At 72.2% G+C, this 56,653-nt stretch carries 50 protein-coding genes, 3 pseudogenes and 1 riboswitch (2 of these 54 running past the window's edge); of the genes and pseudogenes, 28 read left to right on the forward strand and 25 right to left on the reverse strand.

The window, feature by feature from the left end; genetic code table 11:
* Positions 1-385 carry the final stretch of a zinc-dependent alcohol dehydrogenase family protein gene (locus LIV37_RS42910; RefSeq protein ID WP_020873327.1) on the forward strand. Its footprint begins 635 nt before the window's first position, so only the last 385 of its 1,020 coding nucleotides appear in the window; the start codon falls outside the window, past its left edge; the stop codon is at positions 383-385.
* An 84-nt stretch (positions 386-469) separates the two neighbouring features.
* Here the strand turns inward: LIV37_RS42910 and LIV37_RS42915 are convergent, their stop codons facing one another.
* The 4 genes from LIV37_RS42915 to LIV37_RS42930 all read right to left on the reverse strand — a co-directional run bounded on the left by LIV37_RS42915 (position 470) and on the right by LIV37_RS42930 (position 4,626).
* Positions 470-1,297, reverse strand: a complete 828-nt coding sequence (locus LIV37_RS42915) for an SDR family oxidoreductase (RefSeq protein ID WP_020873328.1) — start codon at positions 1,295-1,297, stop codon at positions 470-472.
* Positions 1,298-1,320: 23 nt separating this feature from the next.
* Positions 1,321-2,085: an SDR family NAD(P)-dependent oxidoreductase gene (locus LIV37_RS42920; protein ID WP_020873329.1), complete on the reverse strand. Its 765-nt coding sequence runs from the start codon at positions 2,083-2,085 to the stop codon at positions 1,321-1,323.
* The gene (locus tag LIV37_RS42925) at positions 2,078-3,463 is read right to left on the reverse strand and encodes an MFS transporter (RefSeq protein ID WP_020873330.1); all 1,386 of its coding nucleotides are present in this window, start codon (positions 3,461-3,463) and stop codon (positions 2,078-2,080) included. Before LIV37_RS42925 ends, LIV37_RS42920 begins: the two co-directional genes overlap by 8 nt.
* 62 nt (positions 3,464-3,525) lie before the next feature.
* Complete coding sequence (locus LIV37_RS42930; RefSeq protein WP_020873331.1) at positions 3,526-4,626, reverse strand: zinc-dependent alcohol dehydrogenase; 1,101 nt, start codon at positions 4,624-4,626, stop codon at positions 3,526-3,528.
* Between the two features lie 202 nt (positions 4,627-4,828).
* Between LIV37_RS42930 and LIV37_RS42935 the strand changes: the two genes are divergently transcribed.
* A complete protein-coding gene (locus tag LIV37_RS42935) occupies positions 4,829-5,689 on the forward strand; it encodes a transketolase (RefSeq protein WP_020873332.1) in 861 nt (286 codons plus the stop codon).
* Complete coding sequence (locus tag LIV37_RS51905) at positions 5,686-6,672, forward strand: transketolase family protein (protein WP_020873333.1); 987 nt, start codon at positions 5,686-5,688, stop codon at positions 6,670-6,672. Before LIV37_RS42935 ends, LIV37_RS51905 begins: the two co-directional genes overlap by 4 nt.
* Positions 6,673-6,770: 98 nt before the next feature.
* Here the strand turns inward: LIV37_RS51905 and LIV37_RS42950 are convergent, their stop codons facing one another.
* Together LIV37_RS42950 and LIV37_RS42955 are read right to left on the reverse strand one after the other, a co-directional pair.
* On the reverse strand, positions 6,771-7,562 hold the full coding sequence (locus LIV37_RS42950) for an IclR family transcriptional regulator (protein ID WP_020873334.1): 792 nt from the start codon (positions 7,560-7,562) through the stop codon (positions 6,771-6,773).
* 40 nt (positions 7,563-7,602) lie between these two features.
* Positions 7,603-8,127 (reverse strand): ATP-binding protein, encoded by a 525-nt coding sequence (locus tag LIV37_RS42955; RefSeq protein ID WP_020873335.1) that lies wholly within the window; start codon positions 8,125-8,127, stop codon positions 7,603-7,605.
* A 381-nt stretch (positions 8,128-8,508) separates the two neighbouring features.
* Between LIV37_RS42955 and LIV37_RS42960 the strand changes: the two genes are divergently transcribed.
* From LIV37_RS42960 to LIV37_RS43020, 13 genes are all read left to right on the forward strand, one after another.
* On the forward strand, positions 8,509-9,564 hold the full coding sequence (locus tag LIV37_RS42960) for a substrate-binding domain-containing protein (RefSeq protein ID WP_243146051.1): 1,056 nt from the start codon (positions 8,509-8,511) through the stop codon (positions 9,562-9,564).
* Positions 9,565-9,643: 79 nt separating this feature from the next.
* Positions 9,644-10,681, forward strand: coding sequence for an ABC transporter permease (locus LIV37_RS42965; protein WP_020873337.1), 1,038 nt, complete (start codon positions 9,644-9,646; stop codon positions 10,679-10,681).
* Entirely contained in the window at positions 10,678-11,505 is an 828-nt protein-coding gene (locus LIV37_RS42970; RefSeq protein ID WP_020873338.1) for an ATP-binding cassette domain-containing protein, read from the forward strand. The genes LIV37_RS42965 and LIV37_RS42970 overlap by 4 nt, the downstream gene beginning before the upstream one ends.
* Before the next feature lie 40 nt (positions 11,506-11,545).
* A complete protein-coding gene (locus LIV37_RS42975) occupies positions 11,546-12,445 on the forward strand; it encodes an MBL fold metallo-hydrolase (RefSeq protein ID WP_020873339.1) in 900 nt (299 codons plus the stop codon).
* Positions 12,442-13,086 carry a bifunctional 4-hydroxy-2-oxoglutarate aldolase/2-dehydro-3-deoxy-phosphogluconate aldolase gene (gene eda, locus LIV37_RS42980; protein WP_020873340.1) on the forward strand — a complete coding sequence of 215 codons (645 nt, stop codon included), beginning with the start codon at positions 12,442-12,444 and terminating at the stop codon, positions 13,084-13,086. The genes LIV37_RS42975 and eda overlap by 4 nt, the downstream gene beginning before the upstream one ends.
* Positions 13,087-13,181: 95 nt before the next feature.
* Positions 13,182-14,018 (forward strand): SDR family oxidoreductase, encoded by an 837-nt coding sequence (locus LIV37_RS42985; RefSeq protein WP_020873341.1) that lies wholly within the window; start codon positions 13,182-13,184, stop codon positions 14,016-14,018.
* A gap of 13 nt (positions 14,019-14,031) precedes the next feature.
* Positions 14,032-15,120: a galactitol-1-phosphate 5-dehydrogenase gene (locus LIV37_RS42990; RefSeq protein WP_020873342.1), complete on the forward strand. Its 1,089-nt coding sequence runs from the start codon at positions 14,032-14,034 to the stop codon at positions 15,118-15,120.
* On the forward strand, positions 15,117-16,208 hold the full coding sequence (locus LIV37_RS42995; RefSeq protein ID WP_020873343.1) for a zinc-dependent dehydrogenase: 1,092 nt from the start codon (positions 15,117-15,119) through the stop codon (positions 16,206-16,208). Before LIV37_RS42990 ends, LIV37_RS42995 begins: the two co-directional genes overlap by 4 nt.
* 5 nt (positions 16,209-16,213) lie before the next feature.
* Entirely contained in the window at positions 16,214-17,713 is a 1,500-nt protein-coding gene (gene glpK / locus LIV37_RS43000) for a glycerol kinase GlpK (RefSeq protein WP_020873344.1), read from the forward strand.
* 52 nt (positions 17,714-17,765) lie between these two features.
* A complete protein-coding gene (locus LIV37_RS43005; RefSeq protein WP_020873345.1) occupies positions 17,766-18,728 on the forward strand; it encodes a hypothetical protein in 963 nt (320 codons plus the stop codon).
* Positions 18,725-19,306 carry a glucose-6-phosphate isomerase gene (locus LIV37_RS43010; RefSeq protein ID WP_020873346.1) on the forward strand — a complete coding sequence of 194 codons (582 nt, stop codon included), beginning with the start codon at positions 18,725-18,727 and terminating at the stop codon, positions 19,304-19,306. Before LIV37_RS43005 ends, LIV37_RS43010 begins: the two co-directional genes overlap by 4 nt.
* On the forward strand, positions 19,303-20,232 hold the full coding sequence (locus LIV37_RS43015) for a phosphoglycerate dehydrogenase (protein WP_121824945.1): 930 nt from the start codon (positions 19,303-19,305) through the stop codon (positions 20,230-20,232). Before LIV37_RS43010 ends, LIV37_RS43015 begins: the two co-directional genes overlap by 4 nt.
* 16 nt (positions 20,233-20,248) lie before the next feature.
* Positions 20,249-21,166 (forward strand): MurR/RpiR family transcriptional regulator, encoded by a 918-nt coding sequence (locus tag LIV37_RS43020; protein ID WP_020873348.1) that lies wholly within the window; start codon positions 20,249-20,251, stop codon positions 21,164-21,166.
* An 11-nt stretch (positions 21,167-21,177) separates the two neighbouring features.
* Here LIV37_RS43020 and LIV37_RS43025 read toward each other — a convergent pair whose 3' ends face one another.
* The 3 genes from LIV37_RS43025 to LIV37_RS43035 all read right to left on the reverse strand — a co-directional run bounded on the left by LIV37_RS43025 (position 21,178) and on the right by LIV37_RS43035 (position 26,584).
* A complete protein-coding gene (locus tag LIV37_RS43025; protein WP_020873349.1) occupies positions 21,178-21,684 on the reverse strand; it encodes a hypothetical protein in 507 nt (168 codons plus the stop codon).
* A gap of 130 nt (positions 21,685-21,814) precedes the next feature.
* Positions 21,815-22,954: an acyl-CoA dehydrogenase family protein gene (locus LIV37_RS43030; RefSeq protein WP_020873350.1), complete on the reverse strand. Its 1,140-nt coding sequence runs from the start codon at positions 22,952-22,954 to the stop codon at positions 21,815-21,817.
* 114 nt (positions 22,955-23,068) lie between these two features.
* Positions 23,069-26,584 carry an indolepyruvate ferredoxin oxidoreductase family protein gene (locus tag LIV37_RS43035; RefSeq protein ID WP_020873351.1) on the reverse strand — a complete coding sequence of 1,172 codons (3,516 nt, stop codon included), beginning with the start codon at positions 26,582-26,584 and terminating at the stop codon, positions 23,069-23,071.
* A 185-nt stretch (positions 26,585-26,769) separates the two neighbouring features.
* Here LIV37_RS43035 and LIV37_RS43040 point away from each other — a divergent pair, with 185 nt between their 5' ends.
* From LIV37_RS43040 to LIV37_RS43050, 3 genes are read left to right on the forward strand one after another with little or no spacing between them, the layout of a single operon-like run.
* On the forward strand, positions 26,770-27,210 hold the full coding sequence (locus tag LIV37_RS43040; RefSeq protein ID WP_020873352.1) for an Lrp/AsnC family transcriptional regulator: 441 nt from the start codon (positions 26,770-26,772) through the stop codon (positions 27,208-27,210).
* A complete protein-coding gene (locus LIV37_RS43045; protein ID WP_020873353.1) occupies positions 27,192-28,124 on the forward strand; it encodes a helix-turn-helix domain-containing protein in 933 nt (310 codons plus the stop codon). The genes LIV37_RS43040 and LIV37_RS43045 overlap by 19 nt, the downstream gene beginning before the upstream one ends.
* A gap of 59 nt (positions 28,125-28,183) precedes the next feature.
* Entirely contained in the window at positions 28,184-29,368 is a 1,185-nt protein-coding gene (locus LIV37_RS43050; protein WP_243146050.1) for an epoxide hydrolase family protein, read from the forward strand.
* A 21-nt stretch (positions 29,369-29,389) separates the two neighbouring features.
* Here LIV37_RS43050 and LIV37_RS43055 read toward each other — a convergent pair whose 3' ends face one another.
* Positions 29,390-30,322: an SDR family NAD(P)-dependent oxidoreductase gene (locus LIV37_RS43055; protein ID WP_020873355.1), complete on the reverse strand. Its 933-nt coding sequence runs from the start codon at positions 30,320-30,322 to the stop codon at positions 29,390-29,392.
* Positions 30,323-30,473: 151 nt separating this feature from the next.
* Here LIV37_RS43055 and LIV37_RS43060 point away from each other — a divergent pair, with 151 nt between their 5' ends.
* The gene (locus tag LIV37_RS43060) at positions 30,474-31,340 is read left to right on the forward strand and encodes a helix-turn-helix transcriptional regulator (RefSeq protein ID WP_020873356.1); all 867 of its coding nucleotides are present in this window, start codon (positions 30,474-30,476) and stop codon (positions 31,338-31,340) included.
* Between the two features lie 73 nt (positions 31,341-31,413).
* On the opposite strand, the gene metE is transcribed toward LIV37_RS43060, so the two are convergent.
* From metE to LIV37_RS43080, 4 genes and pseudogenes are all read right to left on the reverse strand, one after another.
* Complete coding sequence (gene metE, locus LIV37_RS43065) at positions 31,414-33,732, reverse strand: 5-methyltetrahydropteroyltriglutamate--homocysteine S-methyltransferase (RefSeq protein ID WP_020873357.1); 2,319 nt, start codon at positions 33,730-33,732, stop codon at positions 31,414-31,416.
* A 167-nt stretch (positions 33,733-33,899) separates the two neighbouring features.
* Positions 33,900-34,121: riboswitch (cobalamin riboswitch) on the reverse strand.
* A gap of 68 nt (positions 34,122-34,189) precedes the next feature.
* Positions 34,190-34,399 carry a hypothetical protein gene (locus LIV37_RS43070; protein WP_121823837.1) on the reverse strand — a complete coding sequence of 70 codons (210 nt, stop codon included), beginning with the start codon at positions 34,397-34,399 and terminating at the stop codon, positions 34,190-34,192.
* 122 nt (positions 34,400-34,521) lie between these two features.
* Positions 34,522-34,749, reverse strand: a pseudogene (locus tag LIV37_RS43075) (helix-turn-helix domain-containing protein); the annotation flags it as partial.
* Between the two features lie 403 nt (positions 34,750-35,152).
* A complete protein-coding gene (locus LIV37_RS43080) occupies positions 35,153-35,812 on the reverse strand; it encodes a hypothetical protein (RefSeq protein WP_020873360.1) in 660 nt (219 codons plus the stop codon).
* A 359-nt stretch (positions 35,813-36,171) separates the two neighbouring features.
* On the opposite strand from LIV37_RS43080, the gene LIV37_RS43085 reads away from it, so the two are divergent.
* Positions 36,172-36,414: a hypothetical protein gene (locus LIV37_RS43085; RefSeq protein ID WP_148717744.1), complete on the forward strand. Its 243-nt coding sequence runs from the start codon at positions 36,172-36,174 to the stop codon at positions 36,412-36,414.
* A gap of 33 nt (positions 36,415-36,447) precedes the next feature.
* Here LIV37_RS43085 and LIV37_RS43090 read toward each other — a convergent pair whose 3' ends face one another.
* Both LIV37_RS43090 and LIV37_RS43095 read right to left on the reverse strand, forming a co-directional pair.
* Positions 36,448-37,299: a putative RNA methyltransferase gene (locus LIV37_RS43090; RefSeq protein WP_020873362.1), complete on the reverse strand. Its 852-nt coding sequence runs from the start codon at positions 37,297-37,299 to the stop codon at positions 36,448-36,450.
* A gap of 106 nt (positions 37,300-37,405) precedes the next feature.
* On the reverse strand, positions 37,406-39,217 hold the full coding sequence (locus LIV37_RS43095; RefSeq protein ID WP_020873363.1) for an NAD-dependent epimerase/dehydratase family protein: 1,812 nt from the start codon (positions 39,215-39,217) through the stop codon (positions 37,406-37,408).
* A 225-nt stretch (positions 39,218-39,442) separates the two neighbouring features.
* On the opposite strand from LIV37_RS43095, the gene LIV37_RS43100 reads away from it, so the two are divergent.
* From LIV37_RS43100 to LIV37_RS43125, 6 genes and pseudogenes are all read left to right on the forward strand, one after another.
* Positions 39,443-40,237 carry an IclR family transcriptional regulator gene (locus tag LIV37_RS43100; protein ID WP_020873364.1) on the forward strand — a complete coding sequence of 265 codons (795 nt, stop codon included), beginning with the start codon at positions 39,443-39,445 and terminating at the stop codon, positions 40,235-40,237.
* Between the two features lie 121 nt (positions 40,238-40,358).
* Positions 40,359-40,565 carry a hypothetical protein gene (locus LIV37_RS43105; RefSeq protein ID WP_020873365.1) on the forward strand — a complete coding sequence of 69 codons (207 nt, stop codon included), beginning with the start codon at positions 40,359-40,361 and terminating at the stop codon, positions 40,563-40,565.
* A 61-nt stretch (positions 40,566-40,626) separates the two neighbouring features.
* Entirely contained in the window at positions 40,627-41,820 is a 1,194-nt protein-coding gene (locus LIV37_RS43110) for a Gfo/Idh/MocA family protein (protein WP_121824940.1), read from the forward strand.
* A 124-nt stretch (positions 41,821-41,944) separates the two neighbouring features.
* Positions 41,945-42,392: pseudogene (locus LIV37_RS43115) on the forward strand (PQQ-dependent sugar dehydrogenase); the annotation flags it as partial.
* A 237-nt stretch (positions 42,393-42,629) separates the two neighbouring features.
* A pseudogene (locus tag LIV37_RS43120) lies at positions 42,630-43,373 on the forward strand (ThuA domain-containing protein); the annotation flags it as partial.
* A gap of 29 nt (positions 43,374-43,402) precedes the next feature.
* Positions 43,403-45,790, forward strand: coding sequence for a glycoside hydrolase family 95 protein (locus tag LIV37_RS43125; RefSeq protein ID WP_214664393.1), 2,388 nt, complete (start codon positions 43,403-43,405; stop codon positions 45,788-45,790).
* Between the two features lie 43 nt (positions 45,791-45,833).
* Here the strand turns inward: LIV37_RS43125 and LIV37_RS43130 are convergent, their stop codons facing one another.
* The 9 genes from LIV37_RS43130 to LIV37_RS43170 form a co-directional block, all read right to left on the reverse strand.
* On the reverse strand, positions 45,834-46,538 hold the full coding sequence (locus tag LIV37_RS43130; protein WP_020873369.1) for an HAD family hydrolase: 705 nt from the start codon (positions 46,536-46,538) through the stop codon (positions 45,834-45,836).
* 5 nt (positions 46,539-46,543) lie between these two features.
* A complete protein-coding gene (locus LIV37_RS43135; RefSeq protein WP_121823836.1) occupies positions 46,544-47,668 on the reverse strand; it encodes a TIGR03364 family FAD-dependent oxidoreductase in 1,125 nt (374 codons plus the stop codon).
* 130 nt (positions 47,669-47,798) lie between these two features.
* Positions 47,799-48,554, reverse strand: coding sequence for a GntR family transcriptional regulator (locus tag LIV37_RS43140; RefSeq protein WP_020873371.1), 756 nt, complete (start codon positions 48,552-48,554; stop codon positions 47,799-47,801).
* A 71-nt stretch (positions 48,555-48,625) separates the two neighbouring features.
* Positions 48,626-49,432, reverse strand: coding sequence for an acetoacetate decarboxylase family protein (locus LIV37_RS43145; RefSeq protein ID WP_020873372.1), 807 nt, complete (start codon positions 49,430-49,432; stop codon positions 48,626-48,628).
* 53 nt (positions 49,433-49,485) lie between these two features.
* Positions 49,486-50,847, reverse strand: coding sequence for a pyridoxal phosphate-dependent decarboxylase family protein (locus LIV37_RS43150; RefSeq protein WP_020873373.1), 1,362 nt, complete (start codon positions 50,845-50,847; stop codon positions 49,486-49,488).
* Between the two features lie 123 nt (positions 50,848-50,970).
* Positions 50,971-51,819 carry a fumarylacetoacetate hydrolase family protein gene (locus LIV37_RS43155; protein ID WP_020873374.1) on the reverse strand — a complete coding sequence of 283 codons (849 nt, stop codon included), beginning with the start codon at positions 51,817-51,819 and terminating at the stop codon, positions 50,971-50,973.
* A gap of 11 nt (positions 51,820-51,830) precedes the next feature.
* Positions 51,831-52,760, reverse strand: a complete 930-nt coding sequence (locus LIV37_RS43160) for a 3,4-dihydroxyphenylacetate 2,3-dioxygenase (protein WP_020873375.1) — start codon at positions 52,758-52,760, stop codon at positions 51,831-51,833.
* A complete protein-coding gene (locus tag LIV37_RS43165; protein WP_121823835.1) occupies positions 52,753-54,264 on the reverse strand; it encodes an aldehyde dehydrogenase in 1,512 nt (503 codons plus the stop codon). Before LIV37_RS43165 ends, LIV37_RS43160 begins: the two co-directional genes overlap by 8 nt.
* A gap of 119 nt (positions 54,265-54,383) precedes the next feature.
* The gene (locus LIV37_RS43170) at positions 54,384-54,959 is read right to left on the reverse strand and encodes a MarR family winged helix-turn-helix transcriptional regulator (protein ID WP_020873377.1); all 576 of its coding nucleotides are present in this window, start codon (positions 54,957-54,959) and stop codon (positions 54,384-54,386) included.
* A gap of 350 nt (positions 54,960-55,309) precedes the next feature.
* Between LIV37_RS43170 and LIV37_RS43175 the strand changes: the two genes are divergently transcribed.
* Positions 55,310-56,653, forward strand: partial view of a glutamine synthetase family protein gene (locus LIV37_RS43175; RefSeq protein WP_020873378.1) — the 5' portion only. The gene runs 12 nt beyond the window's last position; only the first 1,344 of its 1,356 coding nucleotides appear in the window; it begins with the start codon at positions 55,310-55,312; its stop codon lies off the right edge, out of view.

The raw sequence follows: 56,653 nt of genomic DNA on the forward strand, positions 1-56,653 counted from the left end.
CGACGACTCCTCGGCCTCCCTCGGGGCGCTGCGCGCCCTGGCACCCGAAGGCTTCGACACCGTCGTCGACGCGACCGGCGCCCTCACCGTGATCGAGCAGTGTCTGCCGCTGACCCGTGACGGCGGGACCGTCTTCCTCTACGGCATGGCCGGGGAGCGGGAGCGCGTCGAACTCTCCCCGCACGAGATCTTCAGCCGGGAGCTGACCATCCGCGGATCCTTCACCCAGGCGTTCAGCTTCGATCGCGCGCTGCGCGTCCTGCGCACGGGCCGGGTGCGCACCGACGGCATGATCACCCATCGGTTCGGGCTGGACTCGTACGGCGCGGCCCTCGACGCCGTCCGGGACGACCGCGGCTGCATCAAGGCGGTCATCCACCCCTGACCTCCGGGTCGGGCCCCGGCCCATACGGAACGTGGCTGACCTCGACGGGCGAGGTCAGCCACGTTCCGTATGGGCGCTCCGGTTTCAGGGCAGGCCGGGCCTCCCCGCAGAGCGTGGTTCCCCGGTCGCCGCCCGGGGCAGTGCCGGAGTGGCCGCCTGGGTGTTGCCCATGGACTGCAACGCCGAGGCCACGACGGTCATTTCGGCGACACAGGCCCGCTTGGGGAGGGTGATGGCCGCCAGACACGCCTCGGCGATGTCCTGTGGCTGGACGAACAGATCGCGCAGCTCCTGAGGCGGGGGCTCGGGCCGGTCGTCGAGGATCGGGGTGTTCACTATGCCCGGCAGGATGGTGCACACCCGTATGCCGTTGCCGTACTCGTCCATGCCCGCTCCCCGTGCGAGGCCCAGGAGCCCGGCCTTGGCGGCCTGATAGGCCGGACCGGTGTGATCGGGCCACGCCCCGGCCACGCTCGACAGGACGACCACGTCGCCGCGGGCCTCGCGGAGCCGGGGGAGCAGGGCGTGCAGCAGGTAGAACGTCCCGCTCAGATTGGTGGCGAGCATGGAGTCCCAGACCGGGGGCGTCAGTTGGGCGAGGCGCCGCTCGGGAATGTTGGTTCCGGCGGCACACACCAGGGTGTCCACCGGGCCGGAGAACCGCCGCGCCCAGTCCCGTACCGCCTCGGGGTCACCGACGTCGACACTGTGGTGGTGCAAGCGGTCCGCCCCGGGCGCGGCGTCCCGGGCCTGTTCCTCGATCAGATGGCCACGCCGGGCCAGGCCGTGAACGGTCGCGCCCGCTTCGAGGAAGCGCCGCAGGATCGCGAGTCCGATGCCGCTGCTCGCTCCGCTGACCACGGCGGTGCGCCCGCTCATGTCCCCGAGCCGGCCGGAGGGGTGGCTGTTCATGGGATGTCCTCGGGGGTCGGTGGTCAGAAGGTGCCGTCGATCGTGATGCCCCCGTCGACCCGGAGGGTGGCGCCGTGCACGAAGGAGGCGTCGGAGGAGAGCAGGAAGGCGATGGAGGTGGCGATCTCGGCGGGCTCGGCCAGCCGTCGCATCGGTGTGCGCCGCACCAGCGCCTCCCGGTCGAGCGCTCCCGACTCCAGGCCACTGCGCACCATCTCGGTGGCCACGTACCCCGGCGCCACGGCGTTGACCCGGATGCCGACCGCGCCCCACTCGGCCGCCAGGGTTCGGGTGAGGCCCAGCACTCCGCTCTTGGCGGTGGCGTAGCCGAGCCGGCCGGGGAGCCCGAAGGTCGACCCGACGGAACCGATGTTGACCACACTGGCCCGGCCGCTGCGGGCCAGCAGGGGGTAGGCACCGCGCGCGCAGTGCATCGCGCCGGTGAGGTGGACCGCGAGCTGATGGGCCCACTGCCGGCTGTCGAAGTCCTGGGCCGCCTGCCGGAAGATGACGCCCGCGCCGTTGACCAGTGCGTCGAGCCCACCGGCACGCGTCGCGATGTCGTCGAACATCGCGGCGACGCTGGCTTCGTCGGTGACGTCGACGGCGACTGCCAGGTGCCCCCCTGTCACGGGGGACGCCGCGTCGAGGGCCGCGACCTGCTCCTGGGCGGCGTCGCCCTTGAGGTCGGCGACGACGACGCGCCAGCCCCGCTCGGCGAGGACCCGGGCCGTGGCGGCCCCGATTCCCTGTGCGGCGCCGGTGATGAGAACGGTGGGGTCAGCCATGGGACATCTCCGTGGTGGATTCGGTGGGCCGGGCATCGCGGTCACCCGGTGTGGAGGACCGCTTGAGGGACTGGCGGTAGGGGTCGGGGCTGATCAGCGCCGTGCACACGGTGATCAGCGCCATCGCCGTCATGTAGAGGGCGATGAGGTGGTAGCCGTCGCCCGCCTCCAGCAGGGCGGTGGCGATCAGCGGGGACAGGCCGCCGGCGAGGACGCTGGCCGCCTGCGAGCCGATCGAGGCACCGCTGTAGCGGACCTCGGGCTCGAACAGCTCGGCGAAGTAGGCGGACTGCGGTGCGTACACCGCGTGGTTGCCGACGTTGATGCACAGGATCGTGACGAGATAGATGACCGGCAGCGATCCGCTGTCGAGCGCCCAGAAGAAGGGCCAGGACAGGGCGGCGAGCAGGGCCGAACCGAAGAGCACCACGGGCCGGCGTCCGACCCGGTCGGACAGCCGTCCCCACAGGGGCAGGCTGATCAGGCCCAGGGCGGCCGTAATGATCACCCCGATGAGCAGGTCGTCGCGTTCCAGGCTGAGCACCGTCGTGCCGTAGGTGAGCACGAAGGTGGTGTGGATGTAGAAGGTGCTGTTCTCGGCGAACCTGATGCCCGCGGCGCGCAGGACGTTGGCAGGCTGGGTGCGCAGCACGGCGATCACCGGCCGTCGTTCGATCCGGCCCGCTCGCTCCATCGCGCGGAACACCGGGGATTCGCTCACCCGGAGCCGGATGACGAGCCCGAGCGCGATGAGTACCGAGGAGGCGAGGAAGGGGACGCGCCAGCCCCACGCCTGGAAGTCGTGGTCGCTCGTGGTGCCCGACAGGGCGAAGAAGGCCAGGTTGGCGATGAGCATTCCGGCGGGAACCCCCATCTGCGGCCAACTGCCGTAGAAGCCACGCCGGTTGGGCGGTGCGTGCTCGACGGCCATCAGGGCCGCAGCGCCCCATTCGCCGCCCACCCCGAAGCCCTGGACGATCCGCAGGGCCACCAGGAGCAGGGGGGCTGCGACGCCCAAGGTGGGGAAGCCGGGAAGCAGCCCGATACAGAAGGTGCTGCCGCCCATGAGCAGCAGCGAGACCACCAGCATGGACTTACGGCCGATCTTGTCCCCGTAGTGCGCGAAGACCACGCCGCCGACGGGCCGGGCGGCGAACCCCACGGCGTAGGTGCTGAACGCGAGGAGCGTTCCCACCACCGGAGAGGTGCCGGCGGGGAAGAAGAGTGTGTTGAAGACCAGGGCGGCGGCGATGCCGTAGGTGAAGAAGTCGTACCACTCGATGGCCGTTCCGATCATGGTCGCCCAGGCCACGGTGCGGATGTTGGGTGTGTCGGCGGTGGGAGGGGAGGGTGGTGTGACGGCGGAGGGAGGATTCATTGCTGGGTCCTTCGAGGCGGGGGGAGGAGGGGACGAGCGGAGGTCCCGCGACCCGGTGTCTCTCAGTCCGGGAGCAGGGTCTCCTTGAGGACGGGGCTCGGCCGCCGGGCGAGCTCATCGAGGAGCTCCCCGGCCCGGCCGAGCGGCCGGGAGCGCTTGAGACCGTCGACGGCCGGGACGAGCCCTTCGGCCAGCAGGTCCATCGCGTGGCGGAAGTCCTCGCGCTGGTACATCTGGACGCCGATGAGCTCGCGTTCGCCGCGCTGGAGTGCCACTCCGCCGACGGTCAGCTCGGCGGGGCTGATGCCCACCAGGACGGTTCGGCCGCCACGGCAGGTCGCCGTCAGCGCCTGCGTGGTGGTGGCCTGGGCGCCGACGCAGTCGAACACCACATCCGCGCCTTCGGAACGGATGTGGTCCCCGGCCGTGAGGAGCGGTTGGGCGGCCGTCGTGCGCACGACGTGCGGCACCCCGAGCCGGCGGGCGAGGTCGAGCCGCAGCGGGTCCCGGTCGGTCACCACCACCCGGCCGACGCCCTGGGCGGCGAGCACGAGCGCGCAGAAGACGCCGATCGGACCCGCACCGATCACCAGGGCCTGGTCGTCGGCGCCGACGCGGGCCCGGGCGACCGCGTGCACGGCCACTGCCAGCGGTTCGATCAGGACCCGCAGTTCCTCGGGCACCCGGGGGTCGATCGGCAGGAGGTGGTGCGGCGGGACGGTCAGGAACCGGGCCATGGCCCCGTCGATCTGGCCGCCGACGAACCGCATCAGCGCACACAGCTGCTCGCGCCCCCGCGCGCAGTTGTGGCAGGTGCCGCAGCCGGCCGGGGGAACGATGACCACGGGGGTGCCGGGGGTGAGCGGTGCCGAGCCGGTGGCATCGGGGTCCGCAGCGTGTTCTTCGACGATCCCCCATGCCTCGTGCCCGAGGGCCAGTGGGGGCTTGAGCACGGCGTGCTCGCCGGACCACATCTTCAGATCGCTGCCGCACACGCCGACTTCGCGGACCCGGACCCGGACCTCGCCCGGTGGGGGGCCGGTGAGGTCCCGCTCGACGAGGGCGAGCTGCCGGGGCGCGGTGACACGGACCTGACGTTGGCGGGTGTCCGGGGCCCGCGACACTCCCTCGGTCACGGGCGTGGACTGGTCGGGGAGGGGCATCGCATCTCCTTGGCTTCGACGAAAGCCCACCTCGGTGGTGGTGTGACGGCGGCCACGGAGACATTCTCATGACGTGGACGCACTGTCCAGTGGATGGTAACTTCCGATGACGAGGGTGGTACGGCCCGGACTCGGCCGTGCCGCCGACTGGGCTCACCTACTGGGCTCGCCAATGGGGCTCACCGACTGGGAGAGACACCGAATGACTGCACAGACGCCGGTCGCGCCGGCGGACCGCGAACTCATCGAGCACATCGAGGAACGGGCGTTGTTCGCCCGTCTGGAGACGGTGCGGCTGATCTCGATCGCCAAGACCGGCCATTACGCGTCCGGTTTCTCCTGCGCGGAGATCCTGGCCACCCTGTACTACGGGGTGATGCGGCTGCGGCGCGGGGAACCGGACTGGCCCGACCGCGACCGTTTCCTCTTCGGCAAGGGGCACGCGGCGGCCACGCTGTACCCGCTGCTGGCCGACTGGGGCTTCTTCGACGCGGCGGAGCTGGATGAGTACACCCGTCTGGGGAACGCCTTCGGTGACCACCCGGACATGACCCGCATTCCGGGGATCGACTTTTCCTCCGGGTCGCTGGGCCACGCGCTGTCGGCCGGGACCGGTATGGCGATGGGCGGCCGCCTCCAGGGGCGCTCGTACACCACGTTCGTCCTGCTCGGCGACGGAGAGCTGCACGAGGGGCAGGTCTGGGAGGCGGCCCTGGGCGCCGCGCATCACCGTCTGGGACGGCTGGTGGCCATCGTCGACCGCAACGACCATTCACTCGACGGCCGCATCGACGGCGTGACCGGGATCGAGCCACTGCTGGAGAAGTGGCGGGCGTTCGGATGGCAGACGCACGAGGTCGACGGACACGACGTCGCGTCCCTGCTGCCCCTGCTGCGCTCGCTGGCGGAGGACACCGGCCGTGACCGTCCGGCCGTGGTCGTCGCCAACACCGTGAAGGGGAAGGGGATTTCCTATATGGAGTCCGAGTTCGGATGGCATCTGGGCTGGCTGGCCGAGCGGGACGAGGCCAACGCCCTGGCGGAACTGCGGGGGGCACGGTGAGCGTCGCGCCCGGTCTGCAGCCGGAATCCTGGCATCTGCTGAGCCTGCTGGAGCAGGCCCCGGGTCTTCAGGCCCTCGGCGACACCCTCGCCGACCTGGCCGACGAGGGCCATCCCGTGGTCGTCGGCACCGCCGACCTGAAGTACTCCAACGGACTGGTGCGCTTCCAGGAACGCCACCCGGACAAGTACCTCCAGTTCGGGATCTCCGAGCAGCACATGGTGTCCACCGCGGCGGGCCTGGCCACCACCGGCCTGCGGCCCTACGTCGCCACCTTCGCGTCCTTCATGGCGCTGCTGGCCTGCGAACAGATCCGCACCGACGTCGCGTACACCCGCCAGCCGGTCCGGCTGATCGGCCACCACGCGGGGATCACCCTGGGCTTCTACGGGACCTCCCACCACGCCACCGAGGACCTCGCCATCACCCGGAGCATCGCCGGGCTCACCGTGGTCGCACCGGCCGACACCGCGGCCCTGGCCGCGGCGCTGCGCGCCTCGGTGGATCTCCCGGGCCCGGTCTACTTCCGGATCGGCCGTGGCCGGGACCCGGACGTCTACCCGGCGGGCACCACCCTGGAGATCGGGAAGGCGGTCGAGCACGGAACGGGGAGCGACCTCACGCTCATCGCCACCGGCTCCATGGTCCACCCCGCCCTGGGGGCCGCGGCGGCGCTCAACGCGGACGGGTACGACGTCGGGGTGCTCGACATGCACACCGTCAAACCCCTCGACGAGGAGGCGGTGCTGGCCGCCGCGCGGCGCTCCCGGCTGCTGATGACGGTGGAGGAGCACAATGTGCTCGGCGGTCTCGGCGGCGCGGTGGCCGAGCTGATCAGCGAGCACGGCATACCGGTCCGGCTGCACCGCCACGGGATCCGCGACCAGTACAGCCTCATCGGCCCGCCCACCCATCTCTACCGGCACTACCGGCTGGACGCCCCCGGAGTCGAGGCGGAAGCCCGCGAAGCGCTCCTCGCCTAGAACCGAAGCGCTGCTCGCCCAGAGCCGCTAGGCGCGAGATGCCCGCCCCGGGATTCCTCCGGGGCGGGCGCCGTGTCCTGGGCCGTCGGTCCCTTCCGTCAGCCGAAGTCGGCGACGGCGCCGGTGACGGCCTTCCAGCCCAGCGCCCGCGAAATCTCCTGGCCGGCCTCGACCAAACGCTCGCGCAGACCGGCCGGGTCGGTGCCGAGGATCGCCTCCCGGACCCCGCTGATGGACAGGGCGGCACGGACCTGTCCCCGGTAGTCCAGGATCGGGACGCCGAGCGCGGCCACACCGACTGTCACGTCCTGGTCGCTGACCGAGATCCCACTGTCGGAGGTCTGCTCCAGCACCGGGACCAGCGAGTCCGCCGTGACCGGAGTGGACGGGGTGAACCGCTCCAAGGGCCCCTGCTCAAGGTAGTCCGACCAGGCCGAGCGGTCCTGGAAGGCCAGCAGGGCGCGGGAGGCCGCCCCGGCGTGCAGCGGCAGCGCACCGCCGAGTTTCAGGGCGAGGGACTGGACCCGTCGGCCGTCCAGCCGCTCGATGCACACCGCCTCGCGGCCGCGCTGGACGCACAGGTACACCGTCTCGCCGGTCTCGTCGTGGAGGCGCTCCATCACCGGTTGCGCGAAGCGCCGTTCGTCGAAACGCTCCACCACGGCGGTGCCGAGGCTGAGCAGATGGAATCCCAGGCGGAAGGTGCCGCGTCGGCTGCCGCCCTCCACCATGTCCAGGCCTTGGAGGCTCGACAGCAGTCGGTATACCGAGCTGCGGGGCTCACCCAGCTCCTCCGCGAGCTGCGCGGCCGTCGCCTCGCCTCTCGCCGCGAGCAGGTCGAGGACCTCAACGGACTTCCGGACGAGAGCCAGACCACCATCTTGTGCCACGAGAGCAAAGATATCACTCAGCGGACAGAGCGACTACTGGTCAGTAATCGATGGCGGGGGCGGCGCGGGGTGCCGGGATCCGGCCGTCCCGTACGCGGCGCCGGAACCAGATGACCTTTCCGGTGGCGGTGACGCGGGTGCCGAAGGTGTCGGCGAGCGCGGCGACGAGGAGCAGCCCGCGGCCGCTCTCGGCGTCGGGGTCGCTGGGGCGCGGCCGGGGCGCCTCGTGGCAGCCGTCCCCGACCTGGCAGATCACACAGCATCCGCGGCGCAGCCGGAGCCGCAGCCACACGGGCCCTTCGGCGTGCTCGATCGCGTTGGTCACCAGCTCGTCCACCATCAGGACGATGTCGTCGGCGGCGGTGTCGGGCACCCCCCAGCTGCGCAGGGCGCCCGCCGCGGTACGGCGGGCCCGGCCCACGGCGGCCGGGTCGGAGGCCAGCCGCAGGGCCAGCCCGCGCGGGGTGGTGTGGACATCGGGCGGACCCGTCCGCCGGCGCGGCGGCGGGCCGTTGGGTGGTGAGGGGGACACGGTGGCGACCGCGCCCGCTGGGTTCACTGTCATTTCCGTACTCCTTTCCGGGCGCTGTGCGGTCCGGAAGGGGGTTGTGGCCGACTCCGTCGGGAAGGGGGCCACCTCCCAGCCTCGTAGTGATTTCTGCGATAGTCAAGATCGTTCGAGGAAATTTCTACGCAATTTCGAGGCGCGGTTCATGTCGGACGTATGTCGTAGAAATTTCTTCGAGGCATATTGACAGTGCTCGAAACCTCTGCGACGTTGTGGATCGAGCCGCTGAGCACGTCCCACCGGCCATCCCCAGCCCGATCAGGGCCGAGCCGGCCGATGAACGCGTCGGCACCGACAGTCCCCGCTGCCGCGAACCGGCACCCGGCGGGCGGCGCACTTCCCCCAGCCACCCCCCGCACGTCGAGAAAAGGCAATCTCATGGCAGATCGCGTCATGCCGCGCCACAGAGCGCTCGCGGCCTTGTCCGCCGGAATCGGTCTCACCCTGCTGCTCACCTCATGCGGGAGCGGCCTCAGCGGCCACGGTGACGACAAGACCATCGTCGGCCTCGTCACCAAGACCAACGACAACCCCTTCTACGTGAAGATGCGCGAGGGCGCCCAGAAGAAGGCCCGCCAGCTCGGCGTGGACCTGAGGACCTTCGCCGGCAAGGGCCAGGCCGACAACGACTCACAGGTCAAGGCCATCGAGAACCTGGTGGCGGCGGGTGCCAAGGGCATTCTGATCACCCCGGCCGACTCCGGCGCGATCATCCCCGCCATCGACCGGGCGCGGAAGGCCGGTGTCATGGTCGTCGCCCTGGACTCGCCGACGGAACCGGCATCCGCGGTGGACGCCACCTTCGCCACCGACAACCGGCTGGCCGGCCGCATGATCGGCAAGTGGGCCAAGGCGCGGATGGCCGGCAAGCGGCCGAGGGTCGCCCTGCTGGACCTCAGCTCCGAGCAGGTCAAGGTCGATGTCCTGCGGGATCAGGGCTTTCTGGAGGGCTTCGGCGTCGATGTCCGGAACCCGAACCGGATCGGCGACGAGCGCGACTCCCGGATCGTCGGCCACGAGGTGACCGGCGCCAACGAGGAGGGCGGGCGCGACGCCATGGAGAAGCTGCTCCAGAAGGACGGCTCCATCAACCTCGTCTACACCATCAACGAGCCCACGGCGGCGGGTGCCTATCAGGCCGTCAAGGCGGCCGGTAAGCAGAAGGACATCACCATCGTCTCCGTCGACGGCGGCTGTCCCGGCGTCAAGAACGTGGCTGGCGGCGTCATCGGCGCGACCTCGATGCAGTTCCCCGTGAAGATGGCCGCCGATGGCCTCGCCGCCGTGGCCGCGCACACCAAGGACGGCGGCAAGGGCTCCGGCTCTTCCGGACAGGGCTTCACCAACACCGGAGTCTCCCTCATCACGGACACCCCCGTATCCGGTCTGGATTCGCAGAAGTCGGACTGGGGCCTGCGCCACTGCTGGGGCTAGCCCCGCGCACCACCGCCGGGGCCCACCCGGCGGACGTCCGGCACATCCACAAATCCCTTACCGTTTCCAGGAGTTGACCGTGGTGCACGACACCCTCCCGCCAACCGCCGCAGACCCTCCCACCACCCGGCCGCAGGCGCGCGGAGCGCTCGCCCGCGGACAGGCGGCCCTGCACACCAAGCCGCTGCTCGGCCCCCTCATCGTGCTGCTCCTCGCCTCGCTGTTCTTCAGCGTGTGGGTGGGGTCCCGGTTCAGCGATCCGCTCAATATCTCGCTGATCGTCCAGCAGGTGCAGATCATCGGCATGGTCGGCATCGCCCAGACGCTGATCGTGCTGACCGCGGGCATCGATCTGTCGGTCGGGGCCATCACCGTGCTCGCCTCCGTGGTGATGGGCAAGCTGGCGGTGGACCACGGTCTGCCGGTGCCCCTGGCCCTGCTGCTCGGTGTCGTCATCGGCGGCGTCTGCGGCGGACTCAACGGTGTGCTGGTCACCCGGTTCCGCATTCCGCCGTTCATCGCCACGCTCGGCACCCTCAGCGTCTTCTCCGCCCTCACCCTCTTCTACTCGCGGAGCGAGACCATCCGGGCCCAGGACGTGCCGCCCCTGCTGAGCTGGCCGGGCCGCTCCATCAATGTCCTGGGCACCGATGTCACCTACAGCTCGCTGATGATGATCGGCTGCTTCGCCGCCGTGGCCTATCTGCTGCGGGGCACCGCGTGGGGCGCCCATCTGCACGCGGTGGGCGACAACCGTGAGGGGGCCCGCCTCAGCGGGATCCGCACCGGCCGGGTGCTGCTCAGCGTGTATGTGGTGGCGGGGCTGATCTGCGGCCTGGCCGCGTGGTTCCTCATCGGGCGGATCGGCTCGGTCAGCCCGCAGGCCGGTGAGAACCTCAACCTCCAGTCCATCACCGCCGTCGTCATCGGCGGCACCAGCCTCTTCGGCGGCCGTGGCCATGTCCTCGGCACCCTGCTGGGCTCCCTCATCGTGGGCGTGTTCAGCAGCGGACTCGCGCTGTCCGGAGTGGACGCCCTGTGGCAGGTCTTCACCGTGGGTGTCCTGGTGATCGTGGCAGTCGCCGCCGACCAGTGGATCCGGAAGGTGGCGGCATGAATCCCCGGAACGATCCCCGGAACACCACCACCGACGTACTCGCCCTCCAGGCGCGCGGCCTGGTCAAGCGCTACGGACATGTCACCGCCCTCGGCGGGGCCGATGTGGAGCTGCGGGCCGGTGAGGTCCTCGCCGTCATCGGCGACAACGGAGCCGGCAAGTCGACGCTCATCAAGTGCCTCTCCGGGGCGGAGGTCCCCGACGCCGGGGAGATCCGCCTCTTCGGGGAGCCGGTGCGGTTCCGCAACCCCCTGGACGCGCGGGACCACGGACTGGAGACCGTCTACCAGAACCTGGCCGTCGCGCCCTCCCGGGACATTCCCGCCAACCTCTTCCTCGGCCGTGAGCGCCGCAGGTCCGGCCCGCTCGGCAGCGTCTTCCGGCTGCTGGACAAGAAGGGGATGCGCGAGGAGACCCGGGAACTGCTCACCTCCCTCGGGCTGCTGACCATCCAGAACTTCTCCCAGCCGGTGGAGACGCTCTCCGGCGGGCAGCGCCAGGGCGTCGCCGTGGCACGCGCCGCCTGCTTCGGCAGCCGGGTGATCATCATGGACGAGCCGACGGCGGCGCTCGGGGTGCGGGAGTCGCAGCGGGTGCTCGACCTCATCCGCGAAATCCGCAGCCGGGGCGTGCCGGTCATCCTGATCAGCCACGACATGCCGCATGTCTTCGACGTCGCCGACCGCATCCACGTCCAGCGGCTGGGCCGGCGCGTCGCCCTGGTGCGCACCTCCGACATCTCGATGCCCGACGCCGTCGCCCTGATGACCGGAGCGCTGGACCCCGCGGAGCTCGACGGCAGATCCCCGGCGGGCACCCCGTGACCGCACCCAGCGACCCCACCCCCACCCACCGGGAGCAGGCATGAACACCACACGGCCCGCCGTGCGCCCCGTCTCCGGCACCCCCCTCACCGGCACCTTCACCGCCCCGCCGGAGGCCGGACCGGACGATGTGACGCTGTGGTGGCTCGGGCAGGCCGGATTCGCCCTGCGCCACCGCGGCGGGCTGATCCTGATCGACCCGTATCTCTCGGACACCCTCGCCGAGAAGTACCGCGGCAAGCTCTTCCCGCACCGCCGGATGCACCCCGCCCCGGTGGCACCGGAGGCCATCCGCGGGGTGGACGCGGTGCTGTGCACCCATGGACACACCGACCACATGGACCCGGGCACCATCCGGGCCCTGCTCCCGCACAACGATCCGCGCTTCGTCGTCCCGCGCGCCGAGCGGGCCCGGGCCCTGGAGCGTGGCGTACCCGCCGCCCGGCTGACCGGGACCACCGCGGGTGAGCGCGTGGAACTGGACGGCGGAGTCACCGTCGAACCGGTCCCGGCCGCCCATGAACACCTCGAACAGGACGAGAACGGAGACCACCGCTTCCTCGGCTATGTGCTCACGGTCGGCGGTGTCCGCGTCTACCACTCCGGCGACTGCGTCCCGTACGACGGGCAGCCCGAGCGCTTGCGCACACTCCGCGCCGACGTGGCGCTGCTGCCCGTGAACGGGCGCGACCGCCACCGCACCGAGAACGGCGTCCCCGGCAACTTCACCGTCCGGGAGGCGGCCGAGCTGTGCGAGGCGGCCGGGATCCCGCACCTGCTCTGCCACCACTTCGGCCTGTTCGACTTCAACACCGTCGACCCGGAGGACGCCCGCGACGCACTGCGCCGCCGCGCCACGCCACTGTCCTGGACCGTGCCGCGGGTGGGCGACGCCTACGTCCTCACCCCGGGCGGCCCCACCGCGAAAGAGGACCGATGAACCCCACCGAACTCCTCGGCCGACTGCGCCGCGTCCGGGTCGTCCCGGTCGTCACCCTGCCCCAGGTACGCCACGCCGACCCGCTCGGCGAGACGCTGCTCGGGGCGGGACTGCCGGTCGCCGAGATCACCTTCCGCACCCCGGCCGCCCGGGACGGGATCGCCACCCTGCGGGCCCGCCACCCCGAGCTGCTGGTCGGCGCGGGTACGGTCCTGGACCGCACCACCGTGGACCACGCCATCGACGCGGGAGCCCAGTTCGTGGTGGCGCCCGGTTTCAACCCGGACGTCGTGGACCACTGCCTGGAGCGGAAGATCCCCGTCGTCCCCGGCATCAACAGCCCCACCGGTGTCGAGGCGGCCGTGGCCAGGGGACTGTCGCTGGTGAAGTACTTCCCGGCCGAGGCGTCGGGCGGACTGCGGCTGCTGGACGCCATGGCGGCTCCGTACGACGGGATGGCGTTCATGCCCACCGGCGGTATCACACCGGACAACCTCCCCGACTATCTCAGCCGGCCGCACGTGGCCGCCTGCGGCGGCACCTGGATCGCCAGTACGGCGCTGCTGGCCGAGGGGGAGTACGAGGCCATCGGGCGCAACGCCCGCGGCGCGGCCGAGATCGCCGCCTCGGCCACCTTCTGAAGGCCCCTCCCGAAGACCCCTCCCGAAGACCGACTCCTGAAACACCTCCCGAAGACCACCTACGAACACCCACCCACACACCCCAAAGGGACAGCATGACCACCACCTACGAACCCGCCCCCGGCACCGCGCTGGAGGGCAAGGTCGCCATCATCACCGGTGGCGCCTCCGGCATCGGCGAGGCCGTCGGCCGGATCTTCGCGGCCAACCGGGCCAAGGTCCTCCTGGTCGACATCGACGGCAAGCGACTCCAGCAGGTCGTCGGCTCCATCCAGTCCCAGGGCGGCGCCTGCGTGGGCATCGAGGCCGATGTCACCGAGGAGGAGCAGGTCCAGAGCTTCTTCCGGACCGCCATGGAGGAGTGGGGCCAGGTCGATCTCCTCGTCAACAGCGCGGGCCGCGACTCCCTCTCACCCCCGGTGACCGAGGTGACGCTGGAGGAGTGGAACAAGACCATCGGCCCCAATCTGACCGCGGTCTTCCTGTGCTGCCGCGAGGCGTTCCGCATCATGGAGCGGCAGCCCACCGGCGGGCGCGTCATCAATATGGGCTCGTCCTCGGCCCGATTGGCATCCGGCCCCGGCCACAGCCCCTACCGCGCCTCCAAGCACGGGATGATGGGATTCAGCAAGAACATTCTCCTTGAGGGCAAGGAGAAGAACATCGGTGTGACGGTGATCAACCCGTCCCACGTCAAGACCCCGATGACCGAGATCATCGACAAGGGCCTGTACGACGGCGACATCCCCGCCTACCTCGACGGCTGGCTGGACGACAAGGAGCTCGCCGAGGGCATCCACGCCAGCTGCATCGACGTCGACAACGTCGCCGAGGTGTCCCTCTACGTGGCCACCCGCACGCCCGACGTCACCATCCCCCAGATCGCGCTCTACCCGACGCACAAGGCACACCGCTACGGCATGGAAGTCTGAGGCGGACCAAGCGATGAAGGCAGCAGTACTGCAATCCGAGGGCGTCCTCACCCTCACCGACATCCCGGCCCCCGCCCCCGTGGGCGACCGCTCCGTCCTCGTCCGCGTCGGCGGTGTGGGCGTATGCGGCTCGGACGTGCTGAGGTTCGGCCGCGGGAAGGCGTATCACTATCCGCTCGTCCTGGGCCACGAGTTCTCCGCCGTGGTCGAGGAGGTGCCGGAGGGAAGCCGCTTCCGCCCCGGGGACCGCGCCGCGGTCTTCCCCCTCCTGCCCGATCCGGCGGATCCGATGACCCAGATCGGCGAGTACGCCGTCGGCTCCGGCTACGACTACTACGGGTCGCGGCGCGACGGCGCCATGGCCGAGTTCCTCCATGTGCCCGAGGCCAATCTGGTGCCGGTGGCGCGGGATGTGCCGCTGGTGCACGCCGCCATGGTGGAGCCCGCCGCGGTCGCCCTGCACGCCATGCTGAAGTTCCAGCTGCCCGCGCACGCCACCGCGCTGGTGATCGGGGCCGGTCCCATCGGGGCGCTGGCCGCCCAGTGGCTGCGCATCCTGGGCGCCAGCGAGGTGTACGTGGCCGATGTGGACGAGCGCAAGCGCGCCGTCATGGCCGGTCTCGGCTTCCCGGTCATCGACGCGTCCGCCGGGGACACCGTGGACACGGTCCGGGAGCTGACCGGCGGCCGGGGCGTGGACTGCGCGGTGGAGGCGAGCGGTCTGCCCGCCACCCTCGTCCAGGCCATCACCGCGGCGGCCCCGCTCGGCCAGGTGACGCTCCTGGGCGACATCTCCGGTGACCTGACCCTGCCGCGCGCCCTGGTCTCCTCGATCCTCCGCCGTGAGCTGCGCGTCTACGGCACCTGGAACTCCAGGATCACCCCGGCCGGGCGCAGCGAATGGGACATGGTGGTCCACCACCTGGGCCGCGATCTGAAGGTGGCGCCGCTCATCAGCCACACCCCGAGCCTGGAGGAGGCACCGGCGATGTTCGCCGACATGCTGGAGCGCCGCACCTGGTACAACAAGGTCGTCTTCGCGGTCGCCGACCAGGCCCAGGCCGAGCTCATCCGGCCGGGTGTCGTCGGAGGTGCGTCATGAGGGCCGCCGTTCTGCGCAGGCCGGGGGAGCTGGCGGTCGAGGACGTGGCCGAGCCCACCGTCGTCGGCGACGACCTGCTGGTGCGGGTCCGGGCCGCCTCCATCTGCGGCACCGACCTGCGCATCTTCAAGCACGGCCACTTCAAGATCCGCGACGGGCAGCCGCGGGTGCTCGGCCACGAGGTGGCGGGGGACGTGGTGGCGGCCGGGCCGCGGGTGACCGCGTTCCACCCGGGCATGCGGGTCACCGTCACCCCGAACGTGGGCTGCGGCCGCTGCGACATGTGCCGCCACGGCTACAACAACATGTGCCCGGACTACGAGGCGTTCGGCATCAGCATCGACGGCGGCTTCCAGGAGCTGCTGCGGGTGCCCGGCTTCGCCGTCCAGCGCGGCAACGTCTTCGAGATCCCCGAGGGCGTCTCGTACGCCGAGGCGGCCCTGGTGGAACCGTTCTCCTGCTGCTACAGCGGGCAGCGCGGGCTGCGGGTCGGCCCCGAGGACGTCGTGGTCATCACCGGCGCGGGCCCCATCGGGGCGTTCCATGTGCTGCTCGGCAAGCTCGCCGGGGCCCGCAAGGTGATCATCTCCAACCGCAGCCGGCCCCGTCTGGACCTCGCCGCCCGGCTCGGCGCCGATGTGTGTGTCGGGGTACGCGAACAGGACCTGGCCGAGGTGGTGCGCGAGCATACCGGCGGCCGGGGCGCGGACGTGGTCATCACGGCCGTGTCCGACCCCCAGGTGCAGGCGCAGGCGGCCGAACTGCTCGCCCCGCTCGGCCGGCTCAACTACTTCGCCGGCCTCGGCGCCGCGCGGACCATCCCGCTCGACACCAACGCCGTGCACTACAAGGGCCTCACCCTGACCGGGACGACCGGCTCCACCAACGGCGACTACGGCCGTTGTCTGCGGCTGGTCGGCGAGCGCCGCGTCGATCTGTCACCACTGGTCAGTGAGGTGTTCCCACTGGAGAAGATCCACGATGCCTTCGGCTACGCGGCCTCCGGGGCCGGGATGAAGGCCATGGTCACGTTCGACGGCGACCCCCACGCCACCACATCGCGCCCCGCCCCGGCAGAAGGCAGGTGACATCCATGACCCACCGCTATGTCATGGCCTTCGACGCCGGCACCACCAGCATCCGGGCCATCCTCTTCGACAAGGCGGGCGACATCGCCGCGGTCGCCAGCCAGGAGTTCCCGCAGATCTATCCGCAGCCCGGCTGGGTCGAGCACAACCCGCTCGACATCTGGAACACCCAGGTCACCGTCGCCAAGCAGGTGCTGGCCCAGGCCGAGTGCGGCTCCGAGGACATCGCCGCCATCGGTGTCACCAACCAGCGCGAGACGGTGGTGGTCTGGGACCGCGCCACCGGAGAGCCCGTGCACCACGCCATCGTGTGGCAGGACCGCCGCACCGCCGCGCTGTGCGAGGAGCTCAAGGCCCGCGGCCTGGAGGAGTACGTCCAGCGGACCACCGGGCTGATCATCGACGCCTACTTCTCCGCCACCAAGGTGAAGTGGATCCTCGACAACGTCCCCGGCGCACGGCAGCGCGCCGAGCGCGGCGAACTCGCCTTCGGCACCGTCGACTCCTGGCTGATCTGGAACCTCACCGGCGGCGCCGCACACGTCACCGACTACACCAACGCCTCGCGCACCATGCTGTTCGACATCACCCGGCTGGACTGGGACCAGCGGCTGCTCGACGAGCTCGACATCCCCCGCGAGATCCTCCCCGAGGTGCGTCCCACCAGCGAGCTCTACGGCCACACCGATGAGTCGGTGCTGCTCGGCGCCCGGATCCCGGTCGCCTCGGCCGTAGGCGACCAGCAGGGCGCGCTGTTCGGCCAGGCGTGCTTCGACCCGGGCTCGGTGAAGGCCACGTACGGCACCGGGGCCTCGCTGGTCCTCAACACCGGTGACAGCCCCGTCTTCAGCGGCAGCGGCATGCTCACCACCATCGCCTGGGGCGTGGACGGCGGCGTCGAATACGCCCTGGAAGGGCTGATCTTCGTGGCCGCCGCCTCCATCCAGTGGCTGCGCGACGAGCTCCAGATCGTCTACGACGCCGAGGACACCGAGTACGCCGCCCTCAACGTCCCCGACACCAACGGCGTCTATGTCGTACCGGCCTTCGTGGGGCTCGCCGCCCCGTACTGGGACCAGTACGCGCGCGGCGCCATCCTCGGCCTGACCCGCGGCGCCAGCCGCAAGCACGTCATCCGGGCCACGCTGGAGTCCATCGCCTACCAGATCCGCGACGTCATCACCTGCATGGAGGCCGACTCGGGCCTCACCACGCGGGAGATCAAGGTCGATGGCGGGGCCACCGCCAACAACTTCCTCATGCAGTTCCAGGCCGACATCCTCGACGTCCCCGTGCTGCGCCCCACCGTCATCGAGTCCTCGGCCCGTGGCGCGGCCTTCCTCGCCGGGCTCGCCACCGGGTTCTGGCAGGACCGGGAGGAGCTGTCCGGCACCTTCCGGCTCGAGCGCCGCTTCGACTGCGCGATGGACCGCGCACGGGCCGACCGGCTCTACGCGGGCTGGCAGAAGGCGGTGGGCTGCGCCCGGGACTGGGAGGAGCACTGACCCGGCCGCCCACCCGGCTTAACCACGCACGGCTCCTCGAAGGAGAACTGACATGCCGCGGACGTATCACGCCGCCGCCCGCCCGACGATGTACTTCATCGGCGTCACCACCACCAAGTCCTCCATCATGAAGGTCTTCCCGGCGTGGGCGCGCGAGCTGAACCTCGACGCCGTCATCGAGGGCATCGACCTCCCGCTGGACGACACCCCCGAGCACTACCGGGAGGTGGTCGACTTCATCAAGCACGACCCGCACTCGCTGGGCGCGCTGGTCACCACCCACAAGCTCAACCTCTACAAGGCCGCCCACGAACTCTTCGACGGCGTCGGCCACGAAACCGAGCTGCTGGACGAGGTCAGCAGCGTCTCCAAGCGCGGCGACCAGCTGTGGGGCCACGCCATGGACCCCGTCACCAGCGGCCTGGCCCTGGAGGCCATCGTGCCCGACGGTTACTGGTCCCGCACCGGGGGCGAGCTGCTGCTGCTCGGCGCGGGCGGCTCCTCCCTCGCCCTCACGCTGTATCTGCACAACCGCCAGGCGGCCGGTGGCGACGTCCCCTCCCGCATCGTGGTCACCAATCGCCGCGAGGCCCGGCTGCGCGAGATGCGCACCGTCCACGAACGCCTCGGCTTCACCATCCCCGTCGACTACCGGCTCGCCCCCGAGCCGAGCGACAACGACGCACAGCTGCGGACACTCTCCCCCGGCTCCGTCGTGGTCAACGCCACCGGACTCGGCAAGGACCGGCCCGGCTCCCCGCTCACCGACGCCGCCCGGTTCCCCGCCGACGCCATCGCCTGGGACTTCAACTACCGCGGCGACCTGGTCTTCCTGGACCAGGCACGGGCCCGGCGGGACGCCTCCGGGCCGAGCGTCGTGGACGGCTGGCTGTACTTCATCCACGGCTGGACCCGCGTCATCGCCGAGGTCTTCCACATCGACATCCCCACCCACGGCCCCGTCTTCGAGCGGCTGTCCCGCATCGCCCGCGACGTCACCAAGGAGCACGCATGAGCACCACCGCCCCCCGCCCGGCCGTCGTCACCGACTTCAGCCTCGCCACCGGGCTCTCCCGGACCAAGAAGCCGCTCCAGCGCCGCATGTCCGCCATGGCCGGGATGTACGCCGACCAGGAGGCGGCGGAGCGCCTGGCCGAAGAGGACGTCCTGGTCTACGAGTTCTTCGACATGGGCGTCCCCCAGAGCTCCGGGGAGGTGGCCTACGGCACCAGCATCACCTACCCGGGCAAGGTCGGTGACGAGTACTTCATGACCAAGGGCCACTTCCACTCCGTGCTCGACACCGCCGAGATCTACTACTGCCTGCGCGGCCGGGGCCTGATGATGATGGAGAACCCCGAGGGCGATGTGCAGTGGCAGGAATTCACCCCCGGCCAGGGCGTCTACGTCCCCGGCCGGTACGCCCACCGCTCCATCAACACCTCGCCCGACGAGCCGCTGATCACCTTCTTCGCCTTCCCCGGCCACGCCGGACACGACTACGGCACCATCGAGACCAAGGGCTTCCGCAAGATCGTGGTGGAGCGCGACGGTGCCCCGGCGGTCGTGGACAACCCGAAGTGGGCGCGGTGACGAACCGGATCGCCGTCACGCCACGTTCGCTCTCCCAGGGCGGCCACCCCGCGCTGGCCGCCCTGGAGGCGGCGGGCTACGACCTGCTGTTCCCCACCCCCGGCCGCCAGCCCACCCGCGAGGAGCAGCTGCGGTTCCTGCCCTCGTGCGTCGGCTATCTCGCCGGGGTCGAGCCGATCACCCGCGAGGTGCTGGCCGCGGCCCCCGGCCTCAAGGTCATCAGCCGCAACGGCGTAGGAGTCGACTCCGTCGACCTGACCGCCGCCGCCGAGCGGGGAGTGGCCGTCGAGACCGCCGCCGGGGCCAACGCCCAGGGCGTCGCCGAACTCGCCATCGCCCTCATGCTCGCCGGGCTGCGCCACATCCCGCCGCAGGACGCGGCGCTCAAGGCCGACCGGTGGCAGCGGATCCGGGGCCGCGAGGTGGCCGGGCGCACCCTCGGGGTCGTGGGATGCGGGCAGATCGGCCGCAGGGTGGTCCGGCTCGGCCTCGGGCTCGGCATGTCCGTACGCGCCTTCGACGCCTTCCCCGACCCGGAGTTCACCCCCGCCGGGGACTTCTCGTACACCACGATGGACGATCTGCTCGCCCGCGCGGACGCGGTGACCCTGCACTGCCCGCCCGCCGAGCGGCCACTGATCGACAAGGCCGCCGTCGCGGCCATGCGGCCCGGCGCCCATCTGGTCAACACGGCCCGCGCGAGCCTGGTCGACGACGGCGCGGTCCTCGACGCCCTCGAGGACGGCCGGCTCATCGGGTACGCCACCGATGTGTACGACCAGGAGCCGCCGGAGCCCCAGGAGCTGTTCCACCACCCGCGCGTGATCACCACACCCCATATCGGGGGGTACACCGGGGAGAGTGTGGAGCGCGCCACCCGCGCGGCCGTGGAGAATCTGCTACGGGTACTTACCGTCCCTTCCTGAGACCACGGAGCGAGTCATGGCTGTCCCGGCGGATGAGGCCGGCAATGTGCTGCACCTCATCACCAGCAAGCTGCCCTACCTACCGGGCGCCCTGCGCCAGATCGGCGAGTATCTGCTGGCCCACCCCCGGCAGGCGCAGTCGATGACCATTTCGCAGCTGGCCTCGGCGTGCGGCGTGGCCGAGTCGACCGTCTCCCGGTTCGTCCGCGAGCTGGGCATGGACAGCTATCACTCGCTCCGCGTCAGCCTCGCCGAGGCCACCTTCGCCACCCGGTCGGCCGCCGCCGGCCGGGACGAGGAGTTCGTCTACGAGGGCATCCTGCGCGGGGACGAGCCCCCCGCCATCGTGGGCAAGATCGAGCGCAGCAGCCGCCAGACGCTGGCCCAGACCGCCAAGCAGGTCAGCGGCGACGCCATCAGCCGGGCCGTCGATCTGCTGCACGAAGCGGACGCGGTGGTGTTCTGCTGCATGGGCTCCTCCAGCATCGCCGCGGAGGAGGGGGTCATGCGGTTCACCCGGGCGGGCAAGAAGTGTCTGCTCTACCGCGACCAGAGCGTGCAGGTCATGCTGGCCACCATCCTGACGCCACGGGATGTGCTCATCGGCATCAGCGACTCCGGCAAGTCCACCGCCATCGTGGACGCCATGCGGCTGGCCCGGCAGACCGGGGCCACCTCCATCGGCATCACCTCCGTCCAGGACAGCCCGCTGGCGGAGCTCAGCGATGTGCCGCTGTTCACCTCCAACGTCGCGGGGGAGGGGCTGTACGGGGAGTCCGTCACCTCGAAGTGGGGCCAGCTGCTGCTGATCGACATCCTCTACGCCACCTACGCGGCACGCCACTTCGACGACACCCTCCACCACCTCAAGGAGACCTACGAGGCGGGCATCCGCCACTCCCGTTCCCCGGGGATCCCGCCCGTGGAGAGCTGACCCGGAGCCGGTCACCTGGACACGATGTGCAGGATCGCCGTGCCGTCCTCCCCGGCCGCCATCAGGATCACCACGGCGCCGGGCTGGGCGGCCGGCCGCGTGGTGCTCACCCTTCCGCACGAGTTGCTGCTGCCGTGGTCGCGCAGCACGGTGACGCACCCCTGGCCGGGGCCGCTCGCCCCGCCCTGGGAGCGGTTGTTGCCCGACCTCACCGTGTACGTGATCTTGTTCGGGCCGATCTCGTTCACGGTCAGCGTCGCCGGACCGGCCGGACCCTTGAAGCCGACCGTCACCCGCTCGGACACCGCGATCGCGCAGTCGCCGTCCGCGCAGGCGCCGACGTCACGCCCGTCCGCCGCCGGCACCGGCGGTTTCGCCGGGGCGCCGAGATCGCCGGAGGGGCTGCCCGAGGGCTGTGCGGAACGGGACGCCGACGGGTTCCCACGGTGCGAGGGCACCCCGTCGGTCGTGTCCGACCCGCCGCAACCGGCCACGGTCAGCGCGGCCAGCACCGTCATCACCGCTGCCGTACGACCTGATCCCGGCTGTTGCGCGCGTGCCCCGCGCGTTCCACGTACCGATGTCATGGTGGTCATCATGACCCGTCCTCCCGGCGTGCCCGGGTGCGACATTCCGTCGTGGGGCCGGTCAGGGGGCCAGCTGGCGGCTGATGATGAGCCGCTGGATCTGGTTGGTGCCCTCGAAGATCTGCATGATCTTCGCTTCGCGCATATAGCGCTCCACGGGGAAATCGCGGGTGTAGCCGTAGCCGCCGAAGACCTGGACGGCGTCCGTGGTCACCTTCATGGCGGCGTCGGTCGCCGTCAGCTTGGCGACGCTGGCCTGACGGGTGTACGGGCGCCCGTGGTCGCGGCGGCGGGCCGCGTCCAGATAGGTGGCGCGTGCGGAGTCGACCGCGGCGGCCATGTCGGCCAGCAGGAAGCCGAGCCCCTGGTGGTCGATGATCCTGCGGCCGAAGGCGGTACGTTCATGGGCGTAGCCGACCGCGGCGTCCAGGGCGGCCTGGGCGAGCCCGGTGGCGCAGGCGGCGACGCCCAGCCGGCCGGAGTCCAGGGCCTGGAAGGCGATGTGGAGCCCCTGGCCCTCGCCGCCGATGAGCCGGTCGGTGGCGAGGAGGGCGTCGTCCCAGAAGGCGGAGGTGGTGGGGATGGCGTGCAGGCCCATCTTCTCCTCGGGCCGGCCGAAGCTGAGGCCGTCGGTGTGGCCGGGAGCGAAGAAGCAGGAGATGCCGTCGCTGCCGGGGCCGGTGCGGGCGAACAGCGCGTAGAAGTCCGCCTTGCCGCCGTGGGTGATCCACGCCTTGGCGCCGTTGATCCGATAGCCGTCGGGGGCCTTCTCGGCACGGCAGGTCAGGGCCGCCGCGTCGGATCCGGCCTGGGGCTCGGACAGGCTGTACCCACCGATGAGCCGGCCGCCGAGGATGTCCTCCGCCCAGCGTTCGCGCTGCTCGGTGGTGCCGAAGGTGAGCAGGGGGAAGGCGGCGAGGGTGTGGACGCTGGTGGCGATGGCGACGGCGGCCCAGCGCGCGGCCAGCTCCTCCAGCACCTGGAGGTAGACCTCGTAGGGCTGGCCGCCCCCGCCGTACTCCTCCGGGTAGGGCAGGCCGAGCAGCCCGGCGTCGCCCAGCAGGCGGAACAGGCCCTCGGGGTAGGTCTCGCTGCGTTCGTGCCCGTCGACGCGGAGGGCGAGCTCCTTGTCGGCGATCTCGCGGACGAGGTCGAGCAGGTCCTCGGCCTCACGGGTGGGAAGCAGACGGTCGACGGGCATGAGGGGCGCTCCTGTGGTGCGGACGGGCGAGGAGAGGGCTCAGGGCCTGTCCGGGGTGGTGATCTGGGCTCGCGGGGCCAGATCACCACCCCGGACAGGCCCTGAGGGCCGGGGTCAGACGGAGACGGTCGCGGTGGCGTCGGCGGTCGCGGTCAGCTCGTCCAGAGCCGCGCGGGCCGTGGTGCGGAACTCCTCGACCCGGGCCAGCTTGATGTCCTCGTAGCCGCGGACGGCCTCGACGAGCCGCACCAGATCCTCCACGGCGGCGGCGTTGCCGGGCGTCAGACGGGCCAGGGCGGCGCGGACCAGGCGCGGGTACTCCTCGATCAGCGCCCGCTCCTGGCGGCGCACCTCGGCGTATCCGAACAGGTCCAGCCGGGTGCCCCGCAGCCGCCGCAGGGCGCGGAGGAGCGAGAAGAGGGCGGGCGCCGTGCGGCGGAGCCGGATCTTGCGCTTCATGCCCAGCGCGCGCAGCGCCGGGGGGTGCAGCAGGACGGAGACGGTGGCATCGGCACCGAACTCTTCCGCGACCCTGGCCCGTTCCACGGTGTCCAGATGGAGCCGGGCCACCTCGTACTCGTCCTTGTAGGCCATCAGCTTGTGCAGCCCCTCGGCGTAGCCGACGGCGATGCGCTCGCCCGCCTCGTCACCGGCCCGCCGCCGGGCCAGCGCGGCGACCTCCGCCACCTCGGCGGCGTACCGCTCGGCGTAGGCCCGGTCCTGATAGGCGATCAGGTCGGCGGCGCGCGGGGCGAGGGTGTCCTGGAGCGTTCCGGGCCGGGCGGCCGTGCCCGCGATGGTGTGCGCCTCGGGTGTGATCTCCAGGACCGGCCGTTCCGGTGCGGCCAGGGCACGCCGTACGGCGTCGGGGTCGAGGGCGGCGGCGCGCCCCCAGCGGAAGGCCGCGAGATTCTTCTCCACGGCGGGGCCGAGCCGGATCGCGCCCTCGATGGCGTCTTCCGTCAGCGGAATGCAGCCGTGCTGGAAGGCGGCTCCGACGAGGAGCATGTTGGTCGGCATGTGATCGCCGAACAGGGCCTCGGCCATGCTCTGCGCGTCGAGGTAGAGGTTGTCCCCGGGGCGGGTGGCCGACTCCACGCGCTCCAGGGCGTCGTCCGGTGAGCCGGGCACGACGACCCGGTTGGTCACCATGGCCGCGGTGGGGACGATGGCGGAGTTGACGACGGCGATGGTGTGGCCGGGGCGGGCGATGCGCAGATTGGCGTCGGCGGCCGCCCCGAGCAGATCGAAGCCGATGAGCACGTCCGCGGTCGCACGGGAGGCCCGCACGGCACCGGTGACCGGGGTGGCCGAGATCCGTACGTCGCTGACGACGGGCCCGCCCTTCTGGGCCAGCCCCGTCTGCTCGAGTCCGGCCGCGTAGCGGCCGTCGAGATGGGCGGCCCGCTGGAGCATCTGTGAGACGGTCACGACACCGGTGCCGCCGATGCCGGGCATCCGCAGCAGCGCGCTGTCCCCGGCCACCGCCGGGGTGGGCGCGGTCAGGGCCACGGGCGGCCGGGGCACGGAGCGGGGCCGCTTGCCCTTCGCCGCCTTGGCCGTCCCCGCCTTCGGCTCGACGAGGAGGAAGGAGGGGCAGTCGCCCTTCAGGCAGCTGAAGTCGGAGTTGCAGGACGCCTGGTGGATCCGGGTCTTGCGGCCGAAGGTGGTGTCCACGGGCTGCACCGACAGACATGTGGAGACATCCCCGCAGTCGCCGCAGCCCTCGCAGACCCGCTCGTTGATGACCACCTTCTCGGCGGGGGTGGGCAGCTGACCGCGCTTGCGCAGCCGGCGCTCCTCCGCGGCGCAGCGGTCGTCATGGATGAGCACGGTCACGCCGTTCATGGCGGCCAGCTCCTGCTCGGCCTCGGGCAGATCGTCGCGGTGGCGCACCGTGGCGATCGGATCGAGGCGTACGCCGCGGTAGTCGGCCGGTGCCGCGGTGGTCACCACGACCTTCCGCACGCCCTCCAGGGCGAGCCAGCGGGTCAGCGCCGGGACGCCCAGCCGTCCCTCGGGCCGCTGGCCGCCGGTCATCGCGACGGCGTCGTTGTAGAGGAGCTTGTACGTCATGGTCACGCCCGCGGCCACCGCCGCGCGGACGGCGAGGGAGCCGGAGTGGTGGAAGGTGCCGTCACCGAGGTTCTGCACGAAGTGCCGGTCGTCGGTGAACGGGGCCAGGCCGATCCACTGGGCGCCTTCGCCGCCCATCTGGGTCAGCCCGATCTGGTGGCCGCGGCCCGCGCCATCGAGGGCGATCATGGCGTGGCAGCCGATGCCCGCGCCGACGAGGGTGTCATCGGCGGTGCGGGTGGAGGTGTTGTGCGGGCAGCCGGAGCAGAAGTAGGGCGTGCGCGCCGACACGGTGGGCAGCGCGATCCGGGGCGCGGGCGGCGGTGCCAGCGAGGCCAGCCGGGCGGTCGCGGTCCGCGGCAGCCGATCCTGGCCGATGCGCTGGGCCAGGGCCTTGGCCACGTCCTCGGCCCCGAGGGTGCCCCGGGCGGTGAGCAGCGGGCGGCCGTTCTCGCCGCGGCGGCCGACCACCACGGGCGCGTCCGCGCTGCCGTACAGGGCGGCCTTGAGGTGCCCTTCGAGGAAGGGCACCTTGTCCTCGACGACCAGGACCTGGTCCAGATCGCCGGTCATGGCCACCAGGTCCTCGTCGCAGAGCGGGAACGGCATCGCCAGCCGGATCAGCCGGATACCGAGGGCCTCCATGTCCGCCTCGCCGATGCCGAGGTCGGCCAGGGCGCGCCGCACCACGGCGTAGGAGGTCCCGGAGGCCATTACGCCCAGGGTGGCGTGCGCGGCGCTGAAGGTGATGCGGTTCAGCCCGGCCTCGCGGGCGTAGGCGCGCGCCAGGTCCAGCCGGCGGGTGAGCATGTCGTGCTCGGCGTCCAGGGACGCGGGGCCCACGAGGGTGGGCGGCGCGCCGCGCGGGGCGGCGGGCGGGGCGGGGATGTCGGGCCGGAGGGCGTCGAGGTCGACGACCGCCGAGGCGTCCGCGATATCCGCGACGATCTTCAGCCCGGCCCAGAGCCCGGTGGCCCGGGACAGGGCCACGGCGTGCAGTCCGAATTCGAGGATCTCGGGTACGGAGCCGGGCGCGAGCAGGGGCATGGCCAGGCTCTGGCACATCGGCTCGCACGAGCTGGGCACGGTCGAGGACTTGGCTCCGGGGTCGTCGCCGATCCAGGCCACCGCGCCGCCCAGCGACGCCGTACCGGCCACCGTCCCGTGCCGCATCGCGTCGGCCGCGCGGTCAAGACCGGGGTTCTTGCCGTACCAGAACCCGGTCACCGCCTCGTGGCGGCGCCCGGGCACCTGCCCCAGCAGCTGTGTCCCGGCCACGGCGGTGGCGGCCAGCTCCTCGTTGAGGCCCGGCCGGAACACCACCCCGGCGGGGTCCAGGAAGCGGCGTGCCCGGTCCAGCTCCAGATCGACCCCGCCCAGCGGTGAGCCCGGATAGCCGGAGACGAACGCGCGGGTGTCCAGACCGCGCGCCGCGTCCAGCCGGCGCTGTTCGAGGGTGAGCCGGACCAGGGCCTGGATGCCGGAGATCAGCACCCGGCCGCTGCGGGCCGTGTAGGGGTCGTCGAGCGAAACCGCGGCGGGGTCGGTGCTCACGTGAGCCTCCTCGGCGTATCTGGGGTCCGGCCCAAGGACAGCAAGATCCCCTGGAGGAGCACAAGTAACTTGCGGCCGATCCAGGAGAAGACGCAAACTGTCGAAGATATTCGCGGGACTGACTAAAAGAGTTTGCGTGTGATGTGCGGATCGCGCGGGTGCGCGCGGCGCGGAGCGGAGGGCCGATGCCCGAGTTCGACGATGTTGACCGGCAGTTGCTGCGCATGCTGCGCGAGGACGGGCGGCGCACCTTCTCCGAGATGGCACCCGAGGTGGGATTGTCGGTGGCCGCGGTCAAGCGGCGGGTGGACCGGCTCAAGGACGCCGGGGTGATCAAGGGCTTCACGGTGCAGATCGACCACACCAAGCTCGGCTGGGGCATCGAGGCGTTCGTGGAGCTGTCCTACGCCGGTACGACACCGGTCGGGGAGATCGTCCGCACCTGCTACACGGTCCCCGAGGTGCAGGCCGTCTTCACCATCGCCGGTGACCCCGACGCCCTGGTACACGTCCGGGTGCGGGACATCGAGCATCTGCAGCAGGTCATCGACGGTCTGCGGCGCGCCGGCCTGGTCACCGGCACCAAGACGCTGATGGTGCTGGGCTCGTGGACACGCCACGCCTGACCACGGTCGTGGCTATGCTCGATGCGGTGTGTGACGCCCCTGATTTCGACCTCGAGCCGTATACCGGATTCGACGCCAACCCCTATGTCGAGCGGACGTTCAACAGCTGGGACGGCCTCGGCTGGCGGTCGTTGCTGCTGCAGCGGTTCGATCACACCGCGCGGGTGGAGCGGGTGGCGTTGCCCGCCACCGACGATCTGCACCTCGTCCTGACCGTCGCGGGCGACGCGGCCATGGAGACCTGTACCGGTGGGCGCTGGCGGCAGCGGCATTGGACGCCCGGACAGCTGGATATGGCGGTTCCGGGCGTGGCGTCGGTGCGCCGCTACCGGTCCGTGGTCCCCATGCGGACCGTCCAGGTGCACATTCCGCGCGTCACCGTCGCCCGTACGGTCGAGCAATTGGGCGGGGAGCGCGTCGACTACGAGCGGATGGCCGCCGCGGTTGCTTCGGGGGATCCGCTCGTCGAGCACACCATGCGGTCGTTGGACGCGGCCCGCGAAGTCGATGACCTGTATGCGGAGTCCGCGGCGACGTTCCTCGCCGTGCATGTGCTCACCCACGGGGTGCGGCCACCGCAGGCGGACCGGCCGGGCGCCGCCGGGCCCTGGGTGCACAAGGCCGTGGCGATGATGCGGGACCGGCTGGGCGGCCCCTTGACGGTGGCGGAGATGGCGGCCGGGGCCGGCTTCAGCGTGTACCACTTCATCCGGGCCTTCAGGGACGCCACAGGCCAGACGCCCCACCGCTATCTCACCCGGCTGCGGATCGAGGAGGCGCAGCGGCTGCTCCGGGCGGATGGGCTGTCCGTGGCGCAAGTGGCCACGCGGTGCGGATTCGGCAGCCCGGGTTCCCTGTCCACGGCGTTCCTGCGGCATACGGGCGTACGGCCGTCGGCCTACCGCAATCGCTGATCCGAGGACGGCAATCGCGCGCATTCCCGTGGCCAGGGGGCGCTTCTAGCGTTCGTGGCGTGCCAACTTCCTCTTCCCCGGGCGGAGTGACGCCCGACATCGAACCCTTTGCCATCTCCGTTCCCGACGCCGACCTCGAAGACCTGCGCCTGCGGCTGGAACGGGTCCGCCTGCCCGAATCGGAGACCGTGGCGGACGCGTCCCAAGGTGTGCCGCTGGACCATATGCGCGCGCTCCTCGCGGCGTTGCGCGAGCTGGACTGGCGGGCCCGCGAGAAGACGTGGAACGCCATTGGCCACTTCCGTACGGTCATCGACGGCCTGGAGCTGGCCTTCTGGCACGTCCGGTCGCCGGAGCCCGGGGCGATGCCCCTGCTGCTGACGCATGGCTGGCCCGGGTCGGTCCTGGAGTTCGAGCAGGTCATCGGCGCGCTCACCGATCCGGCCGCCCACGGCGGCGACCGGGCCGACGCCTTCGACGTCGTCGTCCCGTCACTGCCTGGGTTCGGCTTCAGCGGCCGTCCGGCGCGGACCGGGTGGAACCCCGCGCGGACCGCCGACGCCTGGGCGACGCTGATGAGCCGGTTGGGCTACGAGCGCTTCGGCGCGCACGGCGGCGACTGGGGCGCGTTCATCAGCACCGAGCTGGCCCGCCGCCACGCCTCGCGGGTGGCGGGCCTGCACCTGACGATGCCGGTGGCCGCACCCCTGCCGCGGGACCGGGAGACCGCCACCCCGGCGGAGGCGCGGATGATCGAACGGCGCGATCTGCACCTGGCCGACGGCTATGGGTTCGGCATCCAGATGGGCACCCGGCCCCAGACCCTCGGCTACGCCCTGCTCGACTCGCCCGCCGGTCTCGCCGCCTGGCTGGGCGAGAAGTTCGCCGCCTACGCCGACACCCGGGCCGAGGCGGGCGGGGGAGTGAGCCTTGACCGGCAGGCCGAAGGCATCGCCCTGTACTGGCTCACCGGGACGGGCGCGTCCAGCGCCCGCTGGTACTGGGAGGCGCTGCGCTGGACACCGCGCGGCGCCGAGGAGGAGAACGCCCTGCCGGTGACCGTGCCCACCGCGTGCACACTGTTCCCGGCCGAGCCATGGCCCACGGCCCAACGCTGGGCCGAGCGGCGCTATACGGATCTGCGCTCCTGGCACGAGATGGAGCTGGGCGGCCACTTCCCCGGACTGGAACGGCCCGGGACGCTGGTACGGGAGCTGCGGGACGCCTTCCGCACCCTGCGGTGACCGGGCGCCGCGCCAAGCCGCTCAGCCCGCGTGCGTCACGGTGAACCGCTCGACGGCGTCCCACAGTTCGCGCTCGCGCCGCGGGTCGTAGGACTCCTCCGACGACCGCGCCACGCGGGAGCGGTCGACGTAGGAGCCGGTCGGTGCCGGGGTCGTGCCCAGCACGGTGTCGGCGAGGTAGCGGCCCGCCGCGCCGCGGCCGGTGGCGAACGGCGTGAGGGCCATCACCGGCAGGACGCGCCGCATGGCGAACCGGGAGAGCGGACCGGCGTTGCGGGCGAGACCGGTGCCGGGGACGAAGCCGGGGTTGTACGCGATGGCGTCGATCCCGGCCGGAAGCCTCCGCGCGTACTCGTGCACGAGGTAGACGGCGGCCAGCTTGCTCGTCGAGTACGCGGTGCGCCCGCCCGCCGTGCCGGACGGCTTGGCGAAGGCCCCCGGGCGGGCCAGGACGTCGGGGGAGTTCCAGGCGGGGCCGGGCACCATGCCCATGTTGTGCTTGAAGTCCCCGAAGTGGGTGTCGCTGACGGTGATCACGATTCGGGCGGGCGCGGCGAAGCGGTCCTGGAGCACCCGGACGAAGAGGTGGTTGGCCAGTACGTTGATGGCGAAGGTGGCCTCGAACCCGTCGGGGGACTCGGTCAGCGCGTTGGTGTACTGCATGCCCGCGTTGCCCACGAAGCCGCGCAGCGGTGGCAGATCACCGCGCTCCAGCCGGTCATGGATCCCGGTGGCGGCGGAGCGGACGCTCTGGAGCGAGCCGAGGTCCGCCGGGACGTACGAGACCGGACGCCCGCCCGTGGCGAGCTCTTCGGCGAGCCGGGCGCCGGAGGACGCGCGGGCCACGACGAGGAGGTGCGCGTCGGGCGACCGGCGCACGATGTGCTCCGCGGCGACGCGCCCGATCCCGCGGCTCGCGCCCGTCATCACGATGGTGTGGTTCGCAGCAGGCATGGAAGGCTCCTTCACTGGTCGGCCGATGGCGCCCGGCCCGGGCGCGGCGGCTCCACGTTCGCCGCCCCCGCCGGCGCCGGCCAGTGCCGTCCCCGTCACTAGGACCGGCAGTACCCAGCCTCATCCGGCGCCGCGCGGCGAGAATGAACCCATGGCTTCCTCCCGCTCCGACTTCGCCGCGCTCCTGCGCGCCTGGCGCGACCGCCTCGCCCCGGCCGACGCCGGCTTCGCCCCCAAGGCGAGCCGTCGCGCCCCGGGGCTGCGCCGCGAGGAGCTCGCCGAACTGGCCGGGCTCTCCGTCGACTACATCCTGCGCCTGGAGCAGGGACGCGCGAAGCACCCGTCGGACCAGGTCGTCGGCGCCCTCGCCCGCGCCCTCCAGCTGTCCCGCGCCGAACGCGACCAGCTGTACCGGAGCGCCGGACTGCTGCCGCCGCGGGACGGGACGGTCAGCGCCCATGTGCCCCCGGGCGTCCAGCGGCTCGCGGCGCGCCTGGGCGACGTCCCGATCGGGGTGTTCACCGCGGACTGGACCCTGGTGTGGTGGAACGCCATGTGGAGCGCCCTGCACGGCGACCCCACCGTCCTGCCGGCCGCCGAACGCAACCTCGCCCGCGCCCTGTTCGGCACCGGTGCCGCCCGCGACCCGGTGCTCCGCGTCCGCCCCGAGCGCGGACCCGACACCTTCGAAACCTCGATCGTGGCCGACCTCAAGGACGCCGTCTCCCGCTACCCCGCCGACACCCGGCTCGCCCGCCTGGTGCGGGAACTACGGGCGGAGTCCGAGGTCTTCGCCCATCACTGGGCCACCCGGGCGACCGCCGCCCAGCACACCTCCGACCGCAAGACGATCCGGCATCCGGAGATCGGCGACATCCTGCTCGACTGCGATGTGCTCATCGTCGCCGGCGCGGATCTGCGCATGGTCACCTACACGGCGGCGACCGGAAGCAGCGACGCGGGCAAGCTGGACCTGCTGCGCGTCACAGGTGCGCACATCGCCGTACCCCGCCCGTAGCCGGTCCTGGTACGGCCGCTGGGGGTCGAGGTATCGGGGCCGGGGCGCGTGGCGCCCCGGCCGGTCGTCCGGGTCAGGACGCGGGCAGCTCACCGCGGACCGTACGGGCCGCGGTGACCAGGTTCTCCAGTGAGGCGCGGGTCTCCGGCCAGCCGCGGGTCTTCAGACCGCAGTCGGGGTTGACCCACAGCCGCTCGGCGGGGATGGCCCTCAGACCCGTCCGCAGCAGTTCGGCCGCCTCCTGGGCGCCGGGCACCCGCGGGGAGTGGATGTCGTACACCCCGGGCCCGGCCTCGCGCGGATAGCCGTGGGCGGCGAGCTCGCGGGCCACCTGCATATGGGAGCGGGCGGCCTCCAGGCTGATGACATCGGCGTCGAGGTCGTCGATCGCCTGGACGATGTCGCCGAACTCGGCGTAGCACATATGGGTGTGGATCTGGGTGTCGGGGCGTACGCCGCCCGTGGTGAGCCGGAAGGACTCGGTCGCCCAGGCCAGATAGGCGGGCCGGTCGGCGGTGCGCAGGGGCAGGGTCTCGCGCAGCGCGGGCTCGTCCACCTGGATGACCGAGGTCCCGGCCGCCTCCAGGTCGTTCACCTCGTCGCGCAGGGCGAGGGCGATCTGGCGTGCGGTGTCGCCGCGGGGCTGGTCGTCGCGGACGAAGGACCAGGCCAGCATCGTCACCGGGCCGGTGAGCATGCCCTTGACCGGGCGGTCGGTGAGGGACTGGGCGTACGCCGTCCAGCGCACCGTCATCGGCTCGGGGCGCGAGATGTCACCGGCCAGGATCGGCGGGCGGACGTAACGGGTGCCGTAGGACTGGACCCAGCCGTGCTGGGTGGCCAGATAGCCGGTGAGCTGCTCGGCGAAGTACTGGACCATGTCGTTGCGCTCGGCCTCGCCGTGCACCAGCACATCCAGGCCGGTCTTCTCCTGGAAGGAGACCACCTCCTGGATCTCGGCCCTGACGCGCTCCTCGTACCCGGCCGTGTCGATCCGGCCCCCGCGCAGGTCGGCGCGGGCGGTGCGGAGTTCGCCGGTCTGCGGGAAGGAGCCGATGGTGGTGGTCGGCAGCAGCGGCAGCCGGAGGTGGGCGCGCTGGGCCGCAGTGCGCTCGGCGTACGGCTGGGAGCGGTGGGCGTCGGCCTCGGTGACCACGGCGGCGCGGGCGCGGACGGCCGGGTCGCGGGTGATGGGGGAGCCCGCGCGGGAGGCGAGGTCGGCCCGGTTCGCGGCCAGTTCGGCGGTGATCGCGCCGGTGCCGCGGGCCAGGCCCCTGGCGAGGGTGACGATCTCCGCGGTCTTCTGCCGGGCGAAGGCCAGCCAGCGCAGGATCTGCGGTTCGACGTCCCGCTCGGCCGTCGCGTCGAGCGGGACGTGCAGCAGCGAGCAGGAGGCGGCCACGTCGACCCGGTCCGCCAGGCCCAGCAGGGTGCCGAGCGTGGCCAGGGACTTCTCCAGGTCGTTGACCCAGATGTTGCGGCCGTTGACGACACCGGCGACCAGCCGCTTGCGGGGCAGCCCGCCGACGGCGGCCAGCGCGTCCAGGTTCGCCGCGGCGGCCTCCGTGAAGTCCAGCGCCAGCCCCTCGACCGGGGCCTTGGCCAGCACCGGCAGCGCCTCGCCGAGACGGTCGAAGTACGAGGCGACCAGCAGCTTCGGGCGGTCGGTGAGGGCGCCCAGGTCGCGGTAGGCGCGCCCGGCCGCGTGTCGCTCGGCGGGGGTGCGGTCCTGGACCAGGGCGGGCTCGTCGAGCTGCACCCATTCGGCACCGGCCGCCCGCAGGTCGGCCATGACCTCGGCGTACACCGGAAGCAGCCGGTCCAGCAGGGTGAGCGGCTCGAAGCCGGCGGGCGCGCCGGGCGCGGGCTTGGCGAGCAGGAGGTACGTGACGGGGCCGACGAGGACCGGTCGCGCGGTCAGCCCGAGGGCGATGGCCTCCTTGAGCTCCGCGACCTGCTTGGCGGAGTCGGCCGCGAACACCGTGTCCGGACCGAGTTCGGGGACCAGATAGTGGTAGTTGGTGTCGAACCACTTGGTCATTTCCAGCGGCGCCACGTCCTGGGTGCCCCGCGCCATCGCGAAGTACCCGTCGAGCGGGTCGGCGGCGACCGCGTCCCGGTGGCGGCCGGGGATGGCGCCGACCATGACGGTGGTGTCCAGCACATGGTCGTAGTACGAGAAGTCGCCGGTGGGGACCTCGTCGATGCCCGCCCCGGCCAGTTGCCGCCAGTTGGCGCGGCGCAGTTCGGCGGCGGTGGCCCTCAGCGCGTCGCCGGTGACGCGGCCCTTCCAGTAGCCCTCGATCGCCTTCTTCAGTTCCCGGTTCGGGCCCTGGCGGGGGTAGCCGTACACGGTGGCCCGTGCCGCCGCGGCTGCGGACTTGGTGGTCACGGAGATCTCCTTCGCGAGATGAATCCCTGAGGTCCCGGCGACGGGAGGAGAGCGCGAAGGGTGACGGACCGGACGCCACGACCTCGCGCGGCAGGCGCGCGGTCGTCCACCTGGTACCTGTTCGCCGACCCGCCCTCGAGGTCACCGGGATGTCCGCGCACGGGTGGTCCGTACGCGGGCAGATGGCAGGTCTTCGGACTCACGGGCGCGTCCTCCTCAGGAGGACACCTACTGGCCGTCGCTTCCCAGGTCCTTCTCACCGGACCCAGTGCGTATGACGGCGGTCGTTCCCGCTCACCGCTGCGGGGCAGTCCCGGATTTCCACCGGGTTCCCTCTTGCGACGCCTCCCGCCTGGCGGACGGGGCGAACCAGCTGCACCGGCCAGCCTACGGCATGGGAAACCCCCGGCCGTGTCGGCCGGGGGTTCCGCTCCTCACGGGCGCGTGGAGCAGGGGGTCAGCACGCTCCGGAGTCCGACTCGCCCACCAGGTTGACCGGGACGGTGACGAAGGAGAACTGGTTGCTGGCGCATACGCCGGGGAAGGTCGTGCTGCTGGTGTTGTTGACGGTGACATCGGGAGTGTCCTCCGCGACGGCACCGGTCGCGCCGACGGCGAGGGACGCGGCGGTGAGAGCGAGCGTGGACAGGGCGGTCCGCATACGCATGGGAACTCCTTGCTGGGGATGAGCGGCCGGAAATGACCGGCTTCGCATGCATGGTGCCCCTTTGTCGGGCGGATCGCGGCCCAACGTCCCCCCAATGGGGTAACACGTCACCCGCTGTCACATCATCCGCCGCCGAGCCGCGCGTCGTCCGCCGGGGCGCAGGGCGGGATGGTCGGCGGGCGGGCCGGGTCGGGGACGCGGTTGGTGAAACCGCCGGGGACCGAGCGGCACTGCTGTTCGCGGAAGCGGACCGGTGCGGTGCCCACGCGGCGGGCGAACAGCCTGCTGAAGTAGGCGGGGTCGTCGTAGCCGACGCGGCGGGCGATGGCGGCCACCGGCAGTTCGGTGCCGACCAGGCCGCGCCGCTCTCGCGGTCGGTGTACGCGACGATGCGCGGGAACTCCGGGTCCACCCGGACCTCCAGCCGCTTCGACCGCAAGGTGCGCTCGGTGCGCTCGGTGGCGCGGGCGGACGCGGTGTCACGGGCGTGCGCGGTACCACCGCCCGCGCCGATGGCCGTTCCGATTCCGGCCAGTGTGGTGGTGACCACGACCGCTCTGCGGCCGGGCCGCCACCCCTCCGGCCGGCCCTCCTCTGTATGGGTCAACGCGCGGCTCCTCCCTCGCTGGTGGGAACAGTGCTCCACCTTGGGACGGCGGCGGGGCGGCCGCCCATGGACAAGTGCGCCGGGGTGTTGGACTAGGGGGCTTCTGATGGATCTCCGCGGCGCCGACCAGCGGTGCCTGCCCGGGATCAGCCCGCCGCGCCGTCGAGCAGCCAGTTGTAGCGCAGCCGTAGCGCCCGCTCGGTGCTGGCCGCCACAGTGCAGAGCCCGACCACGGTGTTGGCCCATCCCGAGAGGTCAATGGGCGAGGTGAGAGTCCCGGCGTACTGGGCGACGCCCTCCGGATCCCGGGTGATCTGTTCGGCGAGCTGAAGGGCCAGGAGGACCACGCCGACGACGAGCACGGTCCCCGAGAGGAAACCCATACAACGGCTCAGCGCGGGGTGCGATCGGTCGAGGCGCGCCCGGCGCCCCTCGGCGGAGGCGGGGTCCGGGACGAGCTGGAACTCGGCCCCCTCGGCGGTGACGTAGTGGCAGCGCTTGAGCCCGACGGTGCTCGCCCTTACCTCGACGGTGCCGCCCTGGACGGGGAAGACGGCAGGCACTGTGGACTCGGCGTGATGCCTGCCGTCGAGGTACAGGTGGGCTACGACCCTGCCGGACGAGGACGAGTGCTGCTGATGCCTGACGTCGACGGAGTAGACTGTCTGCCCGCTGTCGCCGTCCATCAGCCTCAGATGGAACAGTGCCCGGGAAAGCGACTGCCACCAGCGGAAACGCTTCAGTGCTCGCCCATCCCCGGGCTTGACCCGCTGCACGGCCCGACGATGCCGCCACTCCTTCAACATGCCTCTGCTCCCGCTGCTTGCTGGGATCCGCCGCGCGGGCGGTGGTCGACTGTCTCGGCTCGTGAACGAGTCTGTCCGTGCGGCCCGGCGGGCACATCAGCCCGGCGGCTCGCATCGCCTTCGACCACGGGCGGGGCGGTGATACGACTCTGGTCGAGGGCACCTCGGCCCCGGCGGCTCCGGCGCCTGCGGTGCGGTCGTCACCCGGACCACCGGTGAGCCGAATTCCGCCATGCCGCAGATGCGAGGGAAGTGCGGCCTTCTCTCTCGCGTGTGCGCGATCTTTGGCCTATCGACATGGCATGTGCGTTCGCCCGGGATGGGTGTTCGGGTAACGCTCCTCCAGGAGGCGGTAGGCCGTGAGTGACTCCCTCGCAGCTGCCAGTACGGCCGCCGGTCCGATGTCCAGCACCACCGCTTCACCGGGCCGTTCCTGCACGACGTCCTGGTCGGCCCCCGTGCTGCTCGCGGTCACCATCGACGACACCCCGCTCGACCGCGCGGGCCCCCAGCTCGTCCTGCCCCAGGACCGCTGCGGCGCCCGGTACATCAGCGGTATCGAGGCGATCCGCGTGGACGGCGGATACACCGTCTGGACGTGATGGCCCCTGGCGGAGCCCGGTGGTGGCCGGGTGTCAGACCAGCGGGCGGTACGCGGTGAGCGTGACGGACAGCGTCACATCGCAGGGCTCGGGCAGCCGTGCGACGCGCTCCTCCAGCCGCTCGCTCTGCTGATGCCAGGCGTTGGGGCCCATCCCCACCAGCTGCGGCAGGGCCTTGTGGTCCAGTGTCATGGTGCTCCGCGACCGCTCCCGGGCCACCTCGGTGAAGTGCGCCGAGAGCCGGTCCGCCAGGCGCTCGTCCTTCTGCTCGCCCACCCGCAGCAGCCCCAGCGCCGCCACCAGTTCCCGTAGATGATCGGGCCGGGGTGTGACCACCAGCAGCACACCCCCGGGGCGCAGAATCCGCCGCAGTTCGGCCGGATTGCGCGGTGCGAAGACATTGAGGACCACCGACGCGGCCCCGTCGGCGAGCGGCAGCCCGTCCCAGGCGTCGGCCACCACCGCGCTGATCCGGGGGTGCGCCCGCGCGGCCCGGCGGGCGGCGAACTTGGAGATGTCGAGCAGGATTCCCTCGGAGTCCGGGAACTCCGACATCACCCGGGCAAGGTGGTAGCCCGTTCCGCCGCCGATGTCCACGACACAGCCGAGGTCCCCGCCCGTGGCCTCGGGCGCCGTCTCGCGCGCCAGAGCGGCGAGTGCCCCGGCGATCGGCGCGTAGTGGCCGGCGGCCAGGAAGTCCGCGCGGGCGGCCACCATGGCGGCGGTGTCCGCGCTGAACTTGGCGGCGCCGCGCAGCAGATTGACATACCCCTGCTTCGCCACGTCGAAGCTGTGCCCCTGCGCGCACCGCAGCACGCCGTCTGTCATCGTCATGGCGCCGGAACAGTACGGGCAGTGCAGGTACCGAACCGCCTCTTTCCGCATTGTGTCCCCCGTTACCGCCGTTGTCCTGACAGGACCCCAGCCTATGCAAAGGACCTGGCGGTGCCGCACACCCACCCCCGGTACGTCCGCCCGGCGGGCGGCGCCCTCAGCGGCGGCGGACGGCGGCCTCGAACCGGCCCACCCAGTACGCGGTGCGGTCGAGATAGGCCGTCTCGGCCGCGCGGCCGGTCCGCCCGTAGGCCCCGCTGTAGGTCCGGTAGCTCAGCGCGGTGGGCGGGGTGGCGGTGGCGGGCTCGATCTGGCTGCCCTCGTGCCATTCGTTGAACGAGGTGATCGAGACCCAGGTGGGCGGGCCCCCGTTGGCCTGGGAGAGGGCGGTGTTCCACTCCAGGTCGTAGGTGGCGCCGTCCGCGCGCTCCAGGGTGGGCGTGGTGTTGCCGGGCACGGCGCGGTCGTCGATGTAGCCGGGGCCGATGGACGGCGCCCAGACCATGCCGTGGTCACGGCAATACGCGGCCGGGCCGCCCCACTGCGGATCGTCGCCCGCGGCGATGGCGTCGTAGGTGTACATGCCGCCGAAGTGCGCCACCTTCGACACATCCGTGGTCTGGGCCAGCACGATCGCCCGGTCGGCCACCTGGTCCAGCGGGGTCCAGTCGGCGATCCGCAGGGACTCGAAGACGTAGTACGCGCCGCGGCTGCCGTGTGCCGCGTCCCGGTGGAAGGCCGGATGGCCGCCGTACCGCTGGATGAGATAGCCGATGTCGTCCACGACGGACCGCGCGGTGCGGCCGGCGTACGGCTCGATGTGCCAGGCCACCTCGAGCCCGCGCGCGGCCGCCGCGTCCAGGAGCGGCTGCACCCGCTGGTCCTCGTAACCGCCCCGCCCCCACCAGCTGGTCACGAGCACACCGGTGCGGGCCTGGGCCAGCCATCCCAGGTGGCGGTCGACCACGGCGCGGTCGCCCGAGTCGTACGCACCGGCCACCGGATAGAAGTCGGAGCCGATCCGGTCGGGCGGGGTGAGGCCGCCCTGCGGCCAGTGGCGCCAGGAGCCGCTGACCTCGGGGCTGCCGTACCAGGGGTAGTAGAAGATGTGCACGTCCGGCGAGGGAGCGAGCCGGGCCGCCGGTGAATCGGGGGCGGTGGCCGCCGCCCGGCCGCCCGCCGTGGCGAGGGCCCCGGCGCCCAGGGCGCCCGCGGCCGTGCGGGTCAGAAAGGTCCGGCGCGTGGTGCCGGGGCTCTGTGCCATCTCATGTTCCTTCCGTGGCGGAGGAGCACCTCGGAACCCTCGTCGGCGGGGGTCCTCGGTGACGGCGTCGGCGGCGCGCACGTCCGCGGCGGCGTCGCGGGTGTCCGGCCGCCCCCACAGATCGCTCGCGTGGCGGCCGGGCTCCGCGTGCACGGCGGCCAGTTGGCGGGTCAGCCGTGCGCCGGTGCCGGTGAAGGGAAAGCGCAGACAGACGGTGTCGGTGCCCCAGCGCCGGTGGGTGCCCTCGGCCACCGGCTCCGGGACCAGCTTGGAGAGCCCGTACGGGTCCTCGGCGAGCGTGGCGTGTGATTCGTCGACCGGTACGCGGCCGGGTGAGCGCGGGTGGGCCGACCAGGCGAGCCCCAGCGCCCCGATGCTGGAGGCGGCCATGATACGGCGCACCCCGGCGCGCCCGGCCTCGTCCAGCGCCAGATACGCGGTGTGGCAGTTGGCGGTGAACCGGCCCGCCGGGTCCTCGGGGTCGGGGTGCGGGATCGCCGCGAGATGGACCAGCGCCTCCACCCCGCGCAGCGCCTCCCGCACCAGCTCACGGTCGCGCAGATCCCTGGTCAGACCGCGCTCCGGGCGCGGGTCGCCGAGGGGTTTCCGGTCGGTCGCGGTCACGCGGTACCCGTGCCGCGGCAGGTCGTCCACCACATGGCGGCCGATATGGCCCGCGGCGCCGGTCACCAGGACGTGTGTCATCCCTTCACCGCCCCGACGAGCCCGTCCCCGGAGGAACGCCCCGAGGGGGAGGAAAGGGGACAACTGGTCTGCATACGAGCCCCCGCCTGGTGCGAAGTGTTCAGAAGACCGAATGGTGTTGGAGTAACGGAACATAGGCTTGCCGTGATATAGCGTCAAGACGAGCTACGGAAGTTGTCGGGGACCGGGGCCGGCGGGGCGCCGGGCCGGGGAGCGGAGGCTGGCGTGGAATCGGTGTCGGGAGCAGCGCGGGTCCGGCGTCACGAGGACGTCAAGTCCGCGGCGCGCGTCCTGGAAGTGCTCGAACTCCTGGGTGCCGAGGGCGCCCGGCTCTCGCTCGCCGACATGGCGAGCACCCTGTCCGTGCCCAAGAGCAGCCTGCACGCGGTGCTGCGCACCATGGAGTCCCGCCGCTGGGTGGAGACCGACCCGTCCGGAACGCGGTACAGCCTCGGCCTCAAGGCGCTGCTGACCGGCACCGCCTATCTGGAGAGCGACGACCTCGCCGGGATCGCGGGGCCCGTGCTCGACCTGCTGGCCGAGGAGACGGGCGAGGCCGTCCACCTCGGGCGGCTGGACCACACGGACGTCGTCTACCTGGCCAAGCGCGAATCCCGGCACGCCCTGCGGATGTACTCGGCGGTCGGCCGCCGGCTGCCCGCGCACGCCACCGCGCTGGGCAAGGCGATCCTGTCCCAGTACGACGCGGCGGAGGTCCAGCGCCGCCTCAACTGGCCGCTCCCGGCGCTCACCCCGAGCACCGTCACCGACCCGGACGAGCTGCTCGCCCAGCTCGCCGACGCCCGCAAGCGCGGCTGGGCGGCGGACGAGGGCGAGAGCTCGGTGGACATCCGCTGTGTGGCGGTCCCGCTCGGCACCGGGCACGGCGGCGGCGACGCGATCAGCTGCTCGGCGCCGCGCAGCCGCATGGACGACGCCCGGCTGAGCGAGATCGCCGCCCATGTCACCGAGGCGGCCCACTCGTTGCGCACCCTGCTGAAGCGCCTCGGGGAGCACTGAGCCTCCGGGCCCCGCCGGGGGCCCGGGTCCGGCCATATCCCGGTACGGCCATTGACACCGCTCCTGAACCCTCTTTACGTTCGAATGGACGATCGCCATTCGGCTATGGGAATGGGAGCGTATGTCCGCACCCCGTGAGCCGCACCTCCCGCCGGCCCAGGCCCCCTGGGTGGCGGAACGCGGCGACAAGCTCCGCATCACCGCCGTACGCACCTTTCTGACGGCGCCTCAGGGCTGCCCGTACCTCATCGCGCGGGTCGAGACCAACGACCCCGGGCTGTACGGCCTCGGCCGCGCCAGCACCGACGGGAGCGTGCAGAGGCCGTGACACCGAACGCGACGAGCGGATGGGCGCCCCGGACACGGGCGCTGACCGGGAGGGGGCCACTGTGGACGAGCCGCTGAGGATTGGGCTGGTCGGGGCGGGCAAGATCAGCCGGGCCTATCTGGACACGCTGCCACGTCTGCCGGGACTGCGGCTTACCGCCGTGACCGACCTCGACCGGGCCCGCGCCGAGGCCGCGGCCAGAACCGCCGAGGCCGCCGCCAAGAACGCGGAGGCCGCCGCCGAGGGCGCTGACGGCGCCGCCAAGAGCGCTGACGACGTGGCCGAGGGCACCGGGGGCGTGGCCGTCGCCGCGTCGGCCGATGAGCTGATGGCACGCGAGGACGTCGACGCCGTACTCAACCTGACCATCCCGGCGGCGCACGCCGAGGTGGCGCTGGCCGCGCTCGCCGCGGGCCGGCATGTGTACGGCGAGAAGCCGCTGGCCGGTACCCGCGAGGAGGCCGACGCCATCCTGGGCGCTGCCGAGCGGGCCGGGCTGCGGGTCGGCTGCGCACCGGACACCGTGCTCGGCCCCGGCACCCAGACCGCGCGCAGGGCCGTGGACGACGGGCTCATCGGCACACCGGTCGCGGCCACCGCCTTCATGACCACCGCCGGGCACGAGGCGTGGCATCCGGACCCGGAGTTCTACTACCGGCCCGGCGGCGGGCCGCTGCTGGACATGGGCCCGTACTACCTGTCCGCCCTGGTGCACCTGCTGGGCCCGGTGGTCCGGGTCACCGGAGCGGCCTCCCGGCCGCGCGCCCAGCGGAGCGTCGGCAGCGGGCCGCGCGCGGGCGAGCGCTTCGCGGTCGAGGTGGACACCCATGTCACGGGCGTCCTGGAACATCGAGGCGGCGCGCTCACCACACTGCTGATGAGCTTCGACGTGCACGCGGCCCGGCTGCCGCGCATCGAAGTGCACGGCAGTGAGGGCTCGCTGTCGGTGCCGGACCCCAACACCTTCGACGGCCCGGTGGAGCTCTGGCGCGGTGGTGCCTGGGAGCCGCTGGCGCCGTCGGCCGGATACGCGGGCTCCGCCCGGGGCTACGGCCTGGCCGACATGGCGCGGGCACTCGGCGCGGGCCGTCCGCACCGGGCCTCCGCCGAGCTCGCCCGGCATGTCCTGGACGTCATGCTCACCCTGCTCGACGCCGCCCGGGAGCGGACCTCGCTGCCGGTCGGCACCACATGTTCCCGTCCCGAGCCCGTGCCCCTCGTGGGCGAGCTGTCCGCGTCGGCGGGCCACGGCTAGGGCGGTGTCGAGTACGGGAACAAGGGTCCCCTCCACCCTGCCGAAGGCCCGTACCGCGGCGCGGCGGCGCGCGCCTGTGCTCAGCACGTCCGCGAGTATCCCCCACCGCATACGGAGGACTTCCGTGCACCGGAAACGCCTGAGACTGCGCAGATCCCTCGCGCTGTTGGCCGGAACGCTGCTCACCGGAACCGCTCTGACGCTCACCTCACCGGCGGCGGACGCGGTGCCCGACCCCGGCCGGAAGGCCGCCGCCCCCGTGTTCCAGCAGGTCCCCCTCGCCAAGGGGGTGGCCGAGACGGGTGAGCCGATGTCACTGGCCGTGTTGCCCGACCGCTCGGTGCTGCACACCTCGCGCGACGGCACCCTGCGGCTGACCGACGCCGCGGGCACCACCAAGGTGGCCGCCACCCTTCCGGTGTACAGCCATGACGAGGAGGGGCTGCAGGGTGTCGGGGTCGACCCGGGCTTCAGCACCAACCGCTTCATCTACCTCTACTACGCGCCGTCGCTGAACACCCCGGCCGGTGACGCCCCGGAGCGGCGCGGCCGGGGACTTCGCCAGGTTCGACATGACCGGGCACAGGGTTTTGTCAACGGGCTTTGCAAAGTGGGGCCGACTCGGTACGGTCCCCTTACGCCCAACGGACGCGGCCTCACCCGAGGCTCGCATCCGTGCGGCGCCCCAGGCGCGACGGCGCGCGCTGTGCCCAACCCCCATTGAGAATCACACTTCTCCCCGGAGGTTCCCCGTGCACAGGAAACGTCCCGACCTGCCCGTCCCCGGCCCCGCCCCGCGCCGCTCCGTGATGAAGGCCGTGGCCGGCGCCGTCCTGATCACCGCGGCGAACGCGCCCGCGTGGGCCGCGCCCGTCCGCAGGCGGCCGAAGGCGGGCCGGGTACTGGTGTTCTCCAAGACGGCGGGCTTCCGTCACGACTCCATCCCCGACGGCATCGCCGCCATCCGGCAACTGGGCACCCAGGCCGGGTTCGCCGTCGACGCCACCGAGGACGCCGCCGCCTTCACCCCCGGCAACCTCGCCCGCTACGCCGCCGTGGTCTTCCTGTCCACGACCGGCGACGTCCTCGACGGCGGCCGGCAGACGGCCTTCGAGGGCTATATCGCGGCGGGCGGCGGCTACGCGGGGGTGCACGCCGCCGCCGACACCGAGTACGACTGGCCGTTCTACGGCGGCCTGTGCGGGGCGTGGTTCCAGTCCCACCCGGCGATCCAGCGGGCCACGGTGAAGGTCGAGGACCACGCCCACCCGGCGACGGCCCACCTCGGAAACACCTGGGTGCGCACCGACGAGTGGTACAACTACCGCACCAACCCCCGCGGTACGGCCACCGTGCGCGTGCTCGCCGCGCTGGACGAGTCCTCGTACAGCGGCGGCACCATGAACGGCGATCACCCCATCAGCTGGTACCAGGCGTACAAGGGCGGCCGGGCCTTCTACACCGGCCTCGGCCACACCAAGGAGTCCTACGCCGAGCCCGCCTTCCGGCAGCACCTCCTCGGCGGCATCACCTACGCCATGGGCGTGGCCAAGTGACCCCCGACGTCCCGCGCCGCCAGTTCATGGCCCTCGCCGCCACGACCACCACGGGCCTCGCCGCCACCGGCCTGCCCGCCGGGTCCGCCCACGCCGCGCGGCACGGCGGCCACCGGGCGGCGGACCGGCCGCTGGCGCTGTGGTACCGCGCGCCCGCCGCCGACTGGCTGAGCGCCCTGCCGCTGGGCAACGGGCGGCTCGGCGCGATGGTGTTCGGGGGCACCGAGACCGAGCGGCTGCAGCTCAACGCGGACACCGTCTGGGCGGGCGGGCCGCACGAATACGACAACCACAAGGGTCTCGCCGCCCTGCCCCGGATCCGGCAGCTCGTCTTCGACGGCGAGTGGCCGGAGGCCGAGACGCTGATCAACTCCGACTTCCTCGGTGTGCCCGGTGGCCAGGCCCAGTACCAGACCGTCGGCAACCTGCTCCTGAAGCTGCCGACGGGCGGCACGGTGTCCGGCTACCGGCGGGAGCTGGACCTGGACTCGGCGGTCGCCACCACCACCTACACCCGCGACGGTGTGACGTACACCCGCGAGGCGTTCGCCAGCGCTCCCGACCGTGTCGTCGTCGTCCGGCTGTCCGCCTCGAAGAAGGGTGCCCTGTCCTTCGGCGCCACGTTCGACAGCCCGCTGCACACCTCCCTGTCCTCGCCAGACCCGCTCACCGCCGCGCTCGACGGGACCGGCGACGCCACGGGCGGCGTGGACGGCGCGGTGGGATTCCGCGCGCTGGTGCGGGTACTCGCCGAGGGCGGCACCACCACCAGCGCGGGCGGAACCGTCACCGTCCGGGGCGCCGACGCGGCCACCGTCCTGGTGGCCATCGGCACCACCTATGTGAACTGGGAGAACGCCCAAGGCGACGCGGCGGGCCGGGCGGCGGGGGACCTCAACCCGGCGGCGAACCGCCCGTACGGACAACTGCGCGGCCGCCATGTCGAGGACCACCGCGCGCTGTTCCGCCGTACCGCGCTGGACGTGGGCACCAGCGACGCGGCGGCCCTGCCCACCGACGAGCGGGTCGCCCGCTTCGCCTCCGGCGGCGATCCGCAACTGGTCGAGCTGCACTTCCAGTACGGCCGCTATCTGCTCATCGCCGCGTCCCGCCCCGGCACCCAGCCGGCCAATCTCCAGGGCATCTGGAACGACCTGACGAGCCCGCCCTGGGGCTCGAAGTACACCATCAACATCAATACGGAGATGAACTACTGGCCGGCCGCCCCCGCCAACCTCCTGGAGTGCTGGGATCCGGTCTTCGCGCTGCTCGACGAGCTGGCCGTGGCCGGGCGGTCGACGGCGCGCACCCAGTACGGCGCGGACGGCTGGGTCACCCACCACAACACCGACGCCTGGCGCGGCACCGCCCCCGTGGACGGCGCCTTCTGGGGCATGTGGCCGATGGGCGGCGCCTGGCTGTCCATGGCCATCTGGGAGCACTACCGCTACACCCGCGACACGGCGAAACTGCGGACGCGCTACCCCGTCCTCAAGGGCGCCGCCCAGTTCTTCCTCGACGCGCTGGTCACCGATCCGACCACGGGCGCGCTGGTCACCTGCCCCTCCGTCTCCCCGGAGAACGCCCACCACGGCGGGGGCGGCGGCTCGCTGTGCGCCGGGCCGACGATGGACACGCAACTGCTGCGCGACCTGTTCGGCGCGGTGGCCTCGGCCGCCGACCTCCTCGGCACCGACGCCGCCTTCCGGGACCAGGTGCTCACCGCGCGCGGACGGCTCGCCCCCATGAAGGTCGGCGCGCGCGGCCAGCTCCAGGAGTGGCAGCAGGACTGGGACGCGGGCGCCCCCGAGCAGCAGCACCGCCATGTCTCCCATCTGTACGGGCTGCATCCGAGCAACCAGATCAGCCGGACGCGCACCCCGGACCTCTTCGCCGCCGCGCGCACCACCCTCGTCCAGCGCGGTGACGCGGGGACCGGCTGGTCGCTCGCCTGGAAGATCAACTTCTGGGCGCGGCTCCAGGAGGGGGACCGCTCCTACAAGCTGCTCACCGATCTGCTGACCCCCGAGCGCACCGCCCCCAACCTCTTCGACCTGCATCCGCCGTTCCAGATCGACGGCAACTTCGGCGCCTGCGCCGGAGTGACCGAATGGCTGCTCCAGAGCCAGCACGACGAACTGCACCTGCTGCCCGCCCTCCCGCCGAACCTGCCGGACGGCAGCGTTCGGGGCCTGCTGGCGCGGGGCGGTTTCGAGGTGGACGTCGGCTGGCGCGGCGGTGCGCTGAGCGAGGCGCGGCTGAGGGCACGGGCCGGAGGGCCGACACGGCTGCGTACGGCGAAGGCCGTGCGGGTGACCTCCGGGGACGTGCCCGTCGCCACCACCCGGCCGGAGCCGGAGGTCACGGCCTTCACCGCGAACGCGGGCGCCACATATGTGATCCGTCCCGCCTGAGCGTGGGCTCGGCCGCCGGTGGCCGCGTCGGAGCGGATGCCCATCAGCCGGCTCCGCGCAGCAGGGCGGGAAGGCCGGCCACCGAGTCCAGTACATGGGTAGCCCCGGCCGCACGGAACGCCTCGTCACCGTGGGCTCCGGTGCGCACCCCGGCGACCAGCCCCGCCCCGGCCCTTACGCCGCTGAGCATGTCGTAGGAGGTGTCGCCGACGACGGCCACCTGGCCCACATGCTCGGCGGCCCTGGTCCGCAGGAACGCCTCCAGCACCATGTCCGGGTACGGCCGCCCGCGCCCGCCCGCGTCGGCGGGGCACAGGGTGAGCGGCACCAGGCCGCGCCAGCCGAGCGCGTCCAGGATGGCGTCCTGGGTGACACGGGCGAAGCCGGTGGTGAGCACGGCGGTGCGGCCGTCGGCGGCGAGTTCCTCGACGGCCTCGCGGGCGCCGGGGACGGGGGCGATCAGACCGCCGTCGACGAGTTCGCCGTACGCCCGCTCGAAGGCGGCGTTGGCGCGCTGGGCCAGATCCTCGGCGCCGAACAGACGGCGGAAGACGGAGATCTTGGACTCGCCCATGGTGGCGCGCACATAGGCCAGCTTCTCGGCGTGGTCGGGGGTGCCGGGCTCGACGCCCAGCTCACCGGCGGCGGCGTCGAAGGCGCGCTCGACCAGGCCGCCGTCGGCGACGGTGGTACCGGCCATGTCGAGGGCCACCAGGCGGATCTCGGGGATGGGGGCGGGGATGGTCATGGGTGTCACCAGCCCAATTCGTTCGCGGTGGTTTCGGCTATCGCGGGCGAGCAGGTCATACCGCGCCCGCCGGGCCCGGTGACCAGCCAGACGGCGTCGCGCACCCGCTGGCGGTGCACGACCCGGCCGCTGTCGGTGCACTGCGCGTACACCCCGGCCCAGCGGCGCCGGACCTTCGGCAGCGGACGGCCGAGGAGGGACTCCACGACCCCGGTGAGGTGGTCGTAGGGGTCCTCGAGGGTGTCGAAGGCGAAGGGGTGCTCGTACTCGTGGGTGTCGCCGATGGTCAGTCCGCCGTCGGCGCGCTGCACCATCAGCAGCTGCATGCGGTGCTCGGCGGCCGTACCGGCCTGCGGCCGCCGCCCGTTCAGCTCGTCCAGGGCGGGGGAGGCGTACGCCGGGTAGTAGCGGAAGCTGTCGGAGTCGGCGACCGAGGTGGGCAGCGGCTCGCCGAGCGGGTCGGTCTGCATCATCTGCAGCCGGACGCACCGTACGGGCAGGTCAGGACCGGCCAGCTCGCGCACCAGACCGCCCAGCCAGGCGCCGGTGCACAGCACGACGGCGTCACCGGTGTGCACCTCGCCGTGGTCGTCGCGGACGGCCCGCTCGCCGGTCACCTCCCGGACCTCGCGGCCGGGCAGGAAGGTGTACCGGGGGGACTTCCGCAGCTCGGCGCGCAGGGCGACCTGGGCGGTGCGCGGCTCTACGGCCGCGTCCCGCTCGCAGTACAGGGCGGCGTCGAACTCCCCGCGCAGGGCGGGGTTGAGGGCCCGGGCCTCGTCCGGGGTCAGCAGCTTGTGGCCACGCACGGCGGCGTCCGCGCGGGCCACGGCGGCCTCGGCCACCGCCAGCTCCAGCGCGCCGCGGACCGGGGTCAGGGAACCGTTCGGGCGGAAGCCCAGCGCCGGAATCCGGCCGCCGATGTCCTCCCACAGCTCCCGGGCCCGCAGCGCGGTGGCCAGCTCCTCGCCGCCCGCCCGGCCGCTCACCCAGATCTGGCCGAAATTGCGGAGCGAGGCGCCGCGAGCCTCCGCCTCGCGCTCGATCTGTACGACCTCATGGCCGCGTTCCACCGCGTGCCAGGCGTGCATGGTGCCCACCACACCGGCTCCGACGACTATCACTCTCACGTCCGTCAGGCTCCATCTCACTGGGGGACCGGAGGCATCCGGCTGACCCCCAAAGCGTGAACCGAGCATCGCGTTTGGGCTAGACCCGTTATCTTTTTGTGATAGCACAAGAGGGGTAAAAGGGGATTTTTCAGCCGCGCAGATGGGTCGTGAACGAGAACCGGTCACCCCGGTACAGCGCCCGCACCCGCTCCAGCGGACGGCCCCCGGTGTCGCGCGAGACACGGTGGATGAGCAGCATCGGAAGAGCCGGCGGGGTGCCGATGAGCAGGGCCTCGCGCGGCGTGGCGAGCACGGTCTCGATCCGCTCGTCGGCGTCGCCGAAGGCGATGCCCCGCTCGGCGAGATGGGCGTAGAAGGACGAGTCCGGATCGAAGGCGGTGTCCAGATCGGGCACCCGCGCCTCGGCCACGTACGTGCTCTCCAGCCCGACCCGCTCGTCGTCCGCGAGCAGCACCCGCTCCAGGTGCCAGACGGGCTCGCCCCGCGTCAGACCGGTCTCGGCGGCGAGCGCGTCGGGGCAGGGGAAGCGGTCCAGGGTGACGAGCGAACGGCCGGGGGCGCGCCCCTGGCGCCGTACGCCCTCCGTATAGCTGGCCAGCGACAGCGGCTGCTCCAGCTTGGGCCCCGCCACCACCGTCCCACGGCCCTGCCGCCGCAGCCTCCCCTCCAGCACCAGCTCGCGCAGCGCCTGCCGGACCGTCTCCCGCGCGACGTCGAACCGCTCGGAGAGGTCGCGCTCGGTGGGGATGGGCGCGCCCTCGCCCAACTCGTCGACGAGCAGGGCGATATGCGCCTTGACGGCGTAGTACTTGGGCACCCGGCCGTGTTCCGGGATGCCGGAGCGGACGGGGGCGCCGGGGGCCTGGTCGTTCGGGTAGTCCACGCGGAGATCGTCGCAGACGGGGGCGCGGGCCCGGGCGGTGGCCGCCGTCGGCCCCGTTCCACCCGGTGCCGCTACCGCGCCCCCGGGGTGCCCGACTCCAGCAGCCGGCCGCCGTCCCAGACCACACCGACCTGGCGGTAGTACGCGGCGATCGGCTCGCGGACCTCCAGCCGGGCCAGTTCCTCGGTGGGGGAGTCGAACAGCTCCAGCTCGGCGTCGCCGACCCACGGCTGACCGCCCTCGAAGGAGGCGGCGCCGGACTCGATCAGCTCGTCGAGGGCGAGGCCCCCGCCGTTCTCGATCGACGGCAGCCAGCGGTGGTGGGCCATCGGATGGCCGTTGACGAAGCCACCGGTCCCGGAGGGCCCGCGCAGGGTCACCACGGCCTGGGCCAGGCGCCGGTCGGCCGCGGCGAGCGTCGCGCCGAACCGGGCCCCGGGCTCGACGCGCGGGGCGGGCCCGTACGGATGGGGGCGGGTCTGGTGGATGGAGCCGAGCTTCTTCGGATAGCCCTGCTGCACCCCGCGGGCGATCGCGAAGTCCTTGTCGACCCAGATGTAGACACAGCGGGAGTACGTCCGGCCCCGGTACGCGCAGCGGACGACCGCGAATGCCTCCTTGTACTGGGAGAGCACCGGATCCAGCAGCTCCCGCCCACCGGCCGCGCAGGACTGCCAGTCGGCCCAGATCAGCGCGACCGCCCCCGGATCCTCCTCGGCGGGCTCCAGCGGCTCCGGCAGGAGTTCGCGCACCCGCGCGGGGTCGGTGCGGTACTCGACGGTGAGCAGATCGCCGGAGTAGTGCCACGGCGGGGCGGGGATGAGGGACGCGGCGCCGGTGGCGGTCTTGGGCGGGAAATAGCCTCGGACGCTGGTCATGCCGTCACGCTCCTGACACGGCTGGCCGCGGATGGGCTGAGGGGTCTGGGGCGTCACGCACGCGCGAGCCGCTCCAGACGCTCGTGGAGATGGTCGACATAGCCCTCGGACTCCGGCTTCATCAGCACGCTCCGCAGGACGCGGGCCCCGTCGGCGTCCCGGACGAGCTTCGGATGGAGGGCCGTGAGGCGATCGGCGCCGACGCGGAGCGTGCTCACGAAGACGGGGTCGCTGTCCGTCATCCCCTCCTGGAGGATGCGGTTGCTGGCCGCGTCGATCTGCGACAGCGTGGCGGCCTCGGTCACCGGGAAGTAGCTGACGATGTCCAGCTCCGGGGCCTGGTACAGCTCCAGGTGGGCCGAGCCCTCGATCAGTTCGGCCCAGCGCAGCGCCGCCCGCCGGCCCGCCGCGAGCGACTGCCCCAGCCCCTCCCGCGTGGGCGGTATCAGCTGGAAGGTGAGCCACAGCGCGGCGGCCGCCGCGCCCGCGCGGGAACACTCCAGGCTGATCTCCCCGAGGTGCAGCTCCTCGGAGGTGAAGTACGTGTACGGCGAGTCGTGCAGATAGAACCGGCCCACCGAGGGATCGCGGAACAGGACGGCGCCGCAGCCGTACGGCTGGAGGCCGTGCTTGTGCGGGTCCACGACGATGGAATCCGCCTCGGCGATGGCCCGCCACGGCTCCTCGGGCAGGCCCTCCGGTCCCGGTGCCCCGGCCAGCAGGGTGAAGAAGCCACCGTAGGCGGCGTCGACGTGGATGCGCACGCCGTAGCGTTCGCGCAGCGCAAGCGCCTCGTGGATCGGTTCGACGGCTCCGAGCCCGGTGGTGCCCGCGGTGAGCACGACGGTGCCGACGCGGCCGGTCCGCAGGACCCGCTCCAGCGCGTCGAGATCCATCCGCCCCAGGTCGTCCACCGGGACCGGATGGCCCTCCACCCCCAGCACACGGCACATCCGGCCATGGGTGTAATGGGCCTCGGTGCTGTAGGCCACGCCCTTGCCGGGGTGCAGTTCGCGGGCCACGAAGAGCGCCTCGAGGTTGGCGATGGTGCCGCTGGTGGTCAGATGGCCGAGGTGGGTGTCGTAGCCGAACATCGTGGCGAGCTGCTGGACGGCCTCCCGCTCCATCTCGGCGGTGGCCGGGCCGCCGTCCAGAGCGTGGTTGTTGGGATTGATCAGCATCGCCGTGAGGTAGCCCACGACGGCCGCCGGATGCGGTGGCTTGAGCATCTGGCCCGCGTAACGGGGGTGGAAGAAGGGGTAGTTGTCCTTGAGCCGCTCGGTGAAGACCTCGAACGCGGCGGCGAACCGGGCGTCGTCGACCGCCAGCGCCGGATGGGCCTGGTAGGGGCCGAAGCTCTTCACCCAGTCGGCGTTCGACGCCACGGCCGTGGCGAGCCAGGCTTTCAGATCCATGTGGTCCACTCCTTGGTCGGGCCGGAGGTTTGTCCAGGGCTGCTGGGGCGGTCGGGGCTGGCGGTGCGGTCAGGGGGCGCTGTGCGGTCAGGGGCCGCTGTGGGGTCAGGGCCGCTGGTGAGGTCAGGGCCGCTTGGGCGGGCGGATGCCGCGGAACTCCCAGTCTCCGCCGAGGGCGGTGGACAGGACTTCCTCCGACTCGGTGGGCTGTGCTCCGACATCGCCGCGGATCGGGGTCGGACCCGTGACGATGTGGTTGCTGAGCCGCCCCAGGCCCTCCACCTCCACCTCCACGACATCACCCGGCTGTACGGGGCGGGAGTTGGCGGGCGTCCCGGAGAGCAGCACATCACCGGGGCGGAGGGTGATGGTGCGGGCGATGTCGGCGACGAGATAGTGCATGTCCCACTCCATCTCGTCGGTGGACCCGTCCTGCGCCGGCCGGCCGTTGACGTAGGTGCGCAGGTATTTGCCGCGGAAGTCCCAGTCGGTGACCAGCCCCGGCCCCAGCGGGCACAGGGTGTCGGACCCCTTCACACGGAGCATCGAACCGGCGTCGGTGTCCCGGAAGTCATGCAGCCCGTAGTCGTTGGCGACCGTGTAACCGGCGATGTGCTCCGCCGCCTGGCCGGGCGCGATGTTCCGCGCCGTCTTCCCGATGACGATGGCCACCTCGCCCTCGTAGTTGAGCCACTTGCAGCCCTCGGGGCGGACGACGGCGCCCCGGTGGGAGTTGAGGGCCGAGGTCGGCTTGTGGAAGTAGGTGGGGGCGGCGGGGAGCCGGACCTGGAACTCGGCTACGCGGCTGCGGTGGTTGAGGTGGACTGCGATCACCTTGGAGGGGACCACGGGAGGCAGATGGTGTGCCTCGTGGATCGCGACGCGGCGGCCGTCGCCGGTGACGAGTTCGTCGCCCTCGCGGACGGTCTCCACGACGGCCCCGTCGAGGAGGACGCGGCGGTACTCGGGCATGTCGGCTCTCCTCAGACGGGGCGGTGCGGTGCGGTGGCGGGCGCGGCCGAGCCGGTGCCGGTCCAGCCGTCGGCCGGGCGGTCGAACCAGAGGTGGGCCTGGCCGGTGCCGACGGAGTTCTCGTACGCGCCGTACTGGCGGGCCGGGGCCACGCACCCCCGCTCGCCGAGGGCGCCGGCCATCATCAGATAGTGGGAGAACTTCGCCTCGGGCTGGTGGGTCCAGAACTCGTCCATGGTGTCGAGGACCTTGTCGTGGCGGCCCTCCTTGAACCAGGCGATGCGCTCCTCGTCGGCCGCCCTCGCCCGGGGGGTGAAGACATGGCGCGGGTCGCTGGCCTCGTGGTCCCGGATCTCGCGCAGCGGCCAGAAGGTGTGCGAGAGGGCGCCGGAGGCGATCAGGAGCACACGGCGGCCGGGCGTGGCGGCGATGCCGTCGGCGAGCGCCCGGCCCAGCCGGAAGTGGTCCTCCATGTCGCCGGTCTGGCACACCCCGATCGTCATCCACCGCTTGCCGGGCAGCCCCTCGCCCAGGAACTTCCAGAGGTTGACGGTGGCGTAGTGGATCGGCAGGAAGGGGTCGTCGACCGGGGTGATGAAGGTGCCGTGTGCCTCGGCGAACTGGACTACCGAGTGGGCGAGTTCGGGGTCACCGGGGAAGTCGTACGGCATCCGGCACATGCCCCGTGGCAGCTCGTCGGAGGTGAACAGCCCCGCGCGCCGCGAGTGGGCCGTCACGACGAACTCGACCGTGGTGGCCCAGTGGGAGTCCAGGACGACGACGGTGTCGTAGCCGTCGCGCCCGAAGACGTCCTCGCGGAGCTGCCGGAGGCCGGTGACCAGGGTGATCTCCTTGCCCTCGTTGAGCTCGCGCCGGGTCTCCTCGGGGAGCACGATGGTGGGGACATGGGCGAGCAGACCCGCCCCGACGATCTCACCCATGGTCGCTGAATCCCTTCGGGGCGGTCACGCGGTTCTTCAGATCGCAGTAGAAGTCGAAGCTCCAGGTGCCGCCCTCGCGGCCGACGCCGGAGAGCCGGGAGCCGCCGAAGGGCGCCCGCAGATCGCGTACGAAGAAGCAGTTGACCCAGACCGTGCCCGCCACCAGCTGGGCGGTGACGCGTTCGGCACGCCGGTGGTCGCCGGTGGCCACGGTGGCGGCCAGCCCGTAGCGGGTGTCGTTGGCGAGGTGGATCGCCTCCGCCTCGTCCGCGAAGGTCTGCAGCGTCAGTACCGGGCCGAAGACCTCCTCCTGCACGATCTCCGAGTCCTGGGCGACGTCGGTGAGGAGGGTGGGCCGGTAGTACAGACCGCCGAGCCGGGTGTGGGAGCCGCCGCCGAAGACCACGCGGGCACCGGCCGCGATCGCCCGCCGTACGAAACCGTCGACCCTCTCGACCTGGCGGGGGTGGATGGTCGGCCCGATGTCGGTGGCGTCCGCACGCGGATCGCCCTGTGTCAGCCGGGCGGCCTTCCGCATGAAGCGGTCGGTGAACTCGTCCGCGATGGACTCCTCGACGAGGAGGCGGGTGGCGGCCAGACACACCTGCCCGGCGTTGTCGAACTGCTCAACGGCCAGCTCGACTGCCAGCTCCGGATCCGCGTCCGCGAAGACCAGCAGCGGGGACTTGCCGCCGAGTTCGAGGCTGAGCGGGGTCAGGTTCCGGGCGGCCGAGGCGGCGATGCGCCGGGCGGTCGGCACCGAGCCGGTGAAACTGATCCGGCGGACGTCCGGGTGGGAGGTGAGGTCGTCGCCGATCTCGGAGCCATAGCCCTGGACGACATTGAGGACACCGGGCGGCAGCCCCGCCTCGGCGGCGATGTCCGCCAGCAGCGAGGCGGTCAGCGGAGACCACTCCGCGGGCTTGAGGATCACCGTGTTCCCGGCGGCCAGGGCCGGGGCGACCTTCCAGGTGGCCAGCATCAGTGGGGCGTTCCACGGCGTGATCAGCACACAGGGGCCCGCGGGGTCCCAGCTGATGTGATTGGTGTGGCCGGGGTCGGTGGGGCCGCCGGTGTGCGTGCTGAAGTCCTCGTGGCCCAGCGACAGCAGCCAGTCCGCGAAGAAGCGGAAGTTGCGGGCGGCGCGCGGTATGACACCCCGGCGGTGCGAGCGCAGAAGCGCGCCGTTGTCGGTGGTCTCGACGATCGCCAGCTCTTCGATGCGCTCCTCAATGCCGTCGGCGATGGCGTGGAGGACGCGGGCGCGCCCGGCCGGGGGAGTGGCGGCCCAGCCGGGGAAGGCGGCCTTGGCGGCGGCCACGGCGGCCTCGGCCTCGTCGGCGCCGCCGCGGGCGATCCGGGCGAGGGTGGAGCCGTCGATCGGCGAGACATCGAGGAAGGTGGCGGTGGACGCCACGCGCCGGCCGCCGATCCAGTGCCGGGTGTCGACGGCGACACCGGCGATCCGTGCCTCGCTCACAGCTGTGTCCGGCCGTTGGGGCATGTCCCGGTCCTCCATTTTGTTTGACCCCAAACAAGCTAGGGGTGCTGCGGGGCGGGGTCAAGGTCACCCCGGTGGCCGGGGCCCTGGGGGAGCTGCTCCGGGGGGTGTCCGGGGCGCGGTCACTGGCGGGAGCGGCGGCCCGAACGTCGTGGCGCGAGATCCCTTCCGTCGAGCAGTTGCCGTCGGCGCTCCTCGCCGTGCTCCTCCAACTGGGCCACGATCGCGCGCAGCCCGTTGGCGAGCCGCAGGCACTCCTCGGCGCTCAGCGGCGTGGCGACGAACGCCTCTTCGGCGTTGAACGCGGGGAAGAGGCGCTCCATGAGCTCCTCGCCCTCGGGGGTGAGCGAGAGCAGTACGCGCCGCCCGTCCTCCGGGTGGGACGCGCGGGCCACGAGGTGACGCGACTCCAGGGTGCGCGCGATTCCCGTCAGCGTCCCCTTGGAGATGCCCGCCTCCTCCGCGACCGACCAGGTCTCGGCCTCGCCCCAGATCCACAGCACCCACAGCACCACGAAGCCGGTCCAGGTCAGATCGTGCGGGCGGAGCGCGGAGTTCTCCAGGTGCTGGCGGACGGCCGCGGCGGCGCGGTGGATATTGGCGACGGCGGCCATCTGTTCGCGCTGCAACTCGAAGCCGCCCAGTCGTTCCTGGACGGCCTGTTCGGTCTCGGCGATGGATCGGCGGCGCCCGGGCACGGTGGATCCTCCTCGGCTTCGGGCGGCCTGGGCCGCCGGGGTGATTCGTTCGCGCTCAAATGTAGCCCCGGGCGCGCCGGGTGCCGGGCGACGGCGGTGCCGGGGCCGGGCGACGGCCCCCGCCCGGGGCCGGGTGGGAGCCGTCACCCGGGGCCGGGTGGCGGCCGTGTTCCGGTCCGCGGGTGGCCGCGTCCGGGCCGTATCGCGACAGACCTTGTGGACGGCCCGGCCGCCTCGTATCGTGTGGCCCTCTCGTTTGGCATCAAATAATTCCGGCACCCCCGTGGGCCGGGACAGGGCACGGGGCCAGAACGGAGCACACCGTCCGGCCCACTTCCAGGGAGCGACCATTGAGCGCCGAGACAGCCGACCGGGTCCACCGGAGGACCGAGGCGCTCGCGGCCGAGGGCATCGACGTCGTACGCGTCGCCTATCCCGACATGATGGGCTCCGACCGCGGCCGGGACATCCTGCTGCACCATCTGCCGCACGCGGTCGGCCACGGCCTCGCCTTCAGCCGGGCCGTCTACCACACCGCGGCGCTCGGCGATCACTCGTACATCCCCGGCGGCCTCGAAGCCGGTATGCCGGACTTCCTGGTCCGCCCCGACCTGACCACGCTCGTCGCCCTGCCGTGGGAGCCGGGCGTGGCCTGGTGCATCGGCGACGTCCGGGACCCGGCCACCGGGCTGCCCGTGCCCGAATCGCCGCGGGACCTGCTGCGTCAGGTCATCGGCCGGCTGCTCGACGCGGATCTGACCGCGGTCGTGGGGCCGGAACTGGAGTACGTCCTGCTCGACCCGGACCCGGACTCGCCCGTCGGCTGGCGGCGCTACGCCCCCGCCCCCGGCCATGTCTACACGACCGGCCGCAAGAGCGATCCCGACGGGCACCTCCTGCGCACCCTCCGGGCGCTGCACGCGCTCGGGCTCGACGTCAGCGGCGGCAACCGGGAGTTCGACAGCGGTCAGTTCGAGATCAACCTCAGCCACTCGGAGGCGCTGGACGCCGCCGACCGGGCCTTTCGCTTCAAGGCGGCGATCAAGGAACTCGCCCATGCGGAGGGCAGGTTGGCCACGTTCATGGCCAAGCCGTTCAACGACGGAGGCGGCTCGGGGTGCCATGTCCATCTGTCCCTCGTGGACGCGGAGGGGCGCAACGTCTTCGACGCGCCCCGGGAGCCGTACGGGCTGTCCGCCCCGGCGCGCCACGCCCTGGCGGGAGTGCTCGCCCACGCCCCCGCGCTCTCCGCGCTGCTCAACCCCACCGTCAACTCGTACAAGCGCTTCGGCCCGGACACCACGGCCCCCTGGCTGGTCAACTGGGGCCTGGACAACCGCAACGCCCTGGTGCGCGTCCCGCCCGAGCGCGGTGGCGCCGCCCGCCTGGAGGCCCGTCTCGGCGACGCCACCGCCAACCCCTACCTCGCCATCGCCGGTCTGCTCGCCGCCGCCCATCTGGGCATCGCCGCCGCCGAGGAGCCCCCGGCACCGATGACCGGCGAGGGCCGCGACAGGGGCACCGCCACCCCGCTGCCGACCGACCTCGGCCGGGCACTCGACGCCCTGGAAGGCGACGACCAGCTCACCGATGCGCTCGGCAAACCCTTCGTCGACGCCTTCCTCACCTTCAAACGGGACGAACTGGCCAGGTTCCAGCGGTACGTCACCGACTGGGAGTTCCGCGAGTACGCG

This window comes from Streptomyces rapamycinicus NRRL 5491 (genome assembly GCF_024298965.1).
In the GTDB taxonomy this organism is placed as follows: Bacteria; Actinomycetota; Actinomycetes; order Streptomycetales; family Streptomycetaceae; genus Streptomyces; species Streptomyces rapamycinicus.

Excerpts from the sequence above, each read along its gene's own strand:
- LIV37_RS42915 (WP_020873328.1), bottom strand. The coding sequence starts at position 1,297 with ATGAACAGCCACCCCTCCGGCCGGCTCGGGGACATGAGCGGGCGCACC.
- LIV37_RS42920 (WP_020873329.1), bottom strand. The coding sequence starts at position 2,085 with ATGGCTGACCCCACCGTTCTCATCACCGGCGCCGCACAGGGAATCGGG.
- LIV37_RS42925 (WP_020873330.1), bottom strand. The coding sequence starts at position 3,463 with ATGAATCCTCCCTCCGCCGTCACACCACCCTCCCCTCCCACCGCCGAC.
- LIV37_RS42930 (WP_020873331.1), bottom strand. The coding sequence starts at position 4,626 with ATGCCCCTCCCCGACCAGTCCACGCCCGTGACCGAGGGAGTGTCGCGG.
- LIV37_RS42935 (WP_020873332.1), top strand. The coding sequence starts at position 4,829 with ATGACTGCACAGACGCCGGTCGCGCCGGCGGACCGCGAACTCATCGAG.
- LIV37_RS42955 (WP_020873335.1), bottom strand. The coding sequence starts at position 8,127 with ATGACAGTGAACCCAGCGGGCGCGGTCGCCACCGTGTCCCCCTCACCA.
- LIV37_RS42960 (WP_243146051.1), top strand. The coding sequence starts at position 8,509 with ATGGCAGATCGCGTCATGCCGCGCCACAGAGCGCTCGCGGCCTTGTCC.
- LIV37_RS42970 (WP_020873338.1), top strand. The coding sequence starts at position 10,678 with ATGAATCCCCGGAACGATCCCCGGAACACCACCACCGACGTACTCGCC.
- LIV37_RS42975 (WP_020873339.1), top strand. The coding sequence starts at position 11,546 with ATGAACACCACACGGCCCGCCGTGCGCCCCGTCTCCGGCACCCCCCTC.
- eda (WP_020873340.1), top strand. The coding sequence starts at position 12,442 with ATGAACCCCACCGAACTCCTCGGCCGACTGCGCCGCGTCCGGGTCGTC.
- LIV37_RS42985 (WP_020873341.1), top strand. The coding sequence starts at position 13,182 with ATGACCACCACCTACGAACCCGCCCCCGGCACCGCGCTGGAGGGCAAG.
- LIV37_RS42990 (WP_020873342.1), top strand. The coding sequence starts at position 14,032 with ATGAAGGCAGCAGTACTGCAATCCGAGGGCGTCCTCACCCTCACCGAC.
- LIV37_RS42995 (WP_020873343.1), top strand. The coding sequence starts at position 15,117 with ATGAGGGCCGCCGTTCTGCGCAGGCCGGGGGAGCTGGCGGTCGAGGAC.
- glpK (WP_020873344.1), top strand. The coding sequence starts at position 16,214 with ATGACCCACCGCTATGTCATGGCCTTCGACGCCGGCACCACCAGCATC.
- LIV37_RS43005 (WP_020873345.1), top strand. The coding sequence starts at position 17,766 with ATGCCGCGGACGTATCACGCCGCCGCCCGCCCGACGATGTACTTCATC.
- LIV37_RS43010 (WP_020873346.1), top strand. The coding sequence starts at position 18,725 with ATGAGCACCACCGCCCCCCGCCCGGCCGTCGTCACCGACTTCAGCCTC.
- LIV37_RS43020 (WP_020873348.1), top strand. The coding sequence starts at position 20,249 with ATGGCTGTCCCGGCGGATGAGGCCGGCAATGTGCTGCACCTCATCACC.
- LIV37_RS43025 (WP_020873349.1), bottom strand. The coding sequence starts at position 21,684 with ATGACGGTGCTGGCCGCGCTGACCGTGGCCGGTTGCGGCGGGTCGGAC.
- LIV37_RS43030 (WP_020873350.1), bottom strand. The coding sequence starts at position 22,954 with ATGCCCGTCGACCGTCTGCTTCCCACCCGTGAGGCCGAGGACCTGCTC.
- LIV37_RS43040 (WP_020873352.1), top strand. The coding sequence starts at position 26,770 with ATGCCCGAGTTCGACGATGTTGACCGGCAGTTGCTGCGCATGCTGCGC.
- LIV37_RS43055 (WP_020873355.1), bottom strand. The coding sequence starts at position 30,322 with ATGCCTGCTGCGAACCACACCATCGTGATGACGGGCGCGAGCCGCGGG.
- LIV37_RS43060 (WP_020873356.1), top strand. The coding sequence starts at position 30,474 with ATGGCTTCCTCCCGCTCCGACTTCGCCGCGCTCCTGCGCGCCTGGCGC.
- LIV37_RS43070 (WP_121823837.1), bottom strand. The coding sequence starts at position 34,399 with ATGCGTATGCGGACCGCCCTGTCCACGCTCGCTCTCACCGCCGCGTCC.
- LIV37_RS43080 (WP_020873360.1), bottom strand. The coding sequence starts at position 35,812 with ATGTTGAAGGAGTGGCGGCATCGTCGGGCCGTGCAGCGGGTCAAGCCC.
- LIV37_RS43090 (WP_020873362.1), bottom strand. The coding sequence starts at position 37,299 with ATGCGGAAAGAGGCGGTTCGGTACCTGCACTGCCCGTACTGTTCCGGC.
- LIV37_RS43095 (WP_020873363.1), bottom strand. The coding sequence starts at position 39,217 with ATGACACACGTCCTGGTGACCGGCGCCGCGGGCCATATCGGCCGCCAT.
- LIV37_RS43105 (WP_020873365.1), top strand. The coding sequence starts at position 40,359 with ATGTCCGCACCCCGTGAGCCGCACCTCCCGCCGGCCCAGGCCCCCTGG.
- LIV37_RS43125 (WP_214664393.1), top strand. The coding sequence starts at position 43,403 with ATGGCCCTCGCCGCCACGACCACCACGGGCCTCGCCGCCACCGGCCTG.
- LIV37_RS43130 (WP_020873369.1), bottom strand. The coding sequence starts at position 46,538 with ATGACCATCCCCGCCCCCATCCCCGAGATCCGCCTGGTGGCCCTCGAC.
- LIV37_RS43145 (WP_020873372.1), bottom strand. The coding sequence starts at position 49,432 with ATGACCAGCGTCCGAGGCTATTTCCCGCCCAAGACCGCCACCGGCGCC.
- LIV37_RS43150 (WP_020873373.1), bottom strand. The coding sequence starts at position 50,847 with ATGGATCTGAAAGCCTGGCTCGCCACGGCCGTGGCGTCGAACGCCGAC.
- LIV37_RS43155 (WP_020873374.1), bottom strand. The coding sequence starts at position 51,819 with ATGCCCGAGTACCGCCGCGTCCTCCTCGACGGGGCCGTCGTGGAGACC.
- LIV37_RS43160 (WP_020873375.1), bottom strand. The coding sequence starts at position 52,760 with ATGGGTGAGATCGTCGGGGCGGGTCTGCTCGCCCATGTCCCCACCATC.
- LIV37_RS43165 (WP_121823835.1), bottom strand. The coding sequence starts at position 54,264 with ATGCCCCAACGGCCGGACACAGCTGTGAGCGAGGCACGGATCGCCGGT.